At 67.0% G+C, this 53,527-nt stretch carries 46 protein-coding genes, 1 other RNA gene and 4 pseudogenes; 16 read left to right on the forward strand and 35 right to left on the reverse strand.

From position 1 onward, the window contains the following. Positions 1–409: 409 nt before the first annotated feature. The 4 genes from DJ82_RS00425 to DJ82_RS00440 all read right to left on the reverse strand — a co-directional run bounded on the left by DJ82_RS00425 (position 410) and on the right by DJ82_RS00440 (position 1,812). Positions 410–610, reverse strand: a complete 201-nt coding sequence (locus DJ82_RS00425; RefSeq protein ID WP_094527032.1) for a dodecin — start codon at positions 608–610, stop codon at positions 410–412. 56 nt (positions 611–666) lie between these two features. Continuing rightward, positions 667–1,005 carry a hypothetical protein gene (locus tag DJ82_RS00430; protein WP_094525212.1) on the reverse strand — a complete coding sequence of 113 codons (339 nt, stop codon included), beginning with the start codon at positions 1,003–1,005 and terminating at the stop codon, positions 667–669. A gap of 126 nt (positions 1,006–1,131) precedes the next feature. Beyond that, positions 1,132–1,377 (reverse strand): DUF5816 domain-containing protein, encoded by a 246-nt coding sequence (locus DJ82_RS00435; RefSeq protein WP_094525213.1) that lies wholly within the window; start codon positions 1,375–1,377, stop codon positions 1,132–1,134. A gap of 69 nt (positions 1,378–1,446) precedes the next feature. Beyond that, entirely contained in the window at positions 1,447–1,812 is a 366-nt protein-coding gene (locus DJ82_RS00440; protein ID WP_094525214.1) for an iron-sulfur cluster assembly accessory protein, read from the reverse strand. 215 nt (positions 1,813–2,027) lie between these two features. On the opposite strand from DJ82_RS00440, the gene DJ82_RS00445 reads away from it, so the two are divergent. Beyond that, a complete protein-coding gene (locus tag DJ82_RS00445; protein ID WP_094580796.1) occupies positions 2,028–4,340 on the forward strand; it encodes a glycoside hydrolase family 32 protein in 2,313 nt (770 codons plus the stop codon). Between the two features lie 59 nt (positions 4,341–4,399). On the opposite strand, the gene DJ82_RS00450 is transcribed toward DJ82_RS00445, so the two are convergent. Continuing rightward, a complete protein-coding gene (locus DJ82_RS00450; RefSeq protein WP_094580797.1) occupies positions 4,400–5,734 on the reverse strand; it encodes a glycoside hydrolase family 68 protein in 1,335 nt (444 codons plus the stop codon). 224 nt (positions 5,735–5,958) lie between these two features. On the opposite strand from DJ82_RS00450, the gene DJ82_RS00455 reads away from it, so the two are divergent. After that, positions 5,959–7,032, forward strand: a complete 1,074-nt coding sequence (locus tag DJ82_RS00455) for a TrmB family transcriptional regulator (protein WP_094580820.1) — start codon at positions 5,959–5,961, stop codon at positions 7,030–7,032. A gap of 311 nt (positions 7,033–7,343) precedes the next feature. Here the strand turns inward: DJ82_RS00455 and DJ82_RS00460 are convergent, their stop codons facing one another. The 4 genes from DJ82_RS00460 to DJ82_RS00475 form a co-directional block, all read right to left on the reverse strand. After that, positions 7,344–8,522, reverse strand: coding sequence for an ABC transporter ATP-binding protein (locus DJ82_RS00460; RefSeq protein WP_094525216.1), 1,179 nt, complete (start codon positions 8,520–8,522; stop codon positions 7,344–7,346). Positions 8,523–8,528: 6 nt separating this feature from the next. Then, entirely contained in the window at positions 8,529–9,503 is a 975-nt protein-coding gene (locus DJ82_RS00465) for a carbohydrate ABC transporter permease (RefSeq protein WP_094527028.1), read from the reverse strand. 1 nt (position 9,504) lies between these two features. Then, entirely contained in the window at positions 9,505–10,482 is a 978-nt protein-coding gene (locus DJ82_RS00470; RefSeq protein ID WP_094525218.1) for a carbohydrate ABC transporter permease, read from the reverse strand. A gap of 184 nt (positions 10,483–10,666) precedes the next feature. Continuing rightward, entirely contained in the window at positions 10,667–12,010 is a 1,344-nt protein-coding gene (locus DJ82_RS00475; protein ID WP_094580798.1) for an extracellular solute-binding protein, read from the reverse strand. A 1,272-nt stretch (positions 12,011–13,282) separates the two neighbouring features. Between DJ82_RS00475 and DJ82_RS00485 the strand changes: the two genes are divergently transcribed. Further along, entirely contained in the window at positions 13,283–14,743 is a 1,461-nt protein-coding gene (locus DJ82_RS00485) for a hypothetical protein (RefSeq protein WP_094580800.1), read from the forward strand. 69 nt (positions 14,744–14,812) lie between these two features. On the opposite strand, the gene DJ82_RS00490 is transcribed toward DJ82_RS00485, so the two are convergent. The 12 genes from DJ82_RS00490 to DJ82_RS00540 all read right to left on the reverse strand — a co-directional run bounded on the left by DJ82_RS00490 (position 14,813) and on the right by DJ82_RS00540 (position 24,991). Further along, the gene (locus DJ82_RS00490) at positions 14,813–15,961 is read right to left on the reverse strand and encodes a mechanosensitive ion channel family protein (protein WP_094580801.1); all 1,149 of its coding nucleotides are present in this window, start codon (positions 15,959–15,961) and stop codon (positions 14,813–14,815) included. 50 nt (positions 15,962–16,011) lie between these two features. Beyond that, a complete protein-coding gene (locus DJ82_RS00495) occupies positions 16,012–16,770 on the reverse strand; it encodes an HAD family hydrolase (RefSeq protein ID WP_094580802.1) in 759 nt (252 codons plus the stop codon). Positions 16,771–16,883: 113 nt separating this feature from the next. After that, the gene (gene phnE, locus DJ82_RS00500; RefSeq protein ID WP_094580803.1) at positions 16,884–17,678 is read right to left on the reverse strand and encodes a phosphonate ABC transporter, permease protein PhnE; all 795 of its coding nucleotides are present in this window, start codon (positions 17,676–17,678) and stop codon (positions 16,884–16,886) included. Beyond that, positions 17,678–18,514 (reverse strand): phosphonate ABC transporter, permease protein PhnE, encoded by an 837-nt coding sequence (phnE, locus tag DJ82_RS00505; protein WP_094521847.1) that lies wholly within the window; start codon positions 18,512–18,514, stop codon positions 17,678–17,680. Before phnE (DJ82_RS00505) ends, phnE (DJ82_RS00500) begins: the two co-directional genes overlap by 1 nt. 3 nt (positions 18,515–18,517) lie before the next feature. Continuing rightward, the gene (gene phnC, locus DJ82_RS00510) at positions 18,518–19,366 is read right to left on the reverse strand and encodes a phosphonate ABC transporter ATP-binding protein (RefSeq protein ID WP_094580804.1); all 849 of its coding nucleotides are present in this window, start codon (positions 19,364–19,366) and stop codon (positions 18,518–18,520) included. A gap of 3 nt (positions 19,367–19,369) precedes the next feature. Further along, positions 19,370–20,584, reverse strand: coding sequence for a phosphate/phosphite/phosphonate ABC transporter substrate-binding protein (gene phnD / locus DJ82_RS00515; protein WP_094580805.1), 1,215 nt, complete (start codon positions 20,582–20,584; stop codon positions 19,370–19,372). A 133-nt stretch (positions 20,585–20,717) separates the two neighbouring features. Continuing rightward, complete coding sequence (gene hisD / locus DJ82_RS00520) at positions 20,718–21,995, reverse strand: histidinol dehydrogenase (protein ID WP_094557690.1); 1,278 nt, start codon at positions 21,993–21,995, stop codon at positions 20,718–20,720. An 82-nt stretch (positions 21,996–22,077) separates the two neighbouring features. After that, the gene (locus tag DJ82_RS00525) at positions 22,078–22,287 is read right to left on the reverse strand and encodes a hypothetical protein (RefSeq protein ID WP_094521851.1); all 210 of its coding nucleotides are present in this window, start codon (positions 22,285–22,287) and stop codon (positions 22,078–22,080) included. Between the two features lie 20 nt (positions 22,288–22,307). Then, positions 22,308–23,273 (reverse strand): phytoene/squalene synthase family protein, encoded by a 966-nt coding sequence (locus DJ82_RS00530; RefSeq protein WP_094580806.1) that lies wholly within the window; start codon positions 23,271–23,273, stop codon positions 22,308–22,310. A 195-nt stretch (positions 23,274–23,468) separates the two neighbouring features. After that, positions 23,469–23,558 carry an HVO_2523 family zinc finger protein gene (locus DJ82_RS15605; protein WP_394338177.1) on the reverse strand — a complete coding sequence of 30 codons (90 nt, stop codon included), beginning with the start codon at positions 23,556–23,558 and terminating at the stop codon, positions 23,469–23,471. A 176-nt stretch (positions 23,559–23,734) separates the two neighbouring features. Further along, on the reverse strand, positions 23,735–24,307 hold the full coding sequence (locus DJ82_RS00535) for a hypothetical protein (protein ID WP_094557691.1): 573 nt from the start codon (positions 24,305–24,307) through the stop codon (positions 23,735–23,737). 105 nt (positions 24,308–24,412) lie between these two features. Further along, positions 24,413–24,991 carry a cysteine hydrolase family protein gene (locus DJ82_RS00540; RefSeq protein WP_094521854.1) on the reverse strand — a complete coding sequence of 193 codons (579 nt, stop codon included), beginning with the start codon at positions 24,989–24,991 and terminating at the stop codon, positions 24,413–24,415. Positions 24,992–25,099: 108 nt separating this feature from the next. On the opposite strand from DJ82_RS00540, the pseudogene DJ82_RS00545 reads away from it, so the two are divergent. After that, positions 25,100–26,864: pseudogene (locus tag DJ82_RS00545) on the forward strand (Hvo_1808 family surface protein); the annotation flags it as partial. Positions 26,865–28,160: 1,296 nt separating this feature from the next. Here DJ82_RS00545 and DJ82_RS15610 read toward each other — a convergent pair. Then, a complete protein-coding gene (locus DJ82_RS15610) occupies positions 28,161–28,733 on the reverse strand; it encodes an AMMECR1 domain-containing protein (protein WP_094580807.1) in 573 nt (190 codons plus the stop codon). A 374-nt stretch (positions 28,734–29,107) separates the two neighbouring features. Here DJ82_RS15610 and rnpB point away from each other — a divergent pair. Beyond that, positions 29,108–29,420: RNase P RNA component (rnpB, locus tag DJ82_RS00560), an RNA gene on the forward strand. A 241-nt stretch (positions 29,421–29,661) separates the two neighbouring features. On the opposite strand, the gene DJ82_RS00565 is transcribed toward rnpB, so the two are convergent. The 4 genes from DJ82_RS00565 to DJ82_RS00580 form a co-directional block, all read right to left on the reverse strand. Then, positions 29,662–30,582, reverse strand: a complete 921-nt coding sequence (locus tag DJ82_RS00565) for a CPBP family intramembrane glutamic endopeptidase (RefSeq protein WP_094521904.1) — start codon at positions 30,580–30,582, stop codon at positions 29,662–29,664. 71 nt (positions 30,583–30,653) lie between these two features. After that, on the reverse strand, positions 30,654–31,199 hold the full coding sequence (locus tag DJ82_RS00570) for an NUDIX hydrolase (protein ID WP_094521905.1): 546 nt from the start codon (positions 31,197–31,199) through the stop codon (positions 30,654–30,656). Between the two features lie 34 nt (positions 31,200–31,233). Next, positions 31,234–31,722, reverse strand: coding sequence for a hypothetical protein (locus tag DJ82_RS00575; RefSeq protein ID WP_241881350.1), 489 nt, complete (start codon positions 31,720–31,722; stop codon positions 31,234–31,236). Between the two features lie 27 nt (positions 31,723–31,749). Continuing rightward, positions 31,750–33,213, reverse strand: a complete 1,464-nt coding sequence (locus DJ82_RS00580; RefSeq protein WP_094580808.1) for a DNA polymerase IV — start codon at positions 33,211–33,213, stop codon at positions 31,750–31,752. A gap of 172 nt (positions 33,214–33,385) precedes the next feature. Between DJ82_RS00580 and DJ82_RS00585 the strand changes: the two genes are divergently transcribed. The 3 genes from DJ82_RS00585 to DJ82_RS00595 all read left to right on the forward strand — a co-directional run bounded on the left by DJ82_RS00585 (position 33,386) and on the right by DJ82_RS00595 (position 36,921). Next, the gene (locus tag DJ82_RS00585; protein ID WP_094580809.1) at positions 33,386–35,179 is read left to right on the forward strand and encodes a PAS domain S-box protein; all 1,794 of its coding nucleotides are present in this window, start codon (positions 33,386–33,388) and stop codon (positions 35,177–35,179) included. 115 nt (positions 35,180–35,294) lie between these two features. Then, positions 35,295–36,608: an MFS transporter gene (locus DJ82_RS00590; protein WP_094580810.1), complete on the forward strand. Its 1,314-nt coding sequence runs from the start codon at positions 35,295–35,297 to the stop codon at positions 36,606–36,608. Between the two features lie 34 nt (positions 36,609–36,642). Then, entirely contained in the window at positions 36,643–36,921 is a 279-nt protein-coding gene (locus DJ82_RS00595) for a zinc ribbon domain-containing protein (protein ID WP_094521910.1), read from the forward strand. Between the two features lie 20 nt (positions 36,922–36,941). Here DJ82_RS00595 and DJ82_RS00600 read toward each other — a convergent pair whose 3' ends face one another. Further along, positions 36,942–37,577, reverse strand: coding sequence for an IS6 family transposase (locus tag DJ82_RS00600; protein ID WP_094580811.1), 636 nt, complete (start codon positions 37,575–37,577; stop codon positions 36,942–36,944). A gap of 101 nt (positions 37,578–37,678) precedes the next feature. Between DJ82_RS00600 and epsC the strand changes: the two genes are divergently transcribed. The 3 genes and pseudogenes from epsC to DJ82_RS00615 all read left to right on the forward strand — a co-directional run bounded on the left by epsC (position 37,679) and on the right by DJ82_RS00615 (position 41,076). Continuing rightward, positions 37,679–38,551 carry a serine O-acetyltransferase EpsC gene (epsC, locus tag DJ82_RS00605; RefSeq protein ID WP_094558087.1) on the forward strand — a complete coding sequence of 291 codons (873 nt, stop codon included), beginning with the start codon at positions 37,679–37,681 and terminating at the stop codon, positions 38,549–38,551. 56 nt (positions 38,552–38,607) lie between these two features. Further along, positions 38,608–39,025 (forward strand): annotated as a pseudogene (locus tag DJ82_RS00610) (IS4 family transposase); the annotation flags it as partial. 914 nt (positions 39,026–39,939) lie between these two features. Beyond that, positions 39,940–41,076 (forward strand): hypothetical protein, encoded by a 1,137-nt coding sequence (locus DJ82_RS00615; RefSeq protein ID WP_176451130.1) that lies wholly within the window; start codon positions 39,940–39,942, stop codon positions 41,074–41,076. Positions 41,077–41,206: 130 nt separating this feature from the next. Here DJ82_RS00615 and DJ82_RS00620 read toward each other — a convergent pair whose 3' ends face one another. After that, the gene (locus DJ82_RS00620) at positions 41,207–42,046 is read right to left on the reverse strand and encodes a winged helix-turn-helix domain-containing protein (RefSeq protein WP_094580812.1); all 840 of its coding nucleotides are present in this window, start codon (positions 42,044–42,046) and stop codon (positions 41,207–41,209) included. A gap of 408 nt (positions 42,047–42,454) precedes the next feature. Here DJ82_RS00620 and DJ82_RS00625 point away from each other — a divergent pair, with 408 nt between their 5' ends. Beyond that, positions 42,455–43,594: a nitrate/nitrite transporter gene (locus tag DJ82_RS00625; protein WP_094580821.1), complete on the forward strand. Its 1,140-nt coding sequence runs from the start codon at positions 42,455–42,457 to the stop codon at positions 43,592–43,594. 315 nt (positions 43,595–43,909) lie between these two features. On the opposite strand, the gene DJ82_RS00630 is transcribed toward DJ82_RS00625, so the two are convergent. From DJ82_RS00630 to DJ82_RS00645, 5 genes are all read right to left on the reverse strand, one after another. Continuing rightward, a complete protein-coding gene (locus DJ82_RS00630; RefSeq protein WP_094557341.1) occupies positions 43,910–44,098 on the reverse strand; it encodes a hypothetical protein in 189 nt (62 codons plus the stop codon). 541 nt (positions 44,099–44,639) lie between these two features. Then, the gene (locus DJ82_RS00635) at positions 44,640–46,004 is read right to left on the reverse strand and encodes a restriction endonuclease (RefSeq protein ID WP_094580813.1); all 1,365 of its coding nucleotides are present in this window, start codon (positions 46,002–46,004) and stop codon (positions 44,640–44,642) included. 124 nt (positions 46,005–46,128) lie between these two features. Next, positions 46,129–46,758, reverse strand: a complete 630-nt coding sequence (locus DJ82_RS00640; RefSeq protein WP_094580814.1) for an A/G-specific adenine glycosylase — start codon at positions 46,756–46,758, stop codon at positions 46,129–46,131. 82 nt (positions 46,759–46,840) lie between these two features. Then, the gene (locus tag DJ82_RS14310; RefSeq protein WP_143420486.1) at positions 46,841–47,599 is read right to left on the reverse strand and encodes a DNA polymerase; all 759 of its coding nucleotides are present in this window, start codon (positions 47,597–47,599) and stop codon (positions 46,841–46,843) included. After that, on the reverse strand, positions 47,599–49,323 hold the full coding sequence (locus DJ82_RS00645) for a hypothetical protein (RefSeq protein ID WP_241881352.1): 1,725 nt from the start codon (positions 49,321–49,323) through the stop codon (positions 47,599–47,601). The genes DJ82_RS14310 and DJ82_RS00645 overlap by 1 nt, the downstream gene beginning before the upstream one ends. 365 nt (positions 49,324–49,688) lie before the next feature. Between DJ82_RS00645 and DJ82_RS00650 the strand changes: the two genes are divergently transcribed. Then, positions 49,689–50,216, forward strand: coding sequence for a sugar-specific transcriptional regulator TrmB (locus tag DJ82_RS00650; RefSeq protein WP_094580816.1), 528 nt, complete (start codon positions 49,689–49,691; stop codon positions 50,214–50,216). A gap of 1 nt (position 50,217) precedes the next feature. Next, positions 50,218–50,658 (forward strand): hypothetical protein, encoded by a 441-nt coding sequence (locus DJ82_RS00655; protein WP_094580817.1) that lies wholly within the window; start codon positions 50,218–50,220, stop codon positions 50,656–50,658. A gap of 44 nt (positions 50,659–50,702) precedes the next feature. Here the strand turns inward: DJ82_RS00655 and DJ82_RS00660 are convergent. After that, a pseudogene (locus DJ82_RS00660) lies at positions 50,703–50,831 on the reverse strand (7-cyano-7-deazaguanine synthase); the annotation flags it as partial. Positions 50,832–50,840: 9 nt separating this feature from the next. On the opposite strand from DJ82_RS00660, the pseudogene DJ82_RS15615 reads away from it, so the two are divergent. Beyond that, positions 50,841–51,273, forward strand: a pseudogene (locus DJ82_RS15615) (hypothetical protein). Between the two features lie 373 nt (positions 51,274–51,646). After that, on the forward strand, positions 51,647–52,645 hold the full coding sequence (locus DJ82_RS00670) for an IS110 family transposase (RefSeq protein ID WP_094580818.1): 999 nt from the start codon (positions 51,647–51,649) through the stop codon (positions 52,643–52,645). Positions 52,646–52,867: 222 nt separating this feature from the next. On the opposite strand, the gene DJ82_RS00675 is transcribed toward DJ82_RS00670, so the two are convergent. Then, a partial coding sequence (locus DJ82_RS00675) for an IS5 family transposase (protein ID WP_206745232.1) occupies positions 52,868–53,527 on the reverse strand: 660 nt, incomplete at its 5' end.

Here is a 53,527-nt window from a genome sequence, read left to right on the forward strand (position 1 = left end):
GCCGCGCCGGGCCGTCCGCCGAGGCTGGGGAGGTGTGAGGCTGCGGTGCCGTGCGGTCGGGTGGGACTCAAAAGGGCAGCCGCGAGGGCGAGGGCGGCCGAAGTAAGCACCGCAGCGAGGGAGCGGTAGCGACCGACCGAGGAGCGCAACGAGGCCTCCGAGCCGTCGCGGCTGGGGCTTTGGAGGCGTTCAGCGTCGAGTCGCCGATCGCGTATCGCCGAGCCGCCGGGGCTTCGGGGCTCTTCACCGTCGCTTTGCACTCGGTCAGTTATAACCGAACGACCGGGACGCCGAAGACGTTCTCCGCGGCGGCGACGGGACGCGGAGGGACGAATGCCACCGTCGAGCCCCCTCCCGAGACGGCAAAAGAAGTGTCACGACTCCTCGGCGACCGATTCGCGTCGATCCCTCAGTCCTCGAGTTCGAACGCGACCTCGACCTCGGCCTGGTACTCCCGGGTCGGCGCGTTCTTGATCTCCACACCGAACTCCTGTACCTCCGCCCAGTAGACGTTCTCGAGCGTGTCTTCGGCGCGGTCGATCGCCTCGTCCGCGGCGTCGTCGAAGCTCTCCTCGCTCGTCCCGATCAGCGTGATCTTTTTAAACACCATGTCGCGTGCTACTTGCACGCACGTTCACATAAAAGGGGTGGAGTCCCGGGGCGCCGTCAGGGACTGCCGGGCGCGCCTTCCATCACGGCGAAGTCCTCGCCGTCGGCCTCGATACCGATGACCGCCCAGTCGTACGGGGGCTTCTTGGAGACGAGGCGGTCGCGCAGGTCGCCGGCCCGGTTGCGCCACGTGACGAAACAGCGGAGCCGCGGCGTCTCGCCGCCGTCCGTCAGATACGGGTCCAGATCGTCGTCGTCCATACACAACACCGTCACGAGCACGCGTCGCCATTTCCGCTCCGCGATGAACTCCTGTCCGCCCTCGGAGACGGTGTATCCGAGTTCGCGAAAGACATCTCTGGCCTCCGTCGTCGGTGGGATGCTCGCAGTGGCCATCTACCTCATCGTTCGCCTCCATCCGTGATAAAGTTTCTCACGATTCCGCGGACGCGGTTATTCGTCCACCAACGCGGCCGCTCACGACCGTTTTTCGTCAGATCACCGTCGGCCGTCTGTGACCGGTCACTCGTGGGCGGCGTCCCACTCGTCGGGCTTCCGGATGTTGCCGCACTCCGTGCACTGGATCCGGCCCATCGTGTCCATCGCGGTGTCGAACGAGTCGCAGTTCCCGCAGCGGAACCCCCACCGGGCCGACCCGTCCGCGTCGGCGAACACGACGTAAAAGGGGCCCTCGGCGCCGCGCTCGATCATCGTCCGGTCGGTGTACACGCGCTCGCCGTCGGCCGTCGTCGAAGCGTCGAGACTCATACCAGCCCGTATTCGACGGAACCGCTTAAAAGCGAGAGTCGACGGCGGGCGGGCCGCCCGGACGCCGCGCTACGTCCGGAACGACTCGCCGCAGCCGCACTCGGAGACGACGTTCGGGTTCTCGACCTCGAAGCCGGCGGCCTGGAGGCCGTGTTCGTAGTCGAGCCTGCTCCCGCCGATGTAGTTCCGGCTCGCGGGATCGACGAACACGCGGAGCCCGTGGTGTTCGACCACGAGGTCGTCCTCTTCAGGCTCCGTGTCGAACCGCATCCCGTACGAGAGGCCCGCGCAACCGCCCTGTTGGACGAACAGCCGGAGTCCGGCCTTCTCCGTGTCGAGCCCCTCTCCCTCCAGCAGCGAGAGCGCCTCCTCCGCGGCGTCGGGCGTCACCTCGATGGCCGGGTCGCTCCCCGCTTCGACCGTTTCGGTACTCATGCGAACGCCTTCCGCTCCCACGGTAAAAACCCTGCCGGCGGATCCCCGCCGGTCGTTGCCGCTGACGGTTACGTTCCCCCGAGCGATCCCCCCCGATCGACCCGTCGACGGTTACGCGGTCGCCACTTGGTGACCGCTCCGACGCGACCGCTCCGTGGCGCCGGCTCCGCCGCGGGGACGACACGGTTTTGATTCGGTGGCGAGTGAACACGGGTATGACGGATTCGTCGCTCCGCGTCGGGCTGTTAGTCGACGGGGATCCCACGGCCGAGCAGCGCGCCGCCGCAGAGTGGATCGGGGCCCGCGACGGCGCGGCCGCCGACGTCGTCCCGTTCGACGCCCTCGACGAGCGCGGCGCGGTCGCCCCGCCGACGACGCCGACCCCCGGGGACGCGGACGGTTCGCAGTCGCTCGGCGAGTCGTATCCGGGGGCCGGCGTCGGCGACGGCGCCGGTCGGTTCGACGTCCTCTGGTGGCACCGCGACCGCCCGCTCGGCGGCGCGACTCCCCTCGCCGACGCGGCACCCGCGATCGAGGCGTTCCTCGCCGACGGCGGGGGCCTCTGTCTCAGCCTCTACGCGTTCGCGGCGGTCGACGCGCTCTCGGTCGAGTCGGTCCCCCCGGACCGCGTCGGCGACGACGCGCTCGGGGAGCCGACGGGCGTGCTCTGGCGCTCGCTGCGCGCCGACCACCCCGCGCTCGACGCGCTCGACGGGCTCCGCCACGCGGTCCGGCGGCGCGGGACGGTGCCCGGGGTGCGATACGAGCGCGTGCTCCCCGCCGACGGCGAGCCGCTCGCCTCGACGGTCCGCGGCGGCACCGAGGTCCCGGAGGAGGTGACGGTCGTCTCGTGGCCGGCCGGCGACGGCGCCGTCCTCGGGATCGGCGCGCCCGTGCTGTTCGCCGAGCCGCCGACGGACGGCCACCCCGAGACCGACCGGGACCTCGGCGCGACTCGGGACCGGCTGCTCGCGGGGTGTCTCCGGAGCCTCGCGTCGTCCGGTCCGGTTCCGAGTCGACCCGAGACCGCCGCCGACATGCGTCGGCTCCGCGAGCGCGTGGACGAGACGGGCGAGGACGGCCCGGGCGGCCGCCCCGCCTACCACCTCACGGCGCCCGCGAACTGGCTGAACGACCCGAACGGGCTCGTCCGATGGGACGGGCGGTACCACGTCTTCTACCAGTACAACCCCGGCGGCCCGTACCACAACACCATCCACTGGGGCCACGCCGTCAGCGACGACCTGGTCACGTGGCGCGACGAGCCGGTCGCGCTCGCCCCCTCGCCCGACGGCCCCGACCGCGACGGCTGCTGGTCGGGCTGCGCCGTCGACGACGACGGCACGGCGACGGTCCTCTACACCGGCGGTCGGGGCCGCGACCAGCTCCCCTGTCTCGCGACCGCCGAGGACTCCGGGCTCCGATCGTGGGAGAAGTACGACGGCAACCCCGTCATCGAGGCGCCGCCGGCCGACCTCGACGTCTTGGAGACCGACGACTGGCGCGCGGAGTTCCGCGACCACAACGTCTGGCGCGAGGGCGACACGTGGTACCACCTCGTCGGTACGGGGCTCTCCGACGGCGGGGGCGCCGCGCTGCTGTACACCGCCGACGACCTCCGCGAGTGGACCTACGAGGGCCCCCTGCTCGCGGGCGGTCCCGACGCCGGCGCCGTCTGGGAGTGCCCGGAGCTGCTCGACCTGGGCGACCGGCGGCTCCTCCACGTCTCCGACTACGAGAACGTCGTCTACTTCCTCGGGACCCTCGAAGACGGCGAGCTTGACGTCGACGCCGAAGGCCTGCTCGACCACGGCGACTTCTACGCGCCGCAGTCGCTGGAGGACGGCGACCGGACGCTCACGTGGGGGTGGCTCCCCGAGGCCCGCGACGCGGCCGGCCAGTGGGACGCCGGCTGGTCCGGCGCGCTGTCGCTCCCGCGGGTGATCGAACTCGGCGACGACGGCGACCTCCGACAGCGCCCGGCCGCGGAGGTGACCGACCTCCGCGCGGACCGGATCGCCGACCACCGCGACGTGCGCCTCGCCGACGGCGACCGACGGCGGCTCGACGCCGCCGGGGCGACGATCGAGATCGACGCGGAGATCGCCTTGGAAGACGCCGAGGCGGTCGAGCTGTCGGTGTTCGAGGCGCCCGACCGCGCGGAGCACACGCCGATCCGCTACGAGCGCGACGGCACGCTGACGGTCGATCGGGCGCCGTCGAGCGGCGACTCCGAGGCCTTCACCGATCCGCAGTCGATGTCGGTCCCGCCGTACGACGAGCCGCTGTCGCTGCGGGTGTTCGTCGACCGATCGGTCGTCGAGATATACGCCAACGAGCGGCACTGCCTGACCAGCCGCGTCTACCCGACCCGCGAGGACGCGGTCGACGTCTCCGCGGTCGCCGAGGGCGGGCGCGCGTCGATCCCGCGGCTGACGGCGTGGCGCCTCGACGGCGCGATGGAACCGCCGGAAGACGGGGCGTCGAGCGGAGACGCCGCGGGCGACCCCGCCGCCCGCGAACAGTAGTCGTCGCCGCTTCGGTCGTCGCCCGGCCGTCGCCGCTTCGGTACTCCCCGACCGTACCCTCAGTACTCGCCGAGGTACTCGGCCCCGACTCCCGCCTTCGCCTCGGGGACGCCGCCGTCGAGGTCGTCGGGGAGCTCCGAGCCGTCCGCCACCGGGAGCGGTTCGTCGGGGGTCGGCACCCGCCAGGCGTCGAGCGTCCCGAGCAGCCGGGTGCGGTCCCCGTCGACCGCCAGTCGGAGCGTCGGAGCGAGCGTCCCGCCGAACCGGTCCCGCTGTTCGGCCTCGGGCAGCTCGGCGATCGCGTCGAGCGAGTCGCCCCCGAAGTCGTGGTAGTTGAGGAAGCTCTGGACCAACACCTCCTCCGCGTGGGGGAACGCCATCCACGAGTACGCCTGGTACGGCGCCTCCGGCGGGTTCGTCGCGACGAGTCCGGTCCCGTTGAGCGGGCGGTACGGTCCCTCGAACGCGTCGGCGACGAAGCCGTACAGCCCGTCGGGCCCCGTCACGCCCGGCGCGAACGTGTGGACGTGGCTACAGACGAACAGGTAGTAGCGACCGTCGGCGACGACGACGTGCGGGCGTTCGAGCTCCTGGTTCACCTCGACGGCGTCGACGAGCGGCGGCCGGAGCTCCCACGAGAGCGGGTCGCCGGACGGGGAGACCGCCACTCCGACGCAGCCGTTGAACGCCCGCCGCTCCGTCGTCTCGGCGTCGTCGCCCTCGCGCTCCGGCGCCGGGACGTTCGCCTCGAAGAGGAGGTGCGTCTCGCCGGTCGCGGGGTCCTCGAAGAACCATGGGTCGCGGAACGTGTACGTCATCCCGCGCGACTGCGCCTCCGTCTCGTACCACTCGCCGTCCGGCTCCAGCAGCGTCTCGTGGGTCCACGGCCCCGCGAGTTCGACGCCGTCGTCCGTCGCGGCGACCGCGCCGCCGTGCGCGACCGCGATCCGCTGGGTGTAGGTCAGCTCGTCGGCGTCGTCGCGGCCGGCGGCCGTGTAGTAGAGGTAGACGTCGCCGTCGTCGTACAGCGCGGATCCGGCCCACTGACGCTGGCCGAGCGCGCCGCCGTCGAACACCGGGCCGGCGTCGCGCCAGCGCTCGCCGTCGGCCGAGTAGAAACAGCGGATCGCGGCGACGTCGTGACGGGTGCCCGGGAGCAGGTCGGCCGTGGCGGTCAGCGAGAACGCCAGCCGCCAGCCGTCGACGTCGGCGATCTCGCCGCGGCGGTCGCGGAGCAGCCACGTGTCCCAGACGTGGAGGTCGGGGAAGGGGTCGACGGTCGGATCGCCGGCCGCCGGCGCGACGTTCCCGCGGCGGCGCTCGATCCCCGCGGCCTGATCGCGGGTCCAGCGCGATCGGGACGGCGAGTCACCTCGGGGGCGCGAATCGTCCATACGATCCGTCCGCGACGAACCGAATAAAGCCTTTTCAGTCGCTCCGACCCGGCGCCGGCGCTCGCCCGGCGGGGCCCGACGAACGACGGAGGAGAGCGACGAGCGCGCCCCCAATCTCCGGTAATAAAACGTTTTATCACGGCCGTGGTAGTTCGAACCATGACCACACGATCGACCGGCCCAACCGGCGAGGGCGACCGCGTCCGCGGCGACGGGTGGCCGCCGTGAAACGCTCGGAGCTGACCGACACGCTTGAGGACGCGGGGCTCTCGCCGTACCAGGCGGACGCGTACGTGACGGTCCTCGAACTCGGCGCGGCGCCGGTGACCCGCGTGGCCGACGCCAGCGGCGTCCCCGACCCGCGCATCTACGACGTGCTGCGGGACCTCGAGAGCGCGGGGTACATCGAGACGTACGAGCAGGAGTCGATGTACGCCCGCGCGAACGACCTGGACGAGATCACCGACGACCTGCAGTCGCGGGCGAACCGACTCACGGCCGCGACCGAGGAGATCGAGCGCCGCTGGAACGAGCCGAGCGTCGAGCGGTCGACGGTGAGCATCGTCACGCGGTTCGAGACGGTGATCAAGAACGCCGACGAGTTCATCCGCGGCGCGGAGTCGCAGGTGAACGTCTCGCTCGGCGTCGACGACTTCGAGCGGCTGCGCGACGCGCTCCGCGAGGCGACCGAGCGCGGCGTCCGCGTGAACCTCTCCATCCACACCCCCGACGGGAGCGAGGAGGCCCTCCCCGACCCGGCGGAGCTGAGCGACGTCTGCTCGGAGGCGCGCCACCGGCGGCTCCCCTCGCCGTTCGCGGTGATCGTCGACCGGACGAAGACGTGTTTCGCGCCGCACGCGGGGTCGACGAACGAGTACGGCGTCCTCGTCGACGACCGGACCCACACGTACGTGTTCCACTGGTACTTCCTCACGACGCAGTGGGACACGTGGGAACCGATCTACTCGTCGATCGGCGACGAACCCCCGATCGAGTACGTCGACATCCGCTACTGCGTCCGCGACGTCGCGCCGCTCCTCCGGGACGGCGCGACCGTCAGAGTTCGAGTCGAGGGGGCCGACACCGAGACGGGCGCGGACAGGGTCGTCGAGGGTCCGATCGCCGAGGTCATCGTCACCGGCCCTGAGGACGCGACCGACGCCGAGGTCATCGCGAGCTACGGCGGACAGGTCGCGATCGTGGTCGAGACGGACGACGGCCCCGTCGAAGTGGGGGGATGGGGCGCGATGATCGAGGCGGTCGAGGCGCACCAGATCACGGTCGTAGACATCGACTGACGTAACTGTACGCGTACACGCAGACGCTCGGCGACGAGCGGGTACTCGTCGTTCTCAACTGGTCCGCGGATCGCCCGACGTCCGAGTCGACGGCGGTCGAAACCGCCGCCGCCGCGGTGATGGCGAGCAACTACCGGGGCTCGCCTTCGGATCCGTCCGGGAGCGAGTTCCGACCGTACGAGGCGGTCGTCTATCGGCTCTGAGGGACGTTCCGACTGTTCGAGAGCGAACCGGCCGGGAATCGATCGCGAGGCGGCGGTCACTGACCGCACATCGCAGAAGGGGACCACAGGGAAAATGCGAGCGGCCGCTCAGTCGGCCTGCACGCCGTCGTCGGCCGTCCCGATCTCCGAATCGGCCACGATCCCGTGCGAGATCGCGTCGCCGGAGGCGTCGTCGAACAGGTGGAGGCGCGCGCGGTCGATGACGATCTCGACGTCCTCTTCCTCGCTGATGTCGCTCGACGGGTCGACGCTCATCAACAGCCCCTGTCGCTCCTCGAAGTCGGCCGCTTCGCCCGACGCGCCGAGGATCGGCTTCAGGTAGACGAAGATCTCGTCGCCCATCGGTTCGAGCACGTCGGTCGTGACCGAGAACGTCCTGCTCGGGTCCTCGGCCTCGGCGCTGTTGCTCTTGAGGTAGATGTCCTCCGGACGGATGCCGAACTCCACCGCGTCGCCGGTCCCGACCCCGTCGATCGCCGTGGTGTCGAAGGAGATGGAGTAGCCGTTCGCGTCGAGAGTGCCGTCGCCGACGGTGGCGTCGGCGAAGTTCATCGAGGGCGATCCGATGAATCCCGCGACGAACCGGTTGGCCGGCTCGTTGTAACAGGTCAGCGGCGGCGCGATCTGCTGGAGCTGTCCCTTGTCGAGGACGGCGATCCGGTCCGACATGGTCATCGCCTCGGCCTGGTTGTGCGTGACGTAGATGATTGTCGTGTCCAGCTGCTTGTGGAGCCGCTGAAGCTCGGTCCGCATGTTGACGCGCAGCTTGGCGTCTAAGTTCGCCAGGGGCTCGTCCATCAGGAACACGTCCGGGTCGCGGACGATCGCTCGCGCGATCGCGACGCGCTGACGCTGACCGCCGGACATCTCGCTCGGCATCCGGTCGAGCATCCCCTGCATTCGGACGACTCGCGCCGCCTCGTCGACGCGCTCGTCCATCTCGTCCTGCGGGAAGTCTCGAAGCCGCAGGCCGAAGGAGATGTTGTCGTACACGTCCATGTGCGGGAACAGCGCGATGTTCTGGAACACCATCGCGATCCCGCGGTCCTTCGGCGGGAGGTTCGTCACCTCGCGGTCGCCGATCAGGATCTCACCCGACGTCGGCTTGGTGAGGCCGGCGATCGTCTCGAGCGTCGTGGACTTCCCGCACCCCGACGGACCGACCAAGCAGATGAACTCGCCGTCTTTCAGGTCGAGGTTCATGTTATCAACCGCCGTTACGTCGTCGTACCGTTTCGTGACGTCAGTAAGTTGTACTCGTGACATGTGTGGTCACTCCTTGAGTGCTCCTTGGGTGAGCCCGCTGATGATCTTGTCCTGTGCGACGACGACGAGGATCGCGACCGGAACGATCGCGATCAGACTCGCCGCCGCCTGAAGGTCGTATCGGACGGTGTACTGCGTCTGGAACGCGATGACGCCGTCGACCACCGGCGCCCACTCCGCCGCGCTGTTGCCGGTCATCAGGAACGAGAAGAAGAACTCGGTGTACACCGTAATGAAGGTGAGAATGCCCGCGGTCGCGACGCCGGGGGCGGAGAGCGGCATGATCACGCGGAACAGCGCGCCGAGCCGGGTCGTCCCCTCGACTCTGGCGGCGTCTTCGAGCCCGTCCGGGATCTGGCCGTAGAACGTCGTCAGTATGAAGATCGCCAGCGGCATCGTGAACGCGCTGAGCGGCGTGACGACCGCGCCGGGCGTCCCGTATATCTCGACCGGGAGCGTGAAGAGCCCGAGCATCGGTACCTGCTGGTTGAACGCCCGGAACAGCGGGATGAACAGCGTCGCCGGCGGGAAGAAGCTGAGCACCAGCAGCGAGAACAGGAGCGGCGTCTTCCCGCGGAACTCCAAGCGCCCGAACGCGTACCCGGCGAGGCTTCCGACGAGGAGCACGAACACCGTCACCGTGAACGCGTAAAACAGGCTGTTGAACATGAACCGCGCGAACGGGACCTGCTGGAACACTTGGATGAACACCGACAGATCGATCGTCGTCGGAAGGAGCGGGATGTCGGTCTGTCCGGGCGGCGCCATCGAGACGTTGAACAGCCAGTACAGCGGGAACAGCGAGGTCGTCAACAGCACTCCACCGAGGAACACCAACATCACGGCGTACGCCTTCTCCGGGTTCTGGATCCAGTCGTCGGCCCACCGCGCGATGCGGGATTTGTTCTCTTCGTCGCCGGTTCCGTCGCCGGAGCCGTCGAACGTTTCCGCGTCGTCGTGGTTGCGTGCGTCGATGCTCATATTACGCTAACCCCAGGCTCTGGTTGCTCCGTCGGATGAATCCGAGGTACACCATGATGAACAGTCCCACGACGATGGCGATCAGGACGCTCACGGCGGCCGCGGAGCCGTACAGCGTCGCGGACCCGAACATAAACTGCGTCACGAGACAGGTCATCGACGGGACGGTCGAACAGCCGACCGTGGTCGACTCGATGATGCCGTACACCCGGAGCGCGCCCATCGTCCGGAACAGCATCGCGACCATCAACACGGGGAAGACCAGCGGGAACGTGATGTATCGGAACCGCTGCCAGCGCGACGCGCCCATCACGTCGGCCACCTCGTAGAGGTCCTGGTTGACGCTCTCTAACCCCGCCAAGATCAGGAGGGCCATGAACGCCGAGGTCTTCCAGATGTCCGCCACCGTCACGATGACGAAGCTGTCGAAGGTGGTGTTGAGAGGCAGATTCGAGAAGATTCCGAGCTGCTGGAGGGGCTCGGTCAACAGCCCGTACCCGGGCCGGAACAGCAGGAAGAAGATCATTCCCTGAATGACGATCGGGATCGCCCACGGCAGGATGATGAGGAGCCGAACGAGCCGTCGGCCCTTGTACTCGGCTTTCATCAGCATGGCGTAGAGGAACCCGAGCAGCGTCTCGCCGGTGACGCTCAACACGGCGAACAGTATCGTCATGAACAGCGCCTGTTCCAAAACCGGCGTCTGGAACGAGGGGTCCACGAACGCCGCCGGCGCCAGCGCGTTGGTGTTCGTGAGCAGTTGGACGTAGTTCGTTATCCCGGAGAACTCGCCCAGCTGACCGCCGGTGAGCACGTCGGCGAAGAACGACATCCTGATCGCCGACGCGAGCGGCCAGAACGCGAACAGCAACAGCACGAGGAACGCCGGTACCAGCAGCAGATACGCGTACGCCTGCTCGCTCAGGTTCTCCGTCCACGTCGCGAGTCCCGTCAGGACGCCGTCTGACCCGCCCGACATCTGCGTCCTGCCCTGTTCAGTTGCCACGGCGATCAACACCCCCCGTGACTGCCCGCCGTTGTGGTACGAGCATCGCCCGCCTGTTTTCCGTGCGAATATTTATCATTGTTGGCTGTTTTACATGCATTTCGACTCCTTCCCCCCGCGACGCCGCCGGGGAGGGGAGCCGGTCAATCGGACGTCGTCACCCCGACTGCTCTTCGATTGCGGCGATCTGTTCCTGCATCGCGCTCGCGGCTTCCTCGGGCGTCTTCTCCTGTCGGAGCGCCGAGTTGACCTCGTTGGCGACGACCGTCCGCTGGTTCGGCCACACCGAGGTCGTCGGCCGCGGGATCAGGTTCTCCGCCGAGTACTGGAGCGCCTCGAAGTACGGCCCGTACGTGTCGCTCTCTTCGACGTAGCTGAACAGCTCCGGCTTCGGCGGCATGTAGTTCGCCGCGTCGAACTGCTGCTGGAGGACCGAGTCCTCCCACCACGCCTTGATCACTTCCTTCGCGGACGCCATGTTGTCGGTGTACGGGTTCATGGACATGATCCATCCGCCCTGCGCGTGCCAGGACCCGTTCGGGCCCTTCGGCAGCGGCATCACGCCGAGCTCCATGTCCGACCCCTCGAAGGCGCTCACGGCCCCGCCGATGGAGTAGGTCCAGTTGCGCTGCGTGACCGCGCTCCCGGCCTCGAAGGTGCTCTTCGTGTCGGGTTCGATCCAGCCGGCCACTTCCGGGGGGGAGACCCCGGCGATGTCCATCGGCGAGAGGCCCTCCCCGTGGATGAGGTCCACTGCGGCTTCGATCCCGTCGATCGACTCCTCCGAGTCGAGGGTGACGGGGCGGTCACCGATCGGTCCGAAGAGGTTGTCCTCACCGCCGAAGAAGGCGCCGCCCATGCTCGTGAGGAACTCGTTGAACGTACAGCAGGCCAGCCCGATGTAGTTGTTCCCCTGCCAGACGTGACCGTAGTCCACGTCAGAGGTCTGCGCCTCGGAGACGATCTGTGAGAACTCCTCCCACGTCGGCGGGTCGGTCCGCCACGTGTCGAAGTCCGAGTCGCCGTATCCGGCGTTCCGCAGCAGGTCCTTCCGGTAGGTGATGACCGGGTAGTCCGGGAAGGTCGGGATCGAGTACAGATCGCCGGTCTCGGGGTGCGTCCCCGTGTCGATCATCGACTGGACACCTTCCTCTTTGACTCGAGAGATGAACTCGTCGTCCATCTCCTCCTCGAGATTGACCAGGTCGTCGCGGACGATGAACGGGATCGTCCATCCGTTGTCCGTCAGAACGAGGTCCGGGTCCGACTCCTCAGCGTTGATCGCGGTCCGGAGCTGCTGTTGCTTGCTGCCGGAGTCCTGCGGCGGCACGACCATCTCGATCGTGATCGAGTCGGGCACGCCCGCCTCGTGTAAGGCCTCCTCCATCCCGGCGTCGACGAACGCCGACCCCGAAAAGACCGTGACGGTCCCACCGATCTCGTCGCCCGAGGATCCCGAGTTCGACCCGTCGCCCGCCCCACGCCGAACAGCCGCGAGCACGGCCGCCCACCCGCCCCCACGTGGCTGCAGATAACTGCCGTCGCGAGACGACCGTTTCGGATGCTAACCTCTGACATCATTGGTCATAAGGAATATATCATTAAATATCAAGTAGGGTATTTACAACAGGAGATGTTAACAACTATCAGCCGTCAGGGAAACGGGACGGAACCGCGTTCGCCGGTAAAAATCGTTCGAAATCGACCAGAATCTCGACCCGAGCGGCGCGATCCGGGGTGTTCGAATCGCCGCTCGCCCGACCGCCACCGCGACGGCGCGGGTGACCGCAGACTTGAAGGCGGTGGGCGGACTCCGTGGGAATGAGTCCCTCGACGCCGATCGGCCTCCGGCGGTCGAGCACCACCGGGCGAAAAAACCGCTGGTTGGCCGTGTACGGCCGGTCAACGTCGCCGTCGTCCGCGTCGCCGCCGAGGCAGGTGTCGATCGCGAGCCTCCCGGCGCCGCCGTCTCTCGCCGCCGGTCTCGCGCTCGTCTGGCTCCGCGGGTCGTTCGTCCCGGGACCGCCTCGCGCCCGCTGCTCGTCGCCCCGATCCCGCAGCGAGGCGCTGTTCCACGGCGCGGAGCCCGCACCTGACCGGCGGCCCGCGCGCCGCGCGGCCCGGGAGCGGCTCGCTCGAACCCGGACCGACGTCGACGGGCGAGGCGCTCAACTCGACGGCTCCTGCCGAGGGCGTCCTCGAAGTCGACGGCGACGGCCGTCCGCGCCCGACCGACGAGTACCGCGACCGCTGAACGCCGAGAGGCGCGGCTCCCGCAATCCGCGAGACGGAGCGATCAAAAGCCGACGTCGCCGGAAGAATATCCCCGCGACGCGAGTCCCGATCGTCAAAAACGCGGCACGCGTACGCCCGACGGCGACGAGTGGTCGCGCTCTCCCGCCGGCGGCGCGAACACGGTCGACGCGAGACGTGCTTCCCGCCGCCGGTGGCCATCCGCCGAGATCGCTGGCTACCGAGACGCCGAGCCCTTCCTCCCTCGGACGAGTCGTTCCGGCTCGCGGCGGCGCGGACGAACGGATTCTCGACGCCTGTCCCGACGCGAGGGTCGACTAAAACGCGGGTCGACCTCCTGTTGCCGGCCGGCTACACCGGCCCCGACGAGGAGCCCGCCGAAACGCTCGCCTGCCCGGACTGCGGGGTCCGACTCTTCACCTTCCCGCGGGAGTAGCGGTCTCGGTCGGCGCGGGAGACCCGCTCTCGACCGGTCCCGGTCCGCGGTACGTTTGTATAGGTAGCATCCGTCATCCCTCCCATGAGCATCCCGTCGGAGGCGGCGTTCGCCCGCCGATGGCGAGCCCTCTCGCCGGCGGCGCGCCGCGAGTTCGTCGCCGCGCTGTGGGCGACACGGGGCTGGGAGACGACCCGCGAGGCGGCCGAGTCGAGCGTCGTCGTCGCCCGTCGCGACGGCCGCGTTCGACGGATCGCGGTCGGGACGCCCGTTCCGGACGACGCCGACGCGGTCGTCGGGGACGGAGCGCGGCGCCTCCTCGCCGCGTCCCCCCGGCGCCGAGCCGACGCGGTCGGGGCGGCGTACGTCTCGCCGGCCGACCTCCGCGAGCGGCTGTGCTACGGGATCGACCGCGACGCGGCGGACCGGCTGTTCCGCCGGCGCTTCGGCGTCGACCTCGCGGCCGCCGGCGCGGCCGCCGCCGCGGGTCCCGGCGGCGTCCGACGCCGCGCGTCGCGACTCCGGCGGTCGGTCTCGGACGAGAGGCGGACCGCGCTCGCCGTCGTCGCCGTCGCCGCCCTGGTGGCGGCCGCCGCGGTCCTCGCCGCGGGCGGGCCCTCGGCGTTCGGCGGGGTCACCGGGCTCGGTCCCGGCGTGGGGGAGCCGACTCCCCCGTCGCCGCCGGCAGGCGGGGAGTACGCGGCCGCCGCGAGCGCGATCGGGACGGCCGAGTCCGCGGAGCGCGGCGCGGCGACGCTCGACGACGCGGCGTCCCTCGGGCTCTACGAGGACGCGCTCACGGGCACGGTGGGGTCGACGGCGCGGACGCCGCCCGGCGTCTTCCTCACCGGCGTCTACGACGCGGACGCGCTCGCCGACGCCCACGTCGCCGCCGCGTCGACCCTCTCGTCGGCGTCCGTCCTCCTCGTCGCGTCCGGGCCCGCGAACGCGACGGACCTCGACGCGTCGACCGGGGGCCGCGTGGGGATCGCCGGCGACGGCGGCGTCGAACTGGCGGTCGCCTCCGAGCGCCGGTACCGGATCGCCGCCTCGGCGAACGCGTCGGTCCCGAACGCGCCGGTCCCGAACGCGAGCCGCGACGGGGTCGTCGAGGTGTTCGCCGACGGCGACGCCGTCTACGAGCGGGCCGCGGGGTCCGGGGGCGTAGAGACCCGTCGCGTCCCGCCCGCGGCGGCGCCGAACGCGACGGCGCTCGCCGGCGAGGTCGCCGCGGAGCCGATCCGGCGGTTCCTGAACGGGAGCGAGTCGACGGTCCGCCCGGCGGCCACGGAGATCCCGCTGTACCGGGTCGAGGTGCGCGGCGAGCCCCGCGCGCTCGGCGAGGAAGTCAGCGACTTCCGGGCGGTCGCGTTCGTCAGCGCCGACGGCCTCGTCCTCGAGCTGTCGGCGACGTACGTCCACGAGCCCACCGGCGAGCGCGTCCGGGTCGCGTTCCGGTACGACCGTCTCGGCGACACCGCCGCGGTCCCGCCGGCGTGGTATCCCGAGGCCTCCCCGGACGGCGACGCCGGGGCGTCGACCTGACGGTCGCCCGCCCCGCCGTCGGGGTCCCTCGCTGCACGTAGTCGCCGTCGCCCTCAATCGTCGCCGGCTTCAGTCGCCGTCGCCCGCTCGGCGCTCGGCGGGTTCCGCCGCCGCGGCGGACGGGGGACCCGACCGCTCGGCGCCCGCGCTCTCGGGGATCGGGTCGCCGGTCCGCGTGACCGTCACGTCGCGTTTCGGGTACGGGATCTCGATGTCGGCCGCGGCCAGCGCCTTGTACAGCGCGCGGTTGAGTTCGTGCTGTGCGCGTCGGCGCCGCGTCGGCCCGTTGACCCAACAGAGGATCTCGTACTGCAGCGCCGAGTCGCCGAACGAGCGCAGCCGGGCCCGCGGCTTCGGCGAGTCGAGGACCAGCGGCTCCGCCTGCACGACCTCGAGCGCGAGCGCCTCGAACGCGTCGACGTCGGTCCCGTAGGCGACGCCGATCGGGACCCGAACGCGGCGCCGGCGCTGCGGCGCGGACTCGTTCGTCACCTTCGCGGCGTTGAGCGCCGCGTTCGGCACCGTCACCAGCACCTCGTCGCGGGTGAGCAGCGTCGTCGAGCGCACGCCGACTTTGATCACGGTCCCGGCGGTGCCGTCGTCGAGGACGATGTAGTCGCCGATCTTGTAGGTGTCGTCGAAGTAGAGCGCGATCCCGCCGAAGAAGTTCGCGACCGTGTCCTTCGCGGCGAAGCCGACCGCGATGCCGGCGACTCCCGCGGCGCCGAGCAGGGGCGTGATCTCGATGCCCCACAGCCACAGCAGCGTGCCGGCGCTCCCGACGAGCACCGCGAGCGTCCAGACGTTCGAGAACACGGGCGCGAAGTCGAACCGACCGCCCTCCTCGTTGACGGCGGCGACGAGCCGGTTCACGACGGTGTTCGCCGCGTGCGCCCACACGAGGACGATCACCGACAGCGACGGCCGACCGAAGACGCTATCGAGCAGCCGGGGGCTCACGAGCACCGAGGTCCGGACCGACGGCACCTGCGTGAGGAGGTACACCCCGGCGAGCGCGGCGGTGACGACGAGCGGCGCGCGCAGCGAGGAGATGACGATGTCGTCGTACCCGGAGTCGGTGGCCGCGACGTACCGGCGGGCGACCCGCAGGACGGCGAACTCCATTCCCACGGCGGCGACGATCGAGACCACGAGGACCGCGACCGTCGCCTCGACCGCCGTGAGCCCCTCGAACAACGTCAGCGGCGACGGGATCATACCGTCCGGAGGCGAGTGCGCGAGATAACCGTTTCTGCGGGGTCGGTCTCCTACTCGAACCGCTTCCGGACGCTCTCGACGCCCGAACTCGGGCGTTCCGTCTCTGCGGCCGGCCGAGTCGCCTCGACGAGGTCGACGAGTTCCCGGAGGCTTTCGATCTCCGAGGCCGGTTCGACGTCGAGGTCGAGCGCGGCGTTGTGCTCGCGCCTGAGGAACACGCCGTCGAGCCCGGCTCGCTCGGCAGCGATCACGTCGGTGGCGCGGTCCCCGACGTAGAGCCCTCCCTCGGCACCGAGCGCGTCGAGGGCCTCGTTCAGGTAGTACGGCTCCGGCTTCCGCCGGCGGAACCCCTCCGGGCCGAGGTCGCGGCCGCGGACGAACGAGAACCCGTCGAGCCGGAAGTGGTCGACGACGAACTCGACGGTCGGGTGGTAGTTGTTGCTCACGAGCCCGATTGGGACGTGCCGCGCGAGTTCATCGATCGCGTCGACGTCGGCACAGAGCCGCCTCGTGCCGGCCGCGAGCCGCGCGACGGAGCGCTTCGCGCTGCGCTCCTCGCGGGCCCGGAACAGCGTCGCCGGATCGACGCCGAGCTCCTCGCAGGCGACGCGAAATTCGTCGTCGTAGTCGCGCGTTTCGAGCGGGCGGCGGCGGTCGCCGGTCACCCGCATGTCCCGTTCCTCGCGGACGTCGCCGAGGGCGCGGCTGTGAACCACCTCGTCGGTCCCCCAACCGTCGAGGATCACGCCGTCCATGTCGAAGAGGACGACCTCGTCGTTCCGTCCGTCGGTGTCGTGATGCGTTGTCATGTGTTCCGTGTGTCGTCGTCGGTCCGCGGGTCGTTCGCGGCGCGAGCCGTTCGCACTCGGTTATCGGTCCGTCTCGGAGGGCCGAGGCTGGGTCTCCCGCCGATAGGCGGGGTTCAGCGCACCTTCCGGCGGGCGTACGCCGACACTCCCTCGCTCACCAGCACGACGCCGAGGATGGCGATCAGCAGCGCCGACACCGTCCGCCACGCGAACGAGTCGATCGCCTCGAACAGCTGGACGCCGATCCCGCCGGCCCCGACGAACCCGAGGATCGTCGCCGCCCGCACGTTGATGTCCCAGCGGTACACGCTGAGTCCGACTAAGGCCGGCTTGATCTGCGGGACGATCCCGTAGATCAACAGCTGCGCAGGGCTCGCGCCGGTCGCCCGGACCCCCTCCACCTGCCCGAAGTCTATCTCCTCGATCTCCTCGCCGAGGAGCTTCGCGAGGAACCCGATCGACCGGACCGCGGTCGCGACGGTCCCCGCGAGCGCGCCCGGCCCGAGCATCACGACGAACAGCAGTGCCCAGACGATCGTGTGGACCGACCGCGAGACGGTGACGATGAGCTTTCCGAGCGCGTACGTCGCCCGGTTCGGCGTCGTGTTCTCGGCGGAGATGTACGCGACCGCCGCCGCCATCATCACCGCCGCGATCGTCCCGACGACGGCGATCTGTATCGTCTCGGCCAACGGCCCGACCGCGTTCGGCAGGTACCCCCAGTCCGGCGGGACCATCCGCCCGAGGAGGTCGCCGACCTGCGCCGGCGCGGTGGTCACGTACTGGAGGCTCATGTCGAGCCACTCCCACGAGGCGACCACGACGGCGACGGCGACCACGACGGACCCGATCCGGAAGAGCCGCTCTCGCGCGTCGAACCGGCTCCACTCGCGCGTGGCGCCAGCCATCACTGGACCCTCCGCCTGACGACGGCGCTCACGAACTCCGCGACGAGGACCACGGCGATGATCGCGACGAGGATCGCCGCCACGTAGTCGTACTCGTACCGTTGGTAGGCTCGCTGGAGGAGGACGCCGATCCCGCCGGCGCCGACGATCCCGACGATCGTCGACGACCGGATGTTGATGTCCCACCGGTACACGGCGAGCCCGGCGAACCGCGGAACGACCTGTGGGACGACCCCGTAGACCACGCTCTGAAAACGGGTCGCGCCGGTCGCCCGGACTGCCTCGACACCGCCCATGTCGATGTCCTCCAAGTCCTCGGCGAACAGCTTCGAGAAGAAGCCGATCGTCTTGAAGCTGATCGCGACGATCCCCGCGAGCGGGCCGAACCCGAGCGCGATGACGGCGATGATCGCGACGATCAGTCCGTCGATGGCGCGCGTAGCGCTGATGACCCCGCGGCTCAGGTAGTACACCGGCCGCGGCGCGAGGTTCTCCGCCGCTCCGAACGCGACGGGCAGGCTGATCGCGATCCCGGCGACGGTGGCGACCATCGCCATCGCGATCGTCTCGATCATGCGGTCGAACAGCCTGAGCGTGTATTCGCTGCCGGTCTCGGGCGGCAGCATCGAGTCGATCAGCTCGTAGCCGTAGCCGAGTCCCGAGAGGAACCGCCCGAGGGTGATCTGTAGGCTCGCCACCGACCAGACGACGAGCGCGAGGACGGCCCCGTACACCGCCCACTTCGTGTACCGGTTCCGGAACGCGGTCGGGCGCCGCCACGTCCGCCGGTCGGCCGCGCCCGTTGACCCCGCCGGCGAGGACGACTCGGTCGCCACGGGTCAGTCCTCCGCGGGCAGGCGGTCGGAACCGGTGTCCTGCCCGTTCCGCGCGCTCGACTCGTCGTCCGGACCCGACAGCCAGTCCGGGTCCGTCGCGGCCGACTCCGGCGGCTCCTCGCCGCGGTAGATGACGCCCTTCGACTCGGCGGTGAGGTCGCTCGCCGGCCCGTCGAAGACGAGCTCGCCGGCGTGGAGTCCGAGGATTCGGTCCGCGTACGCCTCCGCGAGGTCGACCTCGTGGATGTTGATCAGCACGGGCACGTCGCGATCCTCGGCGATGTCGGTGAGCAGCTCCATCACGTTGCGGGAGGTCTCGGGGTCGAGGCTCGAGGTCGGCTCGTCGGCCAGCAGGATCTTCGGCTCTTGGACGACCGCCCTCGCGATGCCGACGCGTTGGCTCTGCCCGCCGGAGAGCTCGTCGACCCGTTTGTCCTCCATGCCGTCGAGCCCGACGAGTTCCAGCAGCTCGTAGGCCCGCTTGACGTCCTCCGGCGGGAAGTTCCGTCGGAGCGCGGCCCAGTTCGAGAGGTAGCCGAGCCGCCCGGAGAGCACGTTCTCCATCACCGTGAGCCGCTCGACGAGGTTGTACTCCTGGAACACCATCCCGATGTTCCGGCGCGCGTCCCGCAGCCCGTCGTCGTCCAGCGCGGTCAGCTCCGTGTCATCGAGGCGGACGCTCCCTGCCGTCGGCTCGACCAGCCGGTTGATACACCGGACGAACGTGCTCTTGCCGGCCCCGCTCGGGCCGATCATCGCGACGACCTCGCGGCCGTCGATCCGCACGGAGACGTCGCTGAGCGCTTCGTCACCGGTTGGATACGTCTTTCCAAGCTTCTCCGTTTCGAGCATGGTTCAGAGGTTCCCGCTCTCGTACTCGACGCCGTTGTATCGTTGGATGATCAGGATGTCGTTGAAGACGTTCTTGTAGTCGATTTCAACGTACTCGGCCTCACCGGTGTTTTCGGCGTACTCGGTGTCCGTCCAGTCGGTCCCGATGGTCGCTTCCTTGATCCCTTCGACGATATCCGGGTGGAGGTCGTAGCGGTGGACCATCGGCCCCGGCGGGAACGGGTTGCTCGCCCAGACCAGTTTGAAATCGTCGTAGTCGATGTCCTCCGTCGACCCGATGAGGTCATCGACGCAGGTGCTACAGATCGGCCCGGCGTCGTAGTCGCTCGCCGCGATGCCGCGGGCGGTCTGGTCGTGGCCGCCCGAGAAGTTGACTTCGTAGTCCTCTCCGGCCGTCACGTCGAAGAACTGGTCGAACAGCGCCGACGGCGCCTGATTACCGGAATTCGACGCCGGCTCGGAGTGTGCGATTTTGACGTCGTCGCGCGCGAAGTCGTCGACGGACTGGATGTCGTGCTCGTCGTCGCGGGTGACCGCCAGCAGCCGGTAGCCGAACTGTCCGGAGGGACTTATCGGGACCGCGAACGGAACGACGCCGCCGAGGTTGACCCCGAAGGCGGACGTTCCGGTCGAGATATCGCCCAGGTGTCCGCGCCCCGCCCGGAACCGCTCGACCGTCGCCGCGTTGGAGTCGACGGGCTGCCACTCGACCGTCCGGCCCGTCGTCTCCTCGAGCCGGTCCAGCAGCGGCTGGATGGTATCCTGATACTGCGACTGGCCGGACTCGCCGGGCTTGTCCACGAAGATGAGCGGGTCGGGGTCGACCCACTCGCTCTCGTCGTCGGGCAGCTCCCGTGGCGGGCTGCCGTGAGCTATCTCCTCGACGTCTTGGTTCCGCATGTTCTCCAGGTCCGTCTGGCTCCCCTGGAAGTAGTCGTTCTCCGAGACCGCCGTCATCAGGTAGTTGTTCTCCTCCCACCCGGGCTCTGCGGGATCGAACTCCGAGGCGTCCGCGAGCATCGGGTCGCCCGATCCGCCGTCGCCGCCATCACCGCCGTCACCGCCGTCCTCGTCGCCCGAATCGAGGCCCGCCCCGGCCTCGCCGTCGCCGCTCCCGCCGGAACAGCCCGCCAGCCCGGCAATTCCGACGGCCCCGCCGGCCAGAATAAATCGCCGTCTCGAACTCGTCTCCGTCCGTCCGCCGGTGTCTTCCACCATTACGCTCTCACGATCGCGTATTCGGCGTATGAAGGCTGCTATGAATTGTATGGGGTGGTTTCGAGAGATACGGACCGGTGCGTGTTACTAGATAGTAATCCGTACCGGTCGGGAGCGGTACATATCTCTTCGCCTACTCGAACCGCTTCCGGACGCTCTCCGCGTGCGCCTCCAACCCCTCGGCCTCCGCGAGCGTCGTGACCGTCTCCGAGAGGTCGGCGAGCGCGTCGCGGTCGAGCCGCTGGACCGTCGACGACCGGAGGAAGGTGTCGACGGAGAGCCCGCCGTAGCGCTTCGCGCCGCCGTTCGTCGGCAGCACGTGGTTCGTCCCGGCCGCGTAGTCGCCGGCGGCGACGGGCGAGTACGCCCCGAGGAAGACGGAGCCGGCGTTCGTGATCCGATCTAAGAGGGCCTCGTCGTCGTCGGCGACGATCGAGAGGTGCTCGGCCGCGTACTCCTCGGCGAACAGCACGGCCTCGGGCATCGACCGGGCGCAGAGGACGCCGGAGGCGTCGTTGTCGAGGGCGGCCCGGATCGTCTCTTCACGCTCGCGGTCCGCGGCCTGCTCGTCGACCGCCTCGGCGACGGCGGCGGCGAGGTCGGCGTCGGCGGTGACGGCGACCACGGAGGCGTTCGGGTCGTGCTCGGCCTGCGCGACGAGGTCGGCCGCGACGAGTTCGGGGTCGGCCGTCTCGTCCGCGAGCACGAGCACCTCGCTCGGCCCCGCGAGGAAGTCGATCTCGACGTCGCCCTGCACGACCGCCTTCGCGGCGGTGACCCACTTGTTGCCCGGGCCGACCACCTTCTGCGCGCTCGTCACCGTCTCCGTCCCGTACGCGAGCGCGGCGATCGCCTGCGCGCCGCCGACCTGGTACACCGCGTCGGCGCCGGCCTCGTGGACCGCCGCGAGGGTGACCGGATTCAGGTCCTCGGCCGGCGGGGTCGCGACCGCGACGTGGTCGACGCCCGCGACCGTCGCCGGGATGACCCCCATCAGCGCGCTGGAGGGGTACGCGGCCGCGCCGCCGGGCACGTACACCCCCGCGCGGTCGATCGGCCGGAACCGGCGGCCCAGCTCTCGGCCGCCGAACTCGTCGCGCCAGTCCTCGGGGCGCTGCCGCTCGTGGAACTCGCGGACGTTGGCGGCGGCTTCTCGGACCGCGTCGAGGACCGGATCGTTCGCGTCGTCGAGCTCGGCGTGCGCGCGCTGGGCGTCGTCGGTGACGTCGATGTTGCCGACGGTGACGCCGTCGAACTCCTCGGCGAACTCCCGCAGCGCGACGTCGCCCTCCTCGCGCACTCTGCCGACGATCTCCGCCACGTCGTCGCGGACCGCGTCGACGCCGGCGTCGCGCTCGAAGAAGGCGCGCCGTTCGGCGGGCGAGAGGTCGGCGACGGTTCGTACGTCCATGCGCTCACTCCGGGCCGCGGTCAAAAGGGCGTTCCGACTCGGCGCACCCCGGGCGCGAGGGCGGTCGGCGCGTCTCCCCGTCTCACTCCAACCGTCTGACCCCGGTCACGTCGAGCGTCGCGAGCGCGACGAGGACCGCCAGCAGCCCCGCCGCGGCGAAGAGGATCGGCGCGGACAGCGCCACGGCCAGCTCGTAGGGCGCGACGAGGCGAGTCGTGCCGCGGACGACGAACGAGAGGAAGACGAGCCCGAACGCGAGCAGGGCGAGCCCGACGAAGCGGGAGCGGTTCATTCGGCGCCTCCGGGCCCCGTTCAGTCCGACTGCGCGACGCCCGAGCCGTGCGGTCCGTGCTCGCGATGGTCGCGCGTGCCGTCGAAGCCGCGACACATCTCGTAGAACACCGCTTCCGGGTCCTTGTTCCACTGCCACTTCCAGCGCGTCCGGACGAGCAGCGAGATCTTGCGGGCGAAGGAGAGCTCCGGCGTCGTCGACACCGTGTCGTACCCCAGGTCCCGGATGAGCCGGTGGTGGTCCGCGTACAGCACCGCCGCGAGCAACACCGCCAGCTGACAGTCCTCGGGGAGGTACTTGATCCCCGCGACCCCCTCCTCGTAGAGCCGCTCGGTCCGGGCGAGCTCCTCGCGGACCGCGGCCGCGACGTCGACGTCGAACTCCAGCTCGAGGATCTGCTCCTCGCTAACGTCGTGTCGCCGGAGGGTCTCTAGGGGGAGGTACACCCGGCCGCGCTCGACGACGTCCTCGCGGACGTCGCGGATGAAGTTCGTCATCTGGAACGCCTCGCCGAGCTTGGTGGCGTGCGGAAGCGCCGCCGCCTCGGTCTCCTCGTCGAGGTCCATGATCGCGGTCATCATCCGCCCGACCGCGGCCGCGGAGCCGTCCATGTACGTCTCCAGCTCCTCGTACGTCTCGTAGCGGTCGGTGTCGATGTCGCTCTCCATCGCGTCGACGAACGAGCGGACGTCCTCGTCGGCGATCCCGTGTTCCGCTTTCACCTCGGCGAACGCCTCCAACACGGGGTCGTCGGTCGGCTCCTCGCCGAGAGCGGCCCGCCGGAGCCGGTCGAGCTCGGCGCGCTGTTCGGCCGGCGGCCCGGTGTCCTCGGCGTCGACGACCTCGTCGGCGATCCTGAAGAAACCGTACAGAACGTACGTTGCATGGCGGATCCGCTTCGGAAGCAGCCGGGTGGCGACGTGGAAGGTCTTGCCCGTGCGACGCTGGATCCGCTTGCTCCGGGCAACCTGTGTGTGCTCTACCATGGTGACCCCTGCCGGTCGGAGAGGAGGGTCAAGAGCGGGTCGCCGGTCATAAGGCAAAAATCGGCCTCCAAGAACATAACAGTTCGCACATCCATTGTTGTTTTCATGTCGGCTATCCGTTAATTCCGTGTTTATTCGGGAGACGCGAAGGAGGCGCGCCACCGGCGAAAACTCGGGCTCGGCGCCGCCTCGCGGTCAGTAGAACGTGTCGCTGCAGTCGTACACGACCCCGTGGGCCGGGCAGACGTACTTGCAGTGTCTGTGGTACATCGGGCTCTCGCAGATCGGGCACGGCCGACCGCCGGACCCGCCGGTCGGCCCGCCGCCCGTGTTCCCACCGCCGTCGCCCTCGCTCATGCGGTTCAGTACGGTCGCCGGAGGCATAACCGATCCCCTCCGCGCCGCGAGGCCGCCTCTCGCGGTCGCTCCGACCCACTGTAAGTATCGGTCTCCCTGACCAGTCAGGCCGACGCCAGCGAGTCGTACACCGACTGCGCGACGCGCTCCTCGCCGAACGGGAGCGTCAACACGCCGCCCCAGCCGTCCTCGGTGAGCGCGCTCACCGTCGGCTCGTCCAACTCGACCCGCCGGACCTCGGTCCCGTCGAGGGCCATCGACACGACGAACCGCTCCGGCTCGTCGACCGCGCCGGACGCGGCCAGTCGCTCCTGGAAGGCGTCGATCCCGTCGTCGCCGAGCGCGACGTACACGAGGTACTCGCCGTCGTCGTCGAAGACGCCCTCGACCTCGTCGAGGTCGCCGGCGCCGAACAGCCGCCGGTCGTCCTCGCCGTCCCGGAGGAGCCGCGCCTCGAACGGGGCCTCCGGATCGACGTCGACCGCGCCGGCCGGACCGCCGCTCTCGTCGCCTCCGGTCGAGCCGCCGCCGACCGGATCGTCGTCGATCGCTCCGTCGCCGGACGCGCCGTCGCCGCCCTCGCCGTCCGTCACCGCCGTCGCCCCGGCGAAGCCGACGGCACCGACCGCGCACGCGGCCCCCACCCCGGCGAGCATTCCGCGTCGAGAGAGTTCCATACTCGACGGTCCCCGTCGGGGTTCAAAAGGGTTACACGCCGATTCACGCCGCTGATAACGGGTCCCGGTGGCGGCTTCGGCGGCTCACTATCAGCCCCCGCCGGCTCACGCGTCCGCGAACTCAACCTCCTCGCGCAGCGTCGTCTCGCCGAACAGCCAGTCCGCGTGGTCGACGGCGTACTCGCGGTGGTCCTCGGTGATGTAGCCGAGCGCGTCCTCGACGACGACGGGACGGTAATCACGCAGGCCTGCGCTGCCGGCCGTGTGAAGGACGCAGACGTTCGCGAGCGTTCCGCAGATCAGCAGGTCGTCGATCCCGTGCGCGTCGAGGTACCCCTCCAGCTCGGTCCGGTAAAAGGCGTCGTAGGTGTGCTTCTCGACGACGTGGTCGTCAGTGCGGACGTCGAGCCCCTCGACGAGCTCGGCGTCCCACGACCCCTCGACGACGTGTTCGCCCCAGCGGTCGAACTCGTCGTAGTAGTGCGTCTCGTCGAACTGCTCCGGCGGGTGGACGTCGCGGGTGTAGACGACGCTCGCGCCCGCCTCGCGCGCCTGCTCGACCAGCGCCGTCACCGGCCCGATCGCCGCCTCGCTCGGTTCGGCGTAAAGGCTCCCGTCCGGGTGACAGAAGCCGTTCTGCATGTCGACGACGATCACCGCGGTCTCGGTCGGATCGTACGGCATACGCGGCGATTGGGGTCCCGGTGTGAAAAATGCGAAGCCGGCCGTCGCGTCGCCGCCGGCCACCGACGGACCGGCAAACTACTTACCGGGTCGGTTGTAATCGCCACTATGCGACGGGTTCTCACCCTCTCGGTCGTCGCCGCGATCGCACTCCTCTCGCTCGGGGTCGGGGGAGTCGCCGCTGGCCCGGTCGCGGATAGCGTCGCTCCCAGTCAGACCGCGGATAGCGTCGCTTCCGGTCCGACGGACGTCGCCGCCGGCGACGTCCCCCGAAGCGCGACCGCCGCCGAGTGCGACGCGGGCGACGGGACGGAGGTCGTCGGCTGCTGGAACGGAACCCACTACGAGGCGGAGCTGTCGTTCAACCAGAGCGACGGCCTCAACGAGTCCGAGCTGGAGGCGCTGACGCACCTGACGATGGCGCGCGTCGAGCACATCCGCGAGCGACCGTTCCGGGAGGACGTGCCGGTCGAGACGGTTTCCCGGGAGGAGTTCATGAACGACTCGGCCGGCGGGAACAACAGCAGCGAGGCGTTCCGCCGCTGGAACGACCAGGTGTGGGAGGCGCTGTTCGTCGTCGGCGAGGAGGAGAACGCGAACGACGAGATCGACTCGGTGTTCGGCGGCGCCGTCTCCGGTTTCTACTCGCCGGCTCAGGACCGGATCGTCCTCGTCGTCGCCGAGGGCGAGGAGACGCGGATCGACCCCTCGACGCTGGCGCACGAGCTCGTCCACGGGATGCAAGACCAGTACCACGACCTCACGCGGCCCCGCTACGCCGGCGCCACGCAGGACGGCGACCTCGCGGTCGCCGGCATCGTCGAGGGGGAGGCCGTCCACATCGAGGAGCGCTACGCCGCCCGCTGCGCGGCCAACTGGACCTGCATCGACGCGCGGCGGCGGGCGCGGGGCGCGGGTTCCGGCGGCCGACTTCAACTTCGGCATCCTCCAGACCGTGCTCCAGCCGTACTCCGACGGCGCGCTCTACGTCGAGGAACTCGTCGAGGAGAGCGGCTGGGAGGCGGTCAACGAGACGATGACGAACCCGCCGGGGAGCACCGCCGAGGTGATCCACCGGAACCCCGACTACGAGACCCGCAACGTGACGTTCGAGGACACGGCGACCGGCGACTGGGAGACGTACCCCGATCAGGGGGTCGACGGCGCCGAGACGACCGGCGAGGCGTCGATGTTCGTCATGTTCTGGTACCAGAGCCTCGAGTACGGGTACCCGGTGCTCGAGCCCGAGACGAGCGCGGGGGCGAACGTCCGGATCCACACGCAGCCGGACGAGGAGCTCCAGACCCGCGCGAACTACAACTACGCCCACGAGTCGACCGACGGCTGGGCGGGCGACGAGCTCTACCCGTACCGCGCCGGCGACGGCGACGACGCCCGCGACGGGTACGTCTGGGTGACCGAGTGGCAGACGACCGCCGACGCCGCGGACTTCCGCGAGACGTACGTCGAGATGGTAACCGCCCACGGCGACGACGAGTACGAGGCGGGACGGGTGTACGAGATCGACGACGGCGACTTCCCCGGCGCCTACGGCGTCGTCCGAGACGGGACGCGCGTGACGATCGTCCACGCCCCGGAGCCCGGCGGCGTGCTCGAACTGCGCCCCGCGCTGACCCTCGCGCCCCCGCGACCGGGACTGGTGCGACGCGGCGACGGCGTGACGGACGGTGCCGACGGCACGAACGGTGACGGACGGTCGGACGGCGGACGACGGAAACGATCCGGGTCGGACGGCGACGGCCCGGACGGCTCGTCCGGGCCGGACGCCTCGGACCTGCGACGAGGCGCCCGATTCGTGAGTCGTCGCCGGCCTCCTCGGGGCTGCTGTTGCGGCGTGTCGCTGCTCGCCGCCGGTCGCCGGGGACTGAGTCGCTCGCGCGCCGGCGGCACGAGTGTCGCCGCGACGCGCGGGCCGGGACCCGTTACCGCGGGCCTGGACCCGGAGCCGCTTTGCTCCCCCGCGCGGGCGTTTATCCCGTGTATGACCGAGTCGACATCGTCGGACGCGGCCGCGATCCGCGACGCCGGGCGACGGACGCGTACTTCGAGCGACAGAGGCCGCGGTGGACCGCGGCGTTTTGTACGGCCGGAAAACCCGCGGTCGTCGCGAGTGACGCCGACCGTCCCCGACGCGCTTCGAGCTGTTCGCCGGCTGAAGACGCGTCCGCGCTGTTGGAGGGCCGCGGACTCGGACGTCGACGCGATCCCCGGGAGGGCGGTTGTTCGACGGCGGCCCGGTGATGCGGATCGAGGGGCGTACCGGGAGTTCGCGCGGCTGGGAGACCTCGCTCTTGGGCTTCCTCTCGCACGGCCTCCGGGGGGGGAAAAAAATGGCGACCGCCGCGCTCGGACTGCCGGGCCCGCGCGGAGTCGCAGGTGCTCCTTCTGCGCGCGCCACGTGCACCCCCGATGAACGGCGGCGTGGCGGTCCGCGCTCGTGGGCGGTTCGACGGCTTCTCGCACGTGGGCCGCCGGCGACCTTATCGGCCGGCGGAGGCGTCGGACGATGCCGCACGCCCTCTCGATCTGCTCGGCCGCGGCGAGCAGAGCGGCTGGGCGCGCCTTCGACGGAGGCCGGTCGGACGGAGTCGTGCCGCGGATCGCCCTCTGTTGACAACCTACTCGACGAGGTGACGGACCGCTCCGGGCGGTCGCGGGCTCGGCGCCGGCTGGACGGGTCCGGCTTCGGACACCACCGGGTCGCGCCGCGCGAACTTCGGCACATCGTCCGCGAGTTCCAGTGGGAGGCTCGACGCCGCGGCACGCCGAATCGTCGGCTGTACGTCTCCTCGGCGGGCTCGAGTCCCGCGACCTCCGCGAGCTTCCGCGACGTCGCCGACGGCTTACGGCGTGGGCGGCTACGTCTCCAACGCCGACCCCGTTGACTTCGCGCCTCACCCTCGTCGCCGTCGACGGCGAGCCGGCCGCGAAGCGCGGGGAAGCTTCGGGCGCGAAGGCCGTCTACCTCACCGCCGGACGGCGCGACGCGGGTGGACTGGGCCGACCGATCGGGGCCCGAGGACGCCGGAGTCGCTCATGGGCCGCGATCCGCGACGGCGGGTCGTCCCGGCACGCGACGACCTCGCGTCCGCGGCGGAGCGGGCGCTCGCGGACGCGGAGCGGTCGGCTACGGGCGGATAGCGGTCGGCTACGGTGCCGACGACCGAGAAACGGAGAAGAACAGTCGATTTCGGCCGTTACAAGCTCCTCGACGGCGCCTTCCGTCGGGCGCTTCTCGGAACACCTGTCCCTCGATGAGCGTCACCATCGTGTCGTCGTCCTCCAGGCAGTCGGGGGAGAGCTTCGCCTTTCCGGCAGGCGCTCGCGAGAGGAACTCGGCGCCGGACCAGCCGTTCTCGACGGGGACCGCGGGTAGAGCAGCCGTGCGACGTTGCCGCCGTCGTACGGCGGACCGCCGTGGGTGCGATCTGCAGGTCGGCGAGGGGGTCGTTCGTGAGCCACCGTGTTCGAGACGGACGGAAACACGGGAGACGGTGATGTTGTCGAGGTCCTTGGGCTCGACCTCCGGGATCCGCAGAGGTCGCCGGAGGCGGCCTTGATGGCGGCCTCGACGATTGGCGTGCCGAGCTGGTGGACTGTTTCCCAGGCGCCCGCGCAGCCGCGGAGGCGGCGCGGCCCTCTCGGTGGATTGCCAAAGTCGAACGAACGCCGGTGCGGGCGGTATTTTTAACGCCTCGCGCATGTGCTGCCGGTTGTTCACTTGTCCGTGTCGGGACGAACGACTCGCCCGCCTCCGCGCGAGTTCTACCGCTCGTGCACCGTCGTCTACGGAACAGGCTGAACGGTCTGGGCTCGGACATGTAGTCCATTACGTTGCTGACGACTTTGAACGCTTCCCTTGCGAACTGATGGCACGGCATCCCGCCGAGCGCTTCGATTTCCCCGGTTCCACGCGGCGGTGGACCCCGTGTCGCCGGGCGGGGTTGGACCCCCGTTCGCGGCGGTCGAACACGCTCGTCCTCGGGGTCGCGGCCGCACCCGCCGTCGAATTAGGCCGTCGTTACCGTCGCGGCGCGCTCGGGACCCCCGCTCCGACCGGATCGCTTATTCGCGGTCGCGGGCAACGTCGACCCGGACAGAGGGAGCCCGACTCCCGTGCCTCTGGCATGAGGAAAGTCCCCCCACCGGCCGGACGGGCGACCGGGCACACGCCCGGAGTCGGAGACGGCGGGCTCTGGAACAGCAACGACACCCCCCGCCCCGACCCGTGATTCGCGCGAACCGACCCGCGAGGGAAGGGAGTTAACCCGAGGAGGATCGACGGGTGGGAACGGATGGAACGGCGAATCCTCGCCGGTGCAAGTCCGCGCCATAAGGTAGTCCGGCCACGGCGCGGACGCTTAGCCGAATGTCGGGACGAACCGAAGGGGGCTTACTCCCCTCAGTCCGCTTCTACTCGGTAGTTGCAGATGTTCTGGTTGTTTATAACCGGTTGTCGACTGCGTATCGGTGAACACCTCCAAGGCCCCAGTCGCGACGGCTCGCGCGGCTTGCTGTGTTCCTCGCTCGGTCGCTTTCGCTCCCTCGCTGCGGTACTTGCTGCGCCGCGCTTCGCCCTCGCGACAGCGAGGCGCTTCGCGCCTCTGGCAGCCGTCGGCGGTCCGAAACGCCCCCTGTCGCTCGTCTTTTTAAATGGGGAGCAGCGCCGCGCCGCCGCCGGCCGCCTCCTGAATCTCGTCGCCGTAGGCGATCGAGATGTACAGGATGGTGAAGATGACGGCGTTGTGGAGGCCGTGAAGCAGCGCCGGGACGACGAGGTTCTCGGTGTACTCGTACACCGCGCCGAAGACGATGCTCGGGAGGAAGAGGATGGCGATGGTGGTGAGCCGCGCGGAGGCGCCGCCGGTCAGCGCCATCACGTGGACGGCGGCGAAGATCGCGGAGGCGATGAGGATCGCGGGCGCCGGCGACAGCGACTCCCGGAGCCGTCCCTGGACGACGCCGCGGTACAGGATCTCCTCGGAGGGGCCGATCACGAGGAACGAGGCCGCGATGAGGAGCGGGATGATCGCGGGGTTCCGCATCGCCAGCTCCGCGCTCTGGTTCGAGGCGGCCTCGGTCCCGAGCTGCTGGATCACGATCGAGACGACGATGATCGTGACGAGGATGAGCGCCCAGCTCCCGACGATCAGGCCGATCTCCTTCAGGCTCGGGCGCCGCACGCCGAGGTACGCGACGATCCCGGACCGGTCGAGCCCGCGCCACGCGAGGTAGCCGAGCGCCAGCCCGCCGAACGCGACGTACTGGCCCAAAACGAGCGTGATAACGAGGGTCACGGCGAGCGGGAGCCCGCCCGTCACCGCGTTGAGACCGAGCACCACGCCCCCGCTGGCGAGGGCGATCGCGGGGCCGAGCGCCCCCAAGAGCAAGGCCGTGACGATCGCGATCCCGACGCCGCGGCCGTCGGACCCGTCGGACGCCGTCGGCGAGGCGGTGCCGTCGGCGGTCGCCGGCCCGTCGCCGGTCGCGGCCGAGCCGTCCGCCGGCTCGCCGCCGTCGGGAGCGCTCGACTCCCGTCGCGTCCCGTCGTCGCTGGAGGGGTCAGGCATTACCCGGCGTACGGGCCGACGCATAATAGGGCTGTTCGTGCGCCGCGCTCGCGACCCCCCGGAAGCCCCCGTCAGCGGTGCAGCAGCTCGTACCAGAGCACGGCGGTCACGGCCCGCCCGTCGCGGAGCCCCTCGTCGACGACCGCTTCGAGCAGGTCGTCGTACGGGACCGTCTCGACCGCGATCGACTCGTTGTGGTCGAGGTCGCGCTCGGCGGTGGGTTCACACCCCGTCGCGAGGAAGTGGTGGTGGACCGAGTCCGCCATCCCGTTCGTCGGCTCCACCGACGTCAGGCGCTCGAAGGCGTCGGCCTCGTACCCCGTCTCCTCGGCGAGCTCGCGGGCGGCGGCGCGTTCGAGGTCGTCGGCGTCCGCCGACTCGACCGTCCCGGCGGGGATCCCGCGGTTGACGCGGCCGACCGCCTGCCGCCACTCGTCGATCACGACGACGTCGCCGTCGGGGGTCAGCGGGAGCACCACGACCGCCGGCGGCTCGTCGACGTAGTGGAACCCGTCCGTCTCGCCGTCCGGGAAGCGCACCTCGTCGCGGCGCACGTCGAAGCCGGGGCAGCGGTAGTCGATGTCGGTGTCGAGCGTCTCCCACGACAGATCGTCCATGCGTCGGAGTCGGCGCTCGGGCACCTAAATCCCCTCACTCGGACGGGGCCTCACCGCTTCGGGACCGAAGCGCCTCCGCGGCTCGGGCCGCGGCCGCGCCGCCGACCCACGCGAGCGTCCCCAGGACCACGGCCTCGACGCCGACGAAGGCGAGCCCGTCGGGTCCGACGAGCGCGGCGACGCGCTCGCCGAGGGGCCGCCCCGAGAGGCCCAGCAGGTAGTGGTCCGCGTTGTACCCGAGGAGCGCGCCGTAGACGGACGCCCACGCCAGCGCCAGCCCGGCCCGTCGATAGGCGAGGACCGCGGCCGCGAGGACGCCGACGACCGCGGCGTCGCCCGCGAGGAACACGACCCCGCCGGAGACCTCGAACGCCTCGACCGCGTAGGCGGCGAAGACGGCGAGGAAGAGCAGCGGCGGACGAAGCCTATACCGACGCGGGCGAGCCGTTCCGGTTCGAGCCGAGGAGGACGCGGCGAGCGAGGGACAAGCCTCCGAATCGCCGCGCTCGCCTGATAAATCCACGCGCCGATTCCGGCGCCGGAGGGTCCCTCACCCCCAGTCGCCGAGCGACGCCTGCCCGTCGCCGCGCTCGCTCGCCCGTCGGTCTCGGGCCTCGTCGGTCTCGCCCTCGTCCTCGGCGCCCGGCTCGCCGTCCACCCAGTCGGTGAGCTTCCCGCCGTCGCCGCCGCCTGCGGCCGACCCGGTCCCCGTCCCGCGGGCGCGGTCGCCGGCGCTCTTCCCCCCGCTCCCGCCGGCGCTCGTCCCCCCGCTCCCGCCGGCGCTCGTTCCCTCGCCGTCGCCCGGATCGAACCCACCGAGGGTCGCCTGGTCGCTCTCGGCGAAGTCGAGGTTGGAGACCCGCACGCCAAGCTTTCTGACCCGGTCTCCGTCGAACTCCCCGAGGAGGTCGAACGCGACCGACTCCACGAGGTCGGGGTCGTCGACCGGACCGGGGAGGCTCCGTGCCCGCGTGTTGACATCGTAGGGCGGCTCGACCGCCTTGATCCCGATGGTGCGGTAGAGGCAGCCCCGCTCGCGGGCCCGACGGGCCACGTCCGCCGCCAGCGCCGCCACCGTCTCGCGCTTCGTCTCCCGGTCGGCGGTCGGCGACAGCGACGACTCCCGCGAGAGGCTCTTGGGGAGCCCGGTCGGCGTGACCTCCCGGTCGTCGTCGCCGCGGGCGCGCCGGTGGAGCTCCGGGCCGCGCTCCCCCAGTTCGTCGGCGAGTCCGTCGGGGTCGGCCGCGGCGAGGTCGGCGGCGGTCTCGATCCCCATCTCGGCGAGCGTCCGCTCCGTCACGGGGCCGACGCCGTGGATCTCGGCGGTCGGTAGCGGCGCGAGGAAGGACTCGACAGAACCGGGCGGCACGACGACGAGCCCGTCCGGCTTGTCGGCGTCGCTGGCGACCTCGGCGGTCGACATGTTCGGCGCCACGCCGACGCTCGCGGGCACCCCGGCCTCCCGCTCGATGCGCTCCTTGACGTGCCGGGCGTACCCTTCCGCGAGGGTACGCGCCTCGGCGGGGCCGGCCGCGGCGCTCTCCCCCTCCGCGGCGTCCCACGCGGTCCGGTCGGTGACGTCGAGGTACGCCTCGTCGACGCTCACCTCGCGGAGCGTGTCGGCGCAGTCCCGGAGGACGGCCTTCACGTCGCCCGCGACTTCCCTATAAAATCCGAGGTCGACGGGCAGGTACCGGCCGGCCGCCTCGGGGTCCGGCGCGTCCGAGTCGTCCGGGTCGGCGTCGGCGCGGCGGGGGAGCAGGTCGAGCGCCTCGGAGATCGGCATCGCGCTCTCGACGCCGAACGCGCGGGCCTCGTAGCTCGCGGTCGCGACGGCGCCGACCGTCTCACCGTCCTCGTACCCCATCCCGACGACGACGGGTTCGCCCGCGAGCTCTGGTCGCCGCAGGCGCTCGCAGGAGGCGTAAAAGCAGTCCATGTCGACGTGGAACACGACGCGGTCGCTCCCGTCCGCCTCGTCGGTCGCCGTCCCGGGGAGCGTGCCGCCCGCCATCGCCCGACCGTCCGCGCCGCGCCGACTTAACGATCAGCCACGCGCGGCGGCAGTGGAACCGGTCGGTCGGGCGACCGACCCTCAGCCGCGCCCCGACCGGCCCCCTCGCTCCGTACTCAGAACTGATACCCGGGGCGACATCCGTTTATGAGTCGGCGACGTATCCGCCCGCATGCCCGAACGGATCGACGTGTTACACGTCGACGACGACCCCTCCGTGCTCGACCTCACGGAGGCGTACCTCGAACGCGAACTGGACGATGTCGCGGTAACGAGCGTCACGGCGGCGGCGGACGCCCTCGACGAGCTCGACGGCGGGCGGTTCGACTGCATCGTCAGCGACTACGACATGCCCGGCATGGACGGGCTGGAGTTCTTCGACCGGCTCCGCGAGACGGACCGCTCGATCCCCTTCGTGCTGTACACCGGGAAGGGGAGCGAGGAGATCGCGAGCCGCGCGCTCAACGCTGGCGTCACCGGCTACTTCCAGAAGGGAGGCCCGGAGCAGCTCCGACGGCTCGCGAACCGAGTCCACCAGGCTGTCGACGAGCACCGCACTCGGGAGATCGCGGACCGCTACTCGACGGTCATCGACGCGCTCGGCTATCCCGTGTACGTCGTCGACGAGACCGGAACGTTCGAGTTCGTCAACGAGCCGTTCGCGGAGCTGACCGGCTACGACGTCGAGGAGATCGTCGAAAGCACGCCCGGACTTATAAAAGGCGACGACGCGGTCGCCGAGTCCGAGGACCGGCTCGGAACCATCCTCTCCAGCACCGGTCCGGACATCCAGCGGTTCCGGGTCGACATCGAGCCGAAGCAGGGGGAGCCGATCCCCTGTCGGGACCACATGGCGGCGCTGCCGTACGACGGCGACTGCTTCGAGGGGAGCGTCGGCATCCTGCGCGACGTCTCGGACGAGGTGGAGCGGCGCGAGGAGCTGGAGACGAAGACCCGCGCGCTCGACGAGGCGCCGGTCGGTATCACCATCACCGACCCCGACCGCACGGACAACCCGATGGAGTACGTCAACGACCGGTTCGTCGAGATGACCGGCTACGACCGCGAGGAGTCGATCGGGGTCAACTGCCGGTTCCTACAGGGTCCGGACACCGACGAGGAGTCGGTCGCGCAGCTCCGCGAGGCGATCGAGGCGGAGGAGCCCGCTAGCTTCGAACTCCTGAACTACCGGAAGGACGGGACCGAGTTCTGGAACCGCGTCAGCGTCGCGCCGATCCGCGGCGCGAACGGGCGCGTCACCGAGTGGGTCGGCTTCCAGCAGGACATCACGGCGTTCAAGCAGCGCGAGGCGGCGCTCGAACGACAGAACGAGCGGCTCGACTCCTTCGCGGGCATCGTCTCGCACGACCTCCGGAACCCGCTCAACGTCGCGCAGGGTCGCCTCGACCTGGCGCGGACGATGGCGGACGAGGGCGCCGAACACCTCGACGCCGCGGCCGACGCGCTCGACCGGATCGAGTCCATCGTCGAGCACACCCTCACGCTCGCCCGCGACGGGGAGACCGTCGGCGACCCCGAGCCGGTGTCGGTCGCGGGCGTCGCCGCGGACGCTAGGGAGACGGTCGACACCGAGTCCGCCGAGCTGACGGTCGAGACCGACCGGGAGGTGCTCGCCGACCCCGACCGACTCCGGAACCTCTTCGAGAACCTCGTCCGGAACGCCGTGGAGCACGGCGGGTCGGACGTCTCGATCCGCGTCGGCGACCTCGACGACGGCTTCTACGTCGCCGACGACGGCCCGGGGATCCCCGGGGACGTCGCCGGCGATCTCTTCGAGCCCGGCCGGACCGGCGTTGAGGGCAACACCGGCTTCGGGCTGGCGATCGTCCAAGAGATCGCCACCGCGCACGGCTGGGCCGTCGCGGCGACCGAGTCCGCCGAGGGCGGCGCGCGCTTCGAGGTCCGCGGGATCGAGCGCCGCCAGCCGCCGGTGCCCGAATCGTAGCGGCCGACGCTCACCGTCGACGGATCGTCCCGGCTCTCCCGGCTGGACCGCCCGGAACCGGAACGACTCCCGCCGTTCGCAAACACCTTTGTGGTCCCGACCGAAGCGGAGGGAAATGGGGACGCTCTCCGGCATCGCCGACACCGACCGGCGAGTCATCGTGCTCGCGCTCGCCCGGATGGTTGGGGCCGCCGGCAACTCCTTCCTCATCGTCGTGCTGCCGCTGTACATCGCGAGCGACCTGATCGACGTCAGCGCGCTCCTCGGGACCGAGGTCGGTGTGGGCGCGGCGGCGGTCACGGTGACCGAGCCGCTCCTCATCGGGATCGTCCTCTCGCTTTTCGGCTTCCTCAACAGCCTCTCGCAGCCGATTACCGGGCGGCTCTCGGACCGGATAGGGGTCCGTCGCCCGTTCGTGCTGATCGGGATCCTCCTCTTGGGCACCGCGAGCGGGCTCTACACGGTCGTGACCGTCTACTGGCAGCTCGTCGTCCTGCGGGCGATCCAGGGGTTCGGCGCGGCGCTGATCATCCCCGCGACGGTCGCGTTAGTCAACGAGTACGCGTCGGCCGACGCCGACCGCGGCGGCAACTTCGGCGTGTACAACACCTTCCGGCTGATCGGGTTCGGCTTCGGTCCGGTGCTGGCCGGCGCCGTCGTCGAGGCGGGCCCGTACGACCTCTCGCCGATCGGCCTCCCCGTGATCGACGGCTTCGACGCCGCCTTCGCCGCCGCCTGCGGCGGGGCGTACCTCAGCTTCGCCCTCGTCTTCCTGCTCGTCCGCGACGCGGCCGAGTCCAGCGAGGCGAGCGACGACCTCTCGATCCGCGTGCGCGGCGAGGACCGCCTGCTCGACCCCGTCTTCGCGCTGGGGCTGGCGACGGTGGCGATGGGGATGTGCATCGCGCTGTTCGCGACGCTCCAGAACCAGGTGAACGTCCGGCTCGACCAGGCGCCGGTGTGGTTCGGGCTCCAGTTCGCGGCCGTCACGATCGCGAACGTGCTCCTGCAGGTGCCCGTCGGGCAGGCCAGCGACCGGATCGGGCGCCGACCGTTCCTGCTCGCCGGCTTCGCGCTCCTCGTCCCGACGACGCTGCTGCAGGGGATCGTCACCGACCCGGTCGTGATGACGCTCGTCCGGCTGGCGCAGGGGGTCGCCGTCGCGTGCGTCTTCGCGCCGTCGCTCGCGCTCGCCGGCGACCTCGCGCGGGAGGGCGAGTCGGGGACGACGCTGTCGGTGCTCACGATGGGGTTCGGCTTCGGCGTCGCGCTCGGTCCCCTCGCGTCCGGCTGGCTCGTCGGCTTCGGGTTCGTCGTCCCCTTCGCGGTCGGCGCGGGGCTCGCGGTCGTCGCGTTCGCCGCGGTCGTGACGCAGGTCGAGGAGACGCTCGGCGCGAGCGACGACGCCGGCGCGGCCGCGGCGGACTGACGTATATAAGTGACCGTCGTCCGAACGACCGCTCGTGTCGAACGACCGCGTCCGCTGCGTCGACTGCCGGGAGCCGATCGCGAGCGACGCCCGGGTCTGCCCCCACTGCGAGGCGGTCCAGCCGTCGCCGCTCGTCGACGTCGGGGTGGCCGTCGCCGGCGTCTTCGCGTTCGCCTTCGGCCTGCTCCTCTCGATGCTGACGATCGGGACGAGCCGGCTGCTCGGCTTCCTGCTGCTCGTCGTCGGCTTCGGCCTCGCCGTCGGCGGCTACACGCGCCACGTGGACCGTCAGGCGGGGCGGCGGGCGCGGTGAGACCGACGCGCTGGTAGTGTTTAGATAAGCTGATTCCAAGCAAAGGCGAACGCTTGCAACCAATTTTCAGCGGTACTCGGCTCAGCATGGCTGAACGTATTTGAGAACTGGTTTGTCCGTCGTTTCACTTCACGAAAGACACGTTCGACGGCATTCCGATTCCCATGTGTGACGTGTTGGAATCGGAGCCCGTGACGATGACAGGCTGCCTGCAACCACGGAGCACCATCGACGAGAAAGGTCGCGTCGTCAACCTGATGTTTCTCACGGAGTTCCGAGAGAAACATCAAGGAGATCGCGGTTGTTCTCGTCGGATAGAGCCGAACATGGAGGAGACGGTTCGTGTCGGGATCGACAGCAGCGTACAGCCAATATCGCTCAGAATCGAGCTGAATCACGGTTTCATCGACCGCAACGTGATTCGGGTTGGCACCGTCTGTCGGCTGTAAATCGGCTTTCTGCACCCACCGATGAACGGTGGTTCGATGGCGATCGACACCCAACTTCTCAAGAATCGAGACGGTATCCGAAAGTGATAGTCCAGCCAAATGGAGCCGGATACCGAGCTTCATCGCCGGCTCGGGTGTCGCCTCTCGCTCCAGAAAATCTAACTCGATACAACCGCTATCGCCGTCGAGGCGGTCGAAACTGAGCATAGACCACTCGATCTTTTGACCGCCTCACCCTTCGACCTTATCTCAACACCGCCGTGCGAAGTGGAAGAACTAACTTTACTCGCCAGCCTCAACACCAACAGATGGCGTACGAGTACACCGGCGACGTCCACGAAGACCTCGTCGAGTCCTATCGAGCAGGCGAATCGTCCCTCCCGAGTGACACCTCGCGGGTCTATCCTCCCCGCGATTCTCTGCGTGATGAACCACCTCTCCTCAAACAGCTCCTGTTTCCCCGATGCTGGAACGCGACGGAGCTGCTGGACGATCCCGACGAAACTCGTGCCCGCCTGACCGAGCTCGGCAGCTGCATACACACGGGTATCACGGCCTATTCGGATCGTGACGCAGACGATTTGACCGCGATCGTCGAACGGACGCTCGACCGGTTGCCGGCGATTCGACGGACCCTCGAAAAGGATGTCGAGGCCGCGTATAAGGGCGATCCCGCAGCAAAGAGCAACTGTGAGATCATCCGGTCGTATCCCGGATTCCACGCGATCATGACCCACAGGGTGGCGCACATCCTCTACGAGGAGGACAGCTTCGAGTACGCTCGCGAACTCGCCGAGTACTCGAAGGTCGAGACGGGCATCGACATCCATCCAGGTGCGGAGATCGGTGAGTATTTTTTCATCGACCACGGGACCGGGGTCGTCATCGGCGAGACAGCGACGGTCGGCGACTGGGTCCGGATCTACCAGAACGTCACTCTCGGCGCACTCCACTTCGAGGAGGAAGAGGGTGAGGACCACATGCTGGCGAAAGATTATAAGCGTCATCCCGACATCGGCGATCACGTCGTCATCGGTGCCGGAAGCAACGTACTCGGGACGATAGAAATCGGCGACCACGTGAGCATCGGTGCGAACGCCTGGGTGACCGACGACGTCCCGGACGACACGAGCGTGTTCATTTCGGATCACCCCGATCAGGAGCAGAAATCGAACAGGTAGTGGCTTCGGAGTTCACGGACAGTACGCGACACAACTCGGTTACGAAGCGCCGTCTCGTGTTCAAGACCGGGTCGAGGCTGCAAGGACGGCTCATACCCTTTGATTTTGGCGGATTTCGGGCACCGCCGGTTGGCACGGATCTGCGAGAATGACGGCTACTTCGTCAGCCGACTGAAACAGAACGCAAACCCGGTGATAACAGAGGAACTCCGCGAATACCGTGGCGACGCCATTCGCTTGGAGGGAAAACAGATCCACAACGTTGTAGACGATCTCTACCGCACGTGTATCGACGTAGAAGTGGACGTAGAGTTCAAACTGGAACCGTACAACGGCACCCGCTCGTTAGATACGAGGCGATTCCGCGTCGTCGGCGTCCGCAACGAGGACGCCGACGAGTATCACCCGTACATCACGAACCTCCCACGAGAAGAGCTTCTCCCGTCGGATCTAGCAACCCTGTATCGGTGCCGGTGAGAGGTAGAGCTGCTGTTTCGTGAACGTCAACGACGGCAGCGCGTACTGGGAGATTCGCGCCCCCTTTCGGCGGTCACTCAGGCAAGCGAAGCGGAAAGGGGCGACTCGGCGGAAAGTACACTATCGAACAGATGACCCAGATCAAGACGGTGGCGGCCGATTATAGAAACGTGCGGTCACCCCGTTGACTGGCCGTATCGAGCTATCCGCTGGTCTATCCCAGTTTTATTCACAGATAATTGCGACCGCCGGACCTCACCTCTCACTAAGCCGTTGGGATCATCTTCACCCGACGCTGACGCGGCGGAGACCGATGGCGACAAGTAATTTTCCTTAAAAAATAACTGCCATAAAATATCATTGATAGCTATCTATAAAATCATATGTTCGCTACGTGTGGTAGTTTTGATATGCGTGCTGGATAGGGAGTTGTCACTACGGTGGTGTGGTTGAATGTGGTGGCTGTAAGCGATTTGTCGGTCACCGATCCGAAGGAGCAGCGATTGAATGCCGTTGAGGGTCGTTGCTGAGACGTGGTGTGAGGTTACGCTGTCCATGTGCTGTGTAGCGTGTTCATTTGAACAGCATTCGTGGTAGATCGTCGGTGGTGGTTGTCATGCGATACTTCTCGCTTATAATATGTGTCTGATTTTATGAAGAATAGATCGTTGTACGCGGTGTAAATCGTTCTATCTGCGCTCTATAGGTCTATTCGTAATTGACAGTAATTTAATGTGTGTGTCTGTCAATGATATCGGTATGCCTCGTGATCACACACGTGTGCTCGGGGAATCCCGAAACGACGGGACGAGGTACTGTGCAGCTGAACGGACACCGCCACGGGAAGAGCACGACACGGCTCTCGAACCCCATGGGCAGACGACGGTCGATGAGGCAGGGGGTGAGTGAGTATGCCCATCGACGTGGCCACTGAGGTGGTCCTGCAGGGTGCCTTCGGCGGGTCGTTCGACGCCGTCTTCGACGCGCTCGGCGACCCCCCGATATGGCTCGGCGCGTTCGCCGGCGGTGCGTTCGGGGCGGCTATCGGTGCGCTACCGGCGTTCGCGTTCACCGGCTTCCTCGTCATCGCCGGCGCCGCGGCAGGCGTCATTGGGGCGCCGACAGGTGATTCAGTCGGACTCGTGGGTATCGGCTTCGGGCACGTGTTTGGACCGCACATCTCCTTTGCAGGGGGTGCGGCCGCGGCGGCGTACGCCGGGAAGAAGGGATACATCGGGGCCGAAGACGGCTACCACAACGGCAAGGACATCGCGACCGCGCTCGGATGCAAGGTCGACGTGCTGGCGGTCGGTGGCGTGTTCGGTCTGTTCGGTATCGCGGTGGAGCAACTCTCCCGGCAGCTGCTGGTCCCGGTTGACCCGATCCCGCTGGCCATCTGTGCCAGCGCAGTCGTCCACCGGGTGGCGTTCGGCTACGACATCATCGGCGACGTCCGCGGCAGTAACATCCTCGACATGAGCCCGTTCGAACACGGCGAGAAGGTCGGCGCGGTCACCGACGGCGGTGAGCCGGTCGCCGGCGGTAACCGCGTCGAAAACGGTGGCGTCCCGAAAGCCGAGTGGTTGGCTACCGAGCCGTGGCTGGGACACATGTACAAGTGGCACCAAGTGGCCGCGATCGGCCTCGTGGCGGGTCTCGCGTCCGGGTACGTCGCGTTCCGGACCGGGAGTCCGTTCCTCGGGTTCGGGATCAGTGCCGCGTCGCTGCTGTTCTTGAACCTCGGGGTCGAGAAGGTCCCGGCGACACACCACATGACGCTGGCCGGCGGGACGGTGTTCGTCGCTCTGACCGCGTCGGGTGACGCAGCCCTCGCGGGACTCTCAGCCGGGGCTGCGCTGGTCGCCGCCGGGCTCTTCGGGGTGCTGGCCGCGCTGATCGGTGAAGTAGGGCAGCGGATCTTCTACGCTCACGGCCGGACCCACTTCGACCCGCCGGCGATCTCCATCGTCGTCTGGACGGTCCTGGTGGGTGTCCTCCACATTGCGGGCATCGTCCCGACCGGCGTCTGGATCCCGGGGACCGTCTGAGACGCAGCATGACACAGCCGGCTAGGTGCGGCGACACGTCCGCGGTGCCGGCCCCGAAGCGCCTGCCAGACGGCGACGGGCCGCGCCCACCGGTTGGTGTGTTGAGGGTGAGACGAGGGGAGCCGCTCGGTTAGTACGGTGACCGTGAATCGCTGGATCTGGTTCGGCCGACCATGCCGCGTCGCCCGGTCAGCTCAAACGAGTCCTCCTCGGGCTCGTCGATGGGGTCTGCATCCGCCCACAGCGCTTCGAAGAGTTCCTCTCCCCATTGAATCGCCGCGTTCGTTTCCGAGACAAGCGTCGCTCGCCACTCCCCGTCACCCCGGCTCGGGAAGACGAGACACAGCGATCTGGCAGTGCGACCGAGGCCGAAATCGGCGGAGACGACTCTGACTTGGGCGTTCAGGAACGCTCGCTCTCGTTCGGGTTCGCTCCCGACGTTCCCGAGGAGCCGGTCGCGGACCTCACTTGTAACGAGCACCCGGGTGTTTGGATCGTCCGGAATGGCGTCGTCGAGGCCTCGGACGAAGACCGGGGCGAGGACGTCCGGTTCCTCGCCGGCTTCGATTCGTGAAACGAACGCGGAGACGTGTTTGTCGGCGGCCGGCATGTCGCCGCGAACGACGTCGTACTCGCTGATATCGGGTAACCGTCGCCGGAACTGGTCGGGCAGCAGTTCAAGGTCGTGGTGTTGCCAGTACTCGATGTCCTCGTCGAGGAACGCTTCGGTCGCCTGCCGACGTGCGATCGTGTCCGTCACGAGTTGTCCGCACGCGGTCAGTTGCCAGCCGTCTTCGGCCTCGGCGAGCGCGCCGCGTTGTTTGAGATTCGCCAGTTCTTTGTAGACGCCGGAGCGGCAGGCGTCAAGCTTCTCGATCAGTTTCGGTGTCGGCTGCGGTTGGTTCGCGAGCAGCCGGACGATGTCCTCCCGGATCGATGATGCCGTGACGAATTGACACACTGAATCCATGCGTAATCACCCGATCGTGGTTGTCGCGGCCACCCCGTCTGCGAACACGCTGCGCGTCCAACATCCGCCTGCGGATCCGTCGAATCCCCGGCTGTTGCCGTCTCAGCGGGGTAACTACCCGATATTACCTGCATATGGCAAATATCCTACTTAATTGTTGGTGTCTGTCAAGTAACGGAGTGGTACCCCCGGTTGATTCGCCACTGGCTTCGGAAAAGATGGCTGGTCAGCGCGGGTGGAGGACAAGCGGTTCAGTGCGGCGGTCGAGGGGTCGAACGGATCGCGCCATGTTGATAAGACGGCGGGGGGAACAGGAGGGGCGTGTCGGGTGAAGGTACTGCGGGTGAGGCGACGACGGCCGTGACGAGCGATCGTGCTCGCTTGGGGGTGCTCGCGGGCGCGATTCTGATGTCCGTGTCGCTTGCCGCGTACGAGCTCGTCCCGGCGAGCGTGACGCCGCTTATTCGAGGGTCGTTAGGGGTGAGCGCGTCGGAGGCCGGCCTCCTCGTGAGTGTCCTGTTCGGGACGGCGGTTCTCGCGAGCATTCCCGTTGGGGTTGTGCTCGACCGGACGAACTCACGGTACGTCGTCGCGGTGGCGGTCGGGCTCTTGCTCGTTGCCGGCGCGTGGGGGTGGTGGGCCGCGACCGGTGGCGCGTATTGGTCGCTCGTCGCCTCACGCGTTCTCGGTGGGGTTGCCTACGTTGTCGTGTGGAACGCGGGGATCGATATCGTCGGGCGGTCGTTTGATCCTGCGAGGCAGGGGACGGCCGTGGCGACGTTCACGGCGAGCGGGCCGGTCGGGTTCGCTATCGGGCAGGTTACCGGCCCCATCGTCGCCGAGGAGTTCGGATGGCCGGCGATCTTCCCGGTTTTTACGGGTATCGCGTGCGTAGGGTTACTGATTTTCTGGCCGATGAGCCGCGGCAGTGGACACGCGACCGGGACTGCGGCGCCGACGCTCGCGGATCTTGGCCGTGTTGTGATGGATCGCCGCGTTTGGACGGTCGGCGTGCTCGGGTTTCTCGGGTACGCGCTGTATCTGTTCGTGAACAGTTGGGCGCCGTCGTATCTCACGGAGGACTTGCAGTTGTCGTTGGAGTTGAGTGGTGCGCTCGTCGCGCTGTTTCCGGCTGTGGGTGTGGTTTCTCGGGTGACTGGCGGCGTGCTTTCGGATATCTTGTTCGGCGGTCGTCGCCGCCCAGTCGTGTTGCTGTCGTTTCTCGTGGCGACGCCGGTCATCGCGGGGTTTACAACGATTCGAACGGTTCCTGTTGTGGTCGCGGCGCTGCTTGTTGCCGGGTTCGCGATCCAGCTGTGTCTCGGACTGGTGTTCGCGTACGTCCGTGAACTGGTTGCGCCGGCTGTCGCCGCGACGGCTGTGGCGTTCCTCACGAGCGTTGGCCTTGCAGGGGCGTTTCTCGCGCCGATCGCTGCGGGGCGGCTCATCGAAGCGTCGAACTACGAGACGGCGTTTCTCGTCGCTGGCGTCCTCGGAGTGCTGGGAACGCTCTTGGCGTGGTTCGCGCCGGAGTCAGAGACGGCGTAACCACGATCACCTGTAGCGTGACGGTGAGGGGTGGCTGGATATCGTCGGTCCTGCCGATCGTGGCGTGACCGACCTTGTCGGGGTTCTCGGCTCGGGGTCGCGGAACTGCGAGTGCTACGCTGTTGCTGGTCACCCTGAGAACGTGAGTCCTTGCAGGTTTCGTGTCGGGTATGCCCGGGGCAGTGCGGGTGCTCACACTTCACGGTGCGTGTCGCTACAGTCGGCGTACGCGAGCTCCTGCATCCACGCGTCGGCGTGATCGTGTGTCACGGCCGTCGTGTACCGGTTCTCGGTGTCCCACACGTATCGGTAGAACTAGTCCATCCGGTAAATGCGGTTTTGCACGGTGGTTTCGGCGTACCCGTTCGCTTTCTTCGAGCCGATGCCGAACGCGAGCAACCACTTGATCGCGGCTTCGCGTTCGGTCCGGTAATCGACGCGTTGCCGCTGGGAGAGCCGCTCGGCGGTCGGTTCCGGGACGACGGCGAACTCGCTCAGATCCATCGCTGGACCCTCCGTGAGCGTCCTGCGAGTCGGATTGCAGGGCAAATGTTTCTAATCGCTGTACTGCGTCGGGGTGTCCCGACAGCCAGCGTCACAGTAGTGGTGAGCCACTTGGGTTTTGATCAGTCCACGGGCTCGAAATCGCAGGACGACGACGGCAAAAGGATGCTCCGGCGGGGATTTGAACCCCGGTCATTGCCTCGAGAGGGCCGCCTTTGACCGTGAGGCATCGAACCGCCCTCGTTCTCACCCGACGCCTGAGACACCGGTATTTCGCCGTGTGAGCGATCGTATGGTCTGGAGGTTAAAAAGGAACCCAGTTAATTGCCCTAGAGATATATTCGATTCAGCGAGCCGATCTCCGACCCGGGGGGTGGGTGACCCGATCATTGCCCTCCCAGGCAATGGAGGGCAATTACCCTGGTTCGGCGATTCCGCCGTTCGTTTATATAAACGACGGGTTGTATTCGGTGTGCATCCCCGTTCCAATTACGAATCTGCGGTTACTTTTATATGTGAAACTGGATCCCGGCTAACCGGGTTACACCACACCGAGACTGACGAATATTCCGAGGAGAATGAGCACTACTACAACGGCCGTGCCGACTACGAGCGGCGTATTCTCCATTGCTTTCTCGTGGAATGGCATCGATTCGTACTCCTCGCGGAACGCGTCGCGGTTCGCCTCGTCGTAGAAGTACTTCGTTTTGAACGCGAAGCGCTCGGTGACCGCGCACCCGGTGCAGACGGGAGTGCCCTCCAGGCGCTCCGTTCTGATGTGCGAATCGCAGTTGATGCTCCCGCAGTTCGCGCAGTACGTGTAGTCGTCGTCGGTGCCGGCCGTGTCGCAGTGGACGCATCGGTGGATCCCGTCTTCGGTCGTCACGCGTGACGGTCCCGCGGCGAAATACTCGTACGGATACGCGTACTCTCCCAGGTCGGTCGTGTGTCGGACCTGCGGCACGTACACCGGTTCGATCGATTGGACCGAGACGTCGGAGCGCTTCGGCTCGCACGTCTTCGTGTACGTGACGTTGTTGTCGCCCGTGTAGGAGACCGTCGTCGTGTGGTGTTCTCTGAGGCGATCTACGGCCCAGTCTTTGTACTCGGTCTGCGTCTGCCCGAATCGCTGCTCTTCGACCGTATCGTACCGGTTCTCGAACTGCGTCGCGTCAAGATCGACGGTCGCGTGGAGGTTCTCCACGACGAGGTTCGAGACGTCGCCGGACGCGGTTTGCGGGTGGCCGCGTTCGGCGTGGACGACGAACCGGGACCGGTCGTTGACTCGGTGAATCACGCCGACCGACGTCTCGAAGACCGCGTTCGTGTCCGCCGTCACGGCGACGACCGGTCGAAACGTGACCTGAGAATGCGGTGCGGGAAGGTCGGCCGACTCGATGTTGTCGATGTCGTGGAACGCTTCCTCGACGGGTGCCGTCACCGACGCCGCCGGATCGTACGGTCGAAGCGTCTCGTCGCACAGGATTTCGATCCGCCCGTTGTACAGGTCCAACCCGATCTGGTCGGCGATCTCGCGCAGGTCCTCGCCGTCGATCAGCTCGATCGGGTCCGGGTCGTCGTTCCGCCGGAGGCGGTCGGCGTACTCGGTAGCCGGGCCGGTGAACCGGCCGGTCGTCGCCACCATCCCGCGTTTCGGCCCGTCGAACTCGAACGTCGCAATCGCCGAGTGGAGCTTCTGTACCACCGGTCGCCCGACGGTTCCCGTGTGCTTACACTCGACGACGACACCTCGGCGAGTCCCGTCAACGACCTCTTCCATCAGGACGTCGCGCCCCTCGTCGGCCGTCCGTTCCGCCTGCCGCACGTTCTCGTACCCGAGGTTCCGGAAGACGTCCTCCATCACGTCCTCGAACTCGAATCCGGAGAGGTCATCGAGGACAGGCATCGAGATACTCCAATTATGTCAGCCACGCGGTAAAGACTCTATTGGAACTCTCCAGAAACACGTCCTCGCAAGCAGAATACCCAGATTCGGGAACAGTGATGTTCGAAATCACGATTTCGGAAATTCAGATTTCTTTCTGACAATGTTCCTCGATCGGACAGGACTCGCACTGCGGGGACCGAGCGGTGCAGACGTCGGCCGCGAAATCGAGCATGGCGTGCTGGAAGTCGCTGCTTCGGTCCGTCGGCGCGAGAGCGTCCGCGAGCGGTTCGAGCGCGTCCGCGTCAGAATCGATACCGAAGAACCGAGACAACAGCCGTCGCACGTTCACGTCCACGGCGGCGATCCCAGCTCCGTCTACGTGTATCAAGATGGAGCGCGCCGTGTAGTCGCCGACACCGTGCAACGACGTGAGGGCCGAGTGGTCTCGGGGAACGTCGCCGGCGTGACGGTCTAGGATTTGATGCGCGGCCCGTTCGATGAACGCGGCGCGCTTGCGTAACCCCAGCCGGCCGATTCGCCGTTCGATGTCTTCAGTCGGTGCCGCGGCCACGGCTTCGGGCGTGGGGTACCGCGCGACGAACGGCCGGTACGCGCCGGCCACCGCCGTCGCAGTGGTTCGCTGCAGCAGTACCTCGGCGACAAGCACTTGGAACGCCGTCCGGCCCGGTTCCCGCCATGGCAGTCCGTCACGGCCGTTCGACGTCCACCACGTGAGCAACGGCTCGACGAACGCGCGCTGAGGGTCGAACACGACGCGGTCTGGTCGCCTTTTGGCTGATATACATTCGTGAACTGGGGGATCAGATACGTCTTCGAACCGTCACTACCGTATCTTATCCTATTTTACCATACCGCTTGGCAGTGTATACGGTCAGATCACCTCCTTCGACAGGACCCTCCGTCTGGTACGTGAGGTAGTGAGTATCGATTCCCAAAGAAACGGGCATAGCTGCAGGAACACGCGGAGTAATATCCTGAAGACGGGCGACAGGAACTGTGAGAGACTCGACTGAGTTATCGACACTCTCCGGTTGACGAACGGCGTGAGAATGAGAGAACGCATCTTGACTCTTGTCGCCTTCTGCAGCGAACTCAACGAACTGAGTTACCGAGTCGAACTGCACCTGTAATTCCGGCCCGATCAAATCAGCTACTTTGACAGCGCGGTCAAACACGCTATTTGGGAGCACGCACTCACAACGTGTCTCCGTAGAAAAACCATCGTACACGCGGTGAGACAACTGTTCTGCTAGTGCAGGGAACCGGTACGTAAGTCCACCAGATTGAAGAGCAATCCTCGAATTCGGCGTCTCTGGAGGAAGGGCAACACTCACCTCGCCGGTAGTTCCCACACGTATGAGGTCGTCAAGACCTTCGAGTTCCACCCAATACGACCCTGTTACCACGTCGGTGGAACATACAGCGGCATCCGTTGGAAGCGAGTAATCGAGATACGCTATCTTGTCCTCCGAGCAGGCTCGTAAGCGAAGCTGCTCTTCGTCAACATCAATACGGCATTCACCGTCCTTCCTGATAGCCAATACGAGCCGAACGATCTCTCGAAGCGCGTCTGCGGAAAATTCGAGCGGCATTACCGGTGGTCTCGATGATATGTTAACGCGTCGGGAATGGTCGGACCGTTCAATGCGAGATTGTGAGTCACTTCTAACAACTCGTTTTGTGTCGTGTCGATCTCGACGCCTGCTTGTGGCGACGGGACCGCGTTCACGACGGTATACAGGTTGTGCAACAGCACCGACATTTGGACATAAAACGCCTTCACCTGCGGTTTGTCGCTGTCCGTTGCGAGATCGAACTTGTTTTTCGCCATTCGAAAGACGGGTTCTATTTTCGCACGCTGATTGTACTGGAAATTGACCTTCGTGATCAGTTCGTCCCGTTTTGACTTTTCCTCCGGGATCTCCATGGCGGTGTAGAAGGCGCGGACGGGTTCAGGTGTGTCCGCCTGTTCGTCAGCGCCTGAGTACCCGATGAGCTTGACAGGCGGTGTCAAGTCAGCGTACCCGGCGTTCTCCTGAACAGTTGTGCCACCGGGTTCGAGGTCAGCGCGAAGGCGTGCGTAGTCAGAGTTCTTCCCTGTGGAATTACTATCGTCTTGTGCGCAGATCACCCAGTCGTTCGGAACGAAGTCATGGCACGCCTCGATGTCTTCACGCCCGTCAAATCCGCGGTCTAGCATGAATCGCTTTACCTCAACTATCTCCGTGAGAGACCGTAGGAAATTCTTCAGAACTCGTGCGCGCTGTGACTCCGATTTAAGTAGTCGTAATCCGAACGAGAAATCGAGGTCCGGATCGGTGAACGCGAGCGATGCGAATCGCCACCGACCGTCCTCCGTTTTGAATGGCTGATCGTCTGTCCCGATCCCGAGACTCTGAACATCAGTTAGATCGTACGACACCATGACCGGTTCAGACACCACGCCCGAACCGAGCACGTACTTCAGCAGCGCTTGGTTAACATCATCGAACATCTCACTCACCTTCCACCGGTGAAGCCCCTCTAGGTGCGTCCAGATCGTTGACCCACTAAGCGCCGAACGAAGATCAAACGCGTGATGGGCGGTTCGTTCGTAATCGGTGATGCTCTCCCCGTGACGTGCGGCGTACGCGAATATCCCGAGTATACTCCGTAACTCACGAGACTTGTTCTCTTCACGGTGAAGCGAAAGGTTCTCGACGACGATCCGGATCAGGTCTTCCACGAGGTTGTACAACCCTAATTGCCGCGCTCCGGCGGGGAAGTCAGTCGCTGCCGGCCCGGCATCGTAATCGAGCTGATACCGTTCCAGCACAGTCTCCGGGACTGGGACTCCATTCCAAAACAGCGCGTGTACCGCGACGAAGCACGCGTCACGTACCGTCTGGAGTTCGCCGTTTGTCTTCAGGGTTTTCGCGGCTTTACGATACGTTGACTGTTCACGTGGCCCGCGTAACCCGAACTGTTCGAGCTGAGCGGTCGAATACTGTCCGATGTAGTCGGCGAGGTCTTCGTATGTGTTGAGACCGCGCGCCAGTTGAATCAGTAACGCGCGCAACTTGTAGAGTTCAACTCTCTCCGTCGGAGCTTCGACCGTTTGTAACGCAAGCTCGGTCACGTCACACAATGCTTCATCGAAAATTGCGTCTACGGATCCTTCCTGATCTGACCAATCGCTGTCGGTGTCACCCTTGTTTTCTTTTGCGAGTGCAACGAACAACGGTTTCTGTAGTTCAACCTCTCTTCGGCCGTTCACGGTCGAAATCGAGACTTCTTTTGTCGATTCTGAATTAAACGGCGTGAACTTACTGACCACCTCTTGTCGTGAGTGCCGTGTTTCCTTGGCAAACTCGTCTTGGTGTGTGCCCATTTCCCTACAATACTAAATCTCGAAACCACTCACGGATAAACCCTCGTCGTGAGAACTCATTCAATCCGATAATCAGTACTTCCCATGCACACGAACACACCGCCCCCCAACATATCCCGCTTACAGGCCTGTAACGACCATTCACTCAATTTAAATACACGAAGTGACCGAGCGTATCCCGAAAAATGAGTAGTTAGAGGCACTGAAAACTCCAATTCCGATTATATCCATGTGAGTTGGGAAACGATACGAAAGTCGCAGATATTTGAGTGGTACAAAGATATATTGATACTCGTTTCGTAGAAGCTTCTATGAGCGAGTTCGATCCGGCTCCTGACGCAGCGACAGAGACGCCACGGTGGCAGGACGGAACCGATACGTTCGGCCGCGTCTACGACGTGATCCTCGGGCTCTCGTCACCGACGACGTACACGAGGGTCGCAGAGCTCGCAGACTGCTCTCCGAACGCCGCAAAAAAACACCTCGATCGCCTCGCGGAGATGGGGATTGCCCGCGCTGATCTTGACAGCCGCCCGGCCACGTACGAGCGAAACAACGGGTATCTCGAATGGCAAGAGGCGAGTCGGATCGCCACGGACCTCTCTCTCGACGCGATCATCGACCGCGTCGAAGCGCTCGAACAGCGACGGACGGAGTACGAAGCCGAATTCGGCACCACCGACCCAGCCACCGTCACGGTGTTCGACGCCGACGACCACGACACGATCCACGACCGCATGACCGCAGTAAGCGACTGGCAAGGCGTCATTCGAGATATTCGCTTATACGAACTCGCCCGCCAACTCTCCCAGAACGACGGGCACCTCATCCCCGCCTGAAATGAGTCCGCCCCCAGAGGACGCAGCCGCTGACTCAACGGGCCCACCCGATCGACAAACGTTACGCCTGCTTGAACGACAGTTGACGACGGACCCACTCGTCGCTACCACCCAGTTCGACCCAAATACGTACGAACCGCGACTGCTCACCGCCACCCTCGACACTGAACGGTACCCCCACACGGTCACCGACGCCAGGATCGACATCAGATGGTTCACGACCAGTGATTTTTCCTTCCACTACGTCGAGACCCGGGGAGACAACACCCACTGGGAGTGCCGCTGGGACCGGCATCCAAACACACACAACACCCGACTTCATTTCCACCAACCACCAACCGGTACTGAAGTCTCAAATCTCGACCTCACTTCACTTCATCCGCTCAACGTCTACTCAACGGTGTTCGAAGTAATCGAACAGCGCATCGAGTCACTCTGGTAAGTACTCTTCCCGACCGAACTGACCCGCAGCTAACCGGCAACAACTCACGAAAACTCCGGCCGCTGAGCATACGCGATCGGATCGCGTGACCCGGCGTTCCGGAACATTTCGAGGCGGAACGCACACGCATCACACGCCCCGCACGCCGGCTCTTCGTCACGGTAGCACTCCCAGCCACTTCGATGCCTGATCAGCCGGGCAACTCACCCAGTGCCGGCCCGATCGATGCCGCAGTTCTCGACCGAATTGCCGCTCACCTCCTCCAAAGCGCTCGATTCGGGAGTGTTCACGGCCTACGTATGCGCCAAACGCTGTCATTACTGACTACGACCTCGGATACTTCCCAGCGGGGTCACGCGCGCCTCACTTCGGATCCGATGGTTCGAGACCGACGACTTCAGCATCCACTACACCGAGCAGTATCAGACCAGCAATTCGTGGGAGTGTCGATGGGATCGCCACCCCAACGATCACAACAGCCGCGAGCACTTCCACCCGCCTCCGGACGCAGCAACACCGGGCGAGGATGATGCCTATCCACCTGAGTGGCGAGACGTACTCACCACCGTGCTTGCCCATCTTGACGAACGGATTGAGGCATATTGGGACGAGTAACAACGCTCCACACTCGAAGCAGACCGATACCCCGGTATCGGCCCAACGGCGATTGAAAACCAGTTTTCTAAATTGACAACCAGTAAACTAATCGAGGCGCACTACGCGTCAATATCTGATTAACCCACAGTTGAGCCAATCTGTTTGTTGACTCGATGGAAACGCTGCTACCCTAGGAGAGCGTGAAACAAGATATGGGGCGCAAGAGACCGACCTGGATTTCGTGCCACAGAGCACGTTTTGTTGACTGGTCCGTGTGCGAAAGAAGCCGAGTCATGGGCGTTACAGCCCGGATGCCGCGCCCCGCGGCATCCGGGAAAGCCCGAATAGGTGAATCTCTGCTTCACGCACTGGCGTCCCGGGTGAACCAACCATGTACCTCGGAATCGACGTCCACAAACGGTACGCACAGGTGGCAGTAATGGATGAAGCTGGGACGATCGTCGAAGAGGTTCGCGTTGAGAACGCGAACCTCGACGAGCTCGCCCAGCGGTACGCCGGCGCACAAGCCGTGCTTGAGGCGACCTCCAACTACTACCACATCCATGATACGCTGTCCGAGCACTTGGATGTGACCGTCGCTCATCCCAAAAAGATCAATCAGATTGCAGACACCGACAAGAAAACTGACCGCGTTGACGCCAAAGAACTCGCGCGGATGCTCCGGTTGAATTCGATGCCTGAAAGCTACGTTCCGACCGAGGAGGTCAGGGAAGCCCGCGCACGAGTGCGCGGGCGACAGACCCTGGTCGAAAACCGTACCAAGTACGCCAACAAGGTCCATGGACTCCTCTCCGATCACGGCATCACTGAGGACGTGAAACCGCTAACCGTGGAGGGACGAGAGTCCCTGCGGGAATTCTCGATCCCGACGCCGTTCGACACGTTACTTGAGTCGTACCTCGACCTGATCGAGTCGCTCACCGAAGAGATTCAGAAGCTCGATGAGACGATTGAAGAGCGCGCTGGGTCTCTGAAGGAGACCCAGCTGCTGATGACGATTCCCGGTGTGAGCTACTACACGGCGCTGACGATCTACGCGGAGTTAGGTGGGATCGACCGGTTTGACGAGGACAAGGAGGTCGTCAGTTACGTTGGATTGAACCCGGTGATCCGCGAGTCAGGCGACTCGCGGATCGAAGGGAGCATCTCGAAACGTGGATCAGGGCGTGTACGATGGCTGCTCGTCCAAGCAGCAAACACCGCAGTTCATACGAGTAACGACGAGTATCTCAGCCGGTTTTACGACCGGTTAGCAAGCCGGAAGAACTCACAGAAAGCGATCGTGGCAGCAGCTCGGAAGATGCTGGTATCGATCTACCACATGCTTGATCGGGGGGAAGCGTACGATCCACCGGGTGTAACCGCATAGACGAGGGATCTGAGGGCCGCCGGACCGGCGGCCCTCAGTGGCCGGCCGAGGCCCTCCGTGAGCGTCAGCTATCGCCAGACAGCGACCGCACCGCAGACACGTTCCGACCGCCTACCGGCTGTGAAAACAGCAGATCCCCAGACGGCGTAATCATTTTGTCGCTAGACGTGGTTTGCCCGGGTAGCAGCGTTTCCATAGGTGAATCCGATGACGGCGCGGGGATTACTGTTTGAGAGCTTGTTCGAGGTTGTAGACTGCGGCGGTCAACACGAGTTCGCGGAACTCGCGGTACCAAGCGCGAGGGTGGACAGCGGGGCCGAACCGACGCTTGAAGGCCGAAAAGGCGGTCTCGGCCATCCACCGCTGGCCATATAGCTCGCTGTCCAACCGTGTGTTGTGGGCGTGATCGTACGCAGCGAACAGCCGATGACGTAGCAAGGGCCGGACGCCCTCTGACCGGAGGGCGTCCCGGAGAGATTGGTCGTCATAGCCCTTGTCGCCGGCGAGGCTTTCGATTTTCTCGGTGTTACGAAGGCCGACTCGACGGCCAGTTTGTTTGTCGTGAGGCCAGTGTGCCGAGCAGTGAATGTCGAGGATGGCACACGAATCTGTATCGACGAGCGCCGTCGTTTTGAGCGTACGTATGTGACGATCCGAGCGGTGTTGGTAGTGTCTCGATGCCGTTTCGCAGTCGAAGAATGTGGCATCGATGGCACCGTGCGAGCCCGGATCGCAGATGGTCGCTGACTCCCGAAGGAAGCCGCGCCACACAGACATGGGCACCCTCTCAAACGACCGGTACAGCGTTGAGGGTGCGGGAAGTGCCGTTCGAGCGAGCTGTAACAGCCCACGAACCCGATCCATTTCACTCGCCCAATCAAC

The organism is Halorubrum sp. Ib24 (assembly GCF_002252745.1).
Lineage (GTDB): Archaea > Halobacteriota > Halobacteria > Halobacteriales > Haloferacaceae > Halorubrum.

Excerpts from the sequence above, each read along its gene's own strand:
- DJ82_RS00425 (WP_094527032.1), bottom strand. The coding sequence starts at position 610 with ATGGTGTTTAAAAAGATCACGCTGATCGGGACGAGCGAGGAGAGCTTC.
- DJ82_RS00430 (WP_094525212.1), bottom strand. The coding sequence starts at position 1,005 with ATGGCCACTGCGAGCATCCCACCGACGACGGAGGCCAGAGATGTCTTT.
- DJ82_RS00435 (WP_094525213.1), bottom strand. The coding sequence starts at position 1,377 with ATGAGTCTCGACGCTTCGACGACGGCCGACGGCGAGCGCGTGTACACC.
- DJ82_RS00440 (WP_094525214.1), bottom strand. The coding sequence starts at position 1,812 with ATGAGTACCGAAACGGTCGAAGCGGGGAGCGACCCGGCCATCGAGGTG.
- DJ82_RS00445 (WP_094580796.1), top strand. The coding sequence starts at position 2,028 with ATGACGGATTCGTCGCTCCGCGTCGGGCTGTTAGTCGACGGGGATCCC.
- DJ82_RS00450 (WP_094580797.1), bottom strand. The coding sequence starts at position 5,734 with ATGGACGATTCGCGCCCCCGAGGTGACTCGCCGTCCCGATCGCGCTGG.
- DJ82_RS00460 (WP_094525216.1), bottom strand. The coding sequence starts at position 8,522 with ATGTCACGAGTACAACTTACTGACGTCACGAAACGGTACGACGACGTA.
- DJ82_RS00465 (WP_094527028.1), bottom strand. The coding sequence starts at position 9,503 with ATGAGCATCGACGCACGCAACCACGACGACGCGGAAACGTTCGACGGC.
- DJ82_RS00470 (WP_094525218.1), bottom strand. The coding sequence starts at position 10,482 with ATGTCGGGCGGGTCAGACGGCGTCCTGACGGGACTCGCGACGTGGACG.
- DJ82_RS00485 (WP_094580800.1), top strand. The coding sequence starts at position 13,283 with ATGAGCATCCCGTCGGAGGCGGCGTTCGCCCGCCGATGGCGAGCCCTC.
- DJ82_RS00490 (WP_094580801.1), bottom strand. The coding sequence starts at position 15,961 with ATGATCCCGTCGCCGCTGACGTTGTTCGAGGGGCTCACGGCGGTCGAG.
- DJ82_RS00495 (WP_094580802.1), bottom strand. The coding sequence starts at position 16,770 with ATGACAACGCATCACGACACCGACGGACGGAACGACGAGGTCGTCCTC.
- phnE (WP_094580803.1), bottom strand. The coding sequence starts at position 17,678 with ATGGCTGGCGCCACGCGCGAGTGGAGCCGGTTCGACGCGCGAGAGCGG.
- phnC (WP_094580804.1), bottom strand. The coding sequence starts at position 19,366 with ATGCTCGAAACGGAGAAGCTTGGAAAGACGTATCCAACCGGTGACGAA.
- phnD (WP_094580805.1), bottom strand. The coding sequence starts at position 20,584 with ATGGTGGAAGACACCGGCGGACGGACGGAGACGAGTTCGAGACGGCGA.
- hisD (WP_094557690.1), bottom strand. The coding sequence starts at position 21,995 with ATGGACGTACGAACCGTCGCCGACCTCTCGCCCGCCGAACGGCGCGCC.
- DJ82_RS00525 (WP_094521851.1), bottom strand. The coding sequence starts at position 22,287 with ATGAACCGCTCCCGCTTCGTCGGGCTCGCCCTGCTCGCGTTCGGGCTC.
- DJ82_RS00530 (WP_094580806.1), bottom strand. The coding sequence starts at position 23,273 with ATGGTAGAGCACACACAGGTTGCCCGGAGCAAGCGGATCCAGCGTCGC.
- DJ82_RS00535 (WP_094557691.1), bottom strand. The coding sequence starts at position 24,307 with ATGGAACTCTCTCGACGCGGAATGCTCGCCGGGGTGGGGGCCGCGTGC.
- DJ82_RS00540 (WP_094521854.1), bottom strand. The coding sequence starts at position 24,991 with ATGCCGTACGATCCGACCGAGACCGCGGTGATCGTCGTCGACATGCAG.
- DJ82_RS00565 (WP_094521904.1), bottom strand. The coding sequence starts at position 30,582 with ATGCCTGACCCCTCCAGCGACGACGGGACGCGACGGGAGTCGAGCGCT.
- DJ82_RS00570 (WP_094521905.1), bottom strand. The coding sequence starts at position 31,199 with ATGGACGATCTGTCGTGGGAGACGCTCGACACCGACATCGACTACCGC.
- DJ82_RS00580 (WP_094580808.1), bottom strand. The coding sequence starts at position 33,213 with ATGGCGGGCGGCACGCTCCCCGGGACGGCGACCGACGAGGCGGACGGG.
- DJ82_RS00585 (WP_094580809.1), top strand. The coding sequence starts at position 33,386 with ATGCCCGAACGGATCGACGTGTTACACGTCGACGACGACCCCTCCGTG.
- DJ82_RS00590 (WP_094580810.1), top strand. The coding sequence starts at position 35,295 with ATGGGGACGCTCTCCGGCATCGCCGACACCGACCGGCGAGTCATCGTG.
- DJ82_RS00600 (WP_094580811.1), bottom strand. The coding sequence starts at position 37,577 with ATGCTCAGTTTCGACCGCCTCGACGGCGATAGCGGTTGTATCGAGTTA.
- epsC (WP_094558087.1), top strand. The coding sequence starts at position 37,679 with ATGGCGTACGAGTACACCGGCGACGTCCACGAAGACCTCGTCGAGTCC.
- DJ82_RS00615 (WP_176451130.1), top strand. The coding sequence starts at position 39,940 with ATGCCCATCGACGTGGCCACTGAGGTGGTCCTGCAGGGTGCCTTCGGC.
- DJ82_RS00620 (WP_094580812.1), bottom strand. The coding sequence starts at position 42,046 with ATGGATTCAGTGTGTCAATTCGTCACGGCATCATCGATCCGGGAGGAC.
- DJ82_RS00625 (WP_094580821.1), top strand. The coding sequence starts at position 42,455 with ATGTCCGTGTCGCTTGCCGCGTACGAGCTCGTCCCGGCGAGCGTGACG.
- DJ82_RS00630 (WP_094557341.1), bottom strand. The coding sequence starts at position 44,098 with ATGGATCTGAGCGAGTTCGCCGTCGTCCCGGAACCGACCGCCGAGCGG.
- DJ82_RS00635 (WP_094580813.1), bottom strand. The coding sequence starts at position 46,004 with ATGCCTGTCCTCGATGACCTCTCCGGATTCGAGTTCGAGGACGTGATG.
- DJ82_RS14310 (WP_143420486.1), bottom strand. The coding sequence starts at position 47,599 with ATGCCGCTCGAATTTTCCGCAGACGCGCTTCGAGAGATCGTTCGGCTC.
- DJ82_RS00650 (WP_094580816.1), top strand. The coding sequence starts at position 49,689 with ATGAGCGAGTTCGATCCGGCTCCTGACGCAGCGACAGAGACGCCACGG.
- DJ82_RS00655 (WP_094580817.1), top strand. The coding sequence starts at position 50,218 with ATGAGTCCGCCCCCAGAGGACGCAGCCGCTGACTCAACGGGCCCACCC.
- DJ82_RS00670 (WP_094580818.1), top strand. The coding sequence starts at position 51,647 with ATGTACCTCGGAATCGACGTCCACAAACGGTACGCACAGGTGGCAGTA.